The following is a 57,671-nucleotide window of genomic DNA, read 5'->3' on the forward strand; positions in this document are numbered from 1 at the left end:
CGGGGTTCGAAGATCAGTGGATCTCGGTTGTTGATTTACCGCGCGTGAACCTCTCGCAACATCCGTGGAGTCTGGCGGGTGGTGGTGCGGTCGAATTGATGGCGGCCGTCGACGCGCATGCTGGTCGGTTATTGTCTGAGATTGTCGAAGAGGTTGGCTTTGGTGCGGTCACTCGCGAGGATTCAGCATATATGGTGGGGTTGGGAACCCTTCGTCGTGCGGGGATTCCGGCGGATCAGCGACGCCCTATGGTCCTGGGAGAGGATGTCCGGGACTGGAACCTCAACGATCTTATCGAGAGCATTTGGCCATACCACCTGCAAACGCTCAGTGCGTTAAAAGACCCTAACATTCAGCGATTTCTGTGGCCGGTAAGAACTATTCTCAGTGGGCGAGTGGCTTATGGGAGCACTCAGATTGAACGGGGCTTGGAATGGTTCGAGTATTCAATGTTCTTCAGGAACAGATTTAGGTCACCGTTGACCATCACCTTCGCCGAAATAGAGAGCCACAATCATTTCGTTCTCGACCGCGGTGGCAAGGTGTTCAATCGTACTGCACCTGTAATCAAACTGCCGGAGAGTTCAACTGAGGAAGATCACTTCGGATTGCTCGGAGTGCTAAACAGCTCGACCGCGCTGTTTTGGCTCAAACAAAAGACGAAAGCGAAGGGCGGTGCCGCCAGTCATGCGTGGGCCCGTACTTACCAGTTCAACGTAACTACCCTGCTCGACTTTCCCCTGCCGGAAGGTTTGCCAGGGTTCTCCGCGTCGGACCTCGATGATCTTGCGCTCGGCGCTGCTCGGGTTGAACCTGCGGCAACGCTCGCGGCTAATGGCCCCTCCCGAGAAGCCCTGAACGCCGCGCGGGAGCAGAGCGCGGCCATCCGCGCCAGCATGATTCGCGATCAGGAGAACCTCGACTGGGAGGTCTACCAGCTCTACGGCCTGATCGACCAAAACCTGAACCCCCCCGAAGGCAATCCGGGCCCCGGCCTCGCGCTCGGCGAGCGCGCCTTCGAGATCGCTCTGGCCCGTCGGATGGCGGCAGGGGAGGTCGAGACCGCATGGTTTGAACGACACGGCTCGACTCCGATCACCGAGATCCCCTCCCACTGGCCGCAGGACTACCGCAACCTCGTGCAGCGTCGTCTCGACGCCATTGAGAACAACCCGTACATCCGGCTGCTGGAGCGGCCTGAGTACAAGCGTCGATGGGCCGGCGAATCGTGGGACACCAAACTGCAGCGTGCGCTGCGGGATTGGTTGCTCGACAAGATCGAGCAGCCGCAGCTGTGGGTCAATGCGCAGGGCCTGCCGCAACCACAGTCGGTGGGTGAGCTGGCCGGGGCACTCGGGCGTGACGCAGAGTTCGTGCAGGGACTCGACCTGTGGGCCGGATACAAAGATGCGCCGGTCACCGAAACTCTGGTGAAGTTGCTCGACGATCAGGCGGTGCCCTATCTGGCGGCATACCGCTACAAAGACTCCGGACTGCGCAAACGGGCTGAGTGGGAACGCGTCTGGGACATGCAGCGCGACGAGGATGCTGGTGTGATCTCCGCGACCGACATCCCGGTCCCACCGAAGTACACCACCGCGGACTTCCGTAAGACCGCGTACTGGTCGCATCGAGGCAAGCTCGACGTGCCCAAGGAGCGATTCATTCTCTACCCCGACGCCGGACGCGAAACCGACCCGACTCCGCTGCTCGGTTGGGCTGGATGGGATCACGCGCAGCAGGGTGTGGCACTCGCCGCGATCTACGCCATGCGTGAGTCCGAGGGCATCGAGCGCGAGAAGCTCGTGCCGATCGTCGCCGGCATCGCCGAGTTGCTGCCGTGGGTCAAGCAATGGCACAGCGGAGTCGACCCGAACCTGGGCATCGACTTGCACGAGTACCTCACTAGCCAGTTGCAGGAGAAGTCACAGACGGTCGGGGTGCCGGTCAGCGAACTCGGGCAGTGGCGCGCACCCGCACCGGTTCGTGGCCGAAAGACGAAGGCAGGTCAATGATGTTCCCAGGAACCGCTTCCGGGCCCGCGCACACCCTGCGTGAGGTCTTCGACATCACCGAATCCGCGGGACGCAACGATTACGTCCTCAAGCTGTCGGACTCGGTGGGCGACGCGCAACTCACGCAGACCATCGACTCCTATGTGGTCACGCCGGCGTTGGCCGAGGCGTTCGACGTCGCCCTCGGGGTGGTCGACGAGGGGCTGCGCACCGGAGAGAACAAGGCGGCATTTCTCGACGGGTCTTTCGGTTCCGGTAAATCGCACTTCATGGCCGTGTTGTACGCCATCCTCGGACACGCCCCGCAGGCACTCGCCGTGCCCGAACTCCAGCCGATCATCGTCAAGCACTCGGCTATCGAGCAGAAGAAGCTGCTGCGCTTGACCTTTCACTTCCTCGGAGCCGAGACCGTCGAGTCCGCACTGTTCAGCCAGTACCTGCAGCAGATCGCCACCCTACACCCCGACACCGCACCGCCGGTGCTGCACTCGGCCGGCGGACTGTTCACCGACGCCGACAATCGACGGGCCGCCGACGGCGACGAGAAGTTCTTTGCCACGCTCAACGGCTCCTCCGCCTCTACCGGAGCAACCGTCGACTGGGGTAAGGCCAATGTGTCGGTGGGAGTGTGGAACGCCGAGACATACGCGCAGGCGAGTGCGGCCGACGCCGACCCGGCCGCGCGCGCGCGGCTACAGCAGGCCCTGATCGGCACGTACTTCACCAGTTACTCGCGCAACACCGATTGGCTACCACTCGAGGACGGCCTTGCGGTGATCGCCTCGCACGCGCAGGGGCTCGGCTACCAGGGCGTGGTGCTGCTGCTCGACGAGCTGATGCTCTGGCTGTCGTTCATCATCTCCGAGCGGGAGCGCTTCAACGGCGAGGTCCAGAAGCTGACAAAGCTCGTCGAGACCAGCCGGGGGCGCCTTGCGCTCCCGGTGATCTCGTTTGTGGCCCGGCAGTTTGATCTCACCCGATGGGTGGCCACCGGTACCGACTCGGGCGCCACCCAGCAGGCAGCCGAACAAGCCATCCGACACCAGGCCGGACGTTTCGCGAATGTGGTTCTCGGCGACGAGAACCTGCCGTACATCGCCCACAAGCGACTGTTGAAGGTGCGGGACGCACAGGCTCAGCAATGGCTCGACGCCGCCTTCGCAGCCATCGACCGCAACCCCAAGGTGTGGGACGTGCTGCTCGACGGGGTCAACACCGATGATGTGCACCGCGGCTCGGATTCCGCCGCGTTCACCCTCACCTACCCGTTCTCGCCGGCGCTCATCGCGACGCTGCGCAGCCTCTCCGGGGTGATGCAACGCGAACGTACTGCGCTCAAGGTGATGAAGCAGATGCTGGAGGACAACGCCGACCGGCTCACCGTGGAGAACGTGATCCCGGTGGGTGAGGCGTTCGACTACATCATCGACAGCGCCGGAAGCACTCCGATCAACGACGCCGTCGCCCAGAGCTTCAAGACGGCGCGCACCCTGTGGTTCGAGAAGCTTCGCCCGTTACTATTCACGCAGGCCGGCGTCGACCCCGATACCGCCGACGCCGACGTTCCCGCCGGCTTGCGCGCCGACATCCGGATCGCCAAGACACTGCTGATGTCGGCGCTCGCGCCGAATGTGCCCGCGCTCAAGCAGATCGACGCCTCACGGCTCGCGTCACTCAATCACGGCAGCATCATCAGCCTGGTACCCGGCGATCAGGTGGGCCAGATCGTCACCAAGGTTCGGCGGTGGGCAGCCGACGTCCCCGAGGTCACCGTCTCCGGCGACGCCAACCCGATCTTCTCGGTGACCCTGGAATCGGTGGACTACGAGCGGATCATCGAACGCGGCCGCGAGAACGACACCGATGGTGAACGTCGAAAACTGATGCGCGAGTTGCTCAGTGAGTACTTCGGCGTGGCCGGCGCCCAACAGACCGTCGACGGTGCCTACCTACGGACCGTCACCTGGCGGGCCACCAGCCGTGACGTGGAAGTGGTGTTCGGCAACATCCGCGACCACGGTTACCTCTCCGATGAGGCATTCCGGCCGTCCCGCGAGGGAGTGCTGCGGATGATCGTCGACCTCCCCTTCGACGAGGCCGGACACACCACCGCCGAAGATCACGATCGCATCGACGCACTCATGCGCACGGCCACCGACCGGTTCACCATCTGCTGGACGCCGGCGTTCTTCCCCGAGAAGATCACCCGTCAACTCGGTCGGCTGGTGATCCTCAACTACGTTCTCGCCGGCGACAGGTGGGCGAGCTTCGCCAACGAGCTGGCCGAGGCCGACCGTCCGGCCGCGCGATCGATTCTGCAGCAACAGCAGTCGCAGCTGCGGAGCCAGCTCGGCTCGGCCATCCAGGTCTATTACGGTGTGGCGTCGACAGCGGGCGCCGACGCGGCGTTGTTCGCCGATCAGCCGCCGTTGCGGTCGCTGCACGAGGGCTTCGTGGCGCAGCCGCCGATCGGCACCACCCTCGGTGAGGCTGTCGACCGACTGATCGCCGATGCATTCACCGCCCTGTATCCCGATCATCCGGATTTCACCCCGGCCGACAAGCTGATCACCCGCAAAGAGTTGTCGATGACGCTGGACCGGTTGCGGGAGGCCCAATCCGATCCCGAAGGTCGACTGGCGTTGGATCGCAGTGATATCCAGACCGTGCGGCGCATCGTCAGCCCGCTGGGGCTGGCCAAGACAAGCGAAACCCACCTGATCTTCTCAGCCGATCAGTTCGCCGGCTGGCGCACACGCATCACTCAGGAGCTGGGTCGCGCCGGTGTGTCGACGGACGAGTCGGGTGCGGCATCGGACTCCGAGGTACCGGTGGAGGCGGTACGGACCGCGATCGTCACCTCCGGTCCCCGGCGCGGCCTCACCGACGACGTCATCGACCTGATCACCGGCGCGTGGGCAGCGCAGACACGGCGGTCGTGGTTTCTGCACGGATCAGCCGTCGCCGAGCCTGCTCTCGGTGACTTCCGGCGGCGTGGGCTGGCGCTGCGGATCGAGCAACTGCCCGATCGGCAGGTGTGGGTCTCGGCCATTGCTCGCTGGACCACACTCACCGGCCGACGGGTCAACGACTTCCTCACTCCGTCGAATGTCGCGGCATTCGCCGGGGATGTGCGAGCGTACGCCTCCGAGCGAGCAGTGCGTCGTACCCGTCTCGCGCGTGCACTCGAGAAGGCCTACTCCGCGCGGCATCTGGACGGTGGTGCCCGGTTGTCCACGGCAACAGCACTCGACGGGCTCTTCGCGCCGGAGTTGGCCACGCTCAACAACCTCGAGATCGTGGCCCGTGTTGCCGATGCCGATCTCGGCGGTGCCACCGATGTACAGGCCAGTAGGGCGCTCGGAACAGAAGGTGCCGTTGCCGATGCCGTCGAGGCCTTCACCTTCCGTAGGCTCGAACCGCTGTTGACATGCGCCGGCACCGAGTCCGAGACGGAGGACGGGCGAGACGCAGCGAGTATCGTCGCAGAACTCGACGACGCACTCGTCAGCCACGAGCTCACGATTCCGCTGGTTGCCGCTCTGGCGAGAGTCGGCCAGCGTCGCGACGCGTGGGTCGATCGGCGATTGAGCCAGCGACCCGCGGTCGTCGACGATCCGCAGCCCACTCCACCACCACCGCCGCCGGGTCCGCGAGCCTTCCAGATGGAGGTGTCCGATCCGTCAGGCTTCTCGACCGTGGAACGCAAGCTCGCTGAGCTCTTGGCCGCTCATCCCGGTACCACTTTCACGGTGACCGTCACCGAGTCGACCGGAGCCACTGCGGCGCGATGACCACTGCAACGGGTTTGCCGGAGGCTGATCTCGCGTCGATCAAGGGCGTGATCGGTGAACTTTCGGGCAAGAACTACCGCCCCGGCGTGGTTGCGGTGGCGGCAGTCCCGCACTGGGCGGGTCCCGCGGAACTCGCCCATGCCGGGACGCGAGTACTGATCACCACCGCTTCCAGTGTGCTCGCCATCCGTGACGTGCTGCGACGGCGTACCGAGACCGATTGGCTGGTGATTCTCACCGACCGGCCGTCCACGGAGATTCCCGCGGGAATCGCCGAGCACCTGGTGACCGGCCGACTCCGCAACCTCGATCCGTTCCCCTTGTTGCGCAACGTTTTTGCTGCATCCAAGCAAGAGTTCGGTCTCTTGGGCGACCAGACAGAGATCGCTCGGGCGATGCTCCGGGAGATCGGCGAAAAGCCCACCCCGGCGCCCGGCGGGGTGCTGACCGACGACCACGTCTTCACCGAGCTCGGCCAGCGGAAGTTCGACCTCGCCCGTGCCAACATGACCCCCCATCACGTGGCCCGGTGGTCGATGGATCCGGTGGCGACGCAGCGCTACACGGCGTGGGCGGAGCATGCGCATCCGGCGCTCGTCGAGCGGTACCTCCTTTGGCTCACCCGGCAGCTCGGCGAGCTGGGGCCGATGTTGATGTCGGCATGGCGGCGCCAAGGACCGGCATCGATCGTGCCGCTCGGTCTGATCGCCGGCGTGGTCGCCGGCACACCGCAGCCCGATGAGGATGCGGCCGAATCGATCCCGCGTATTCGCACTCGGCTGGAGATGAAGGTGGACGACGTCGTCCTGTCCGAATCGCAGCTCGCCGCGTGGGGCGCGGTGGCGACCCTGGCGGTGGCCGGCGCCCACGATCCCGGACCGGCGCTCACCGCGGCCGAAGCGTTGGTCACCGAACTCCACGCCGAGCCGCTGGTGGCTCGCTCCGATGTTCTGCCGTCGGCGCTCGTGGTGCGTATCGCAGCGTTCGCAAGCCGGTTGGCCATTGCGACACAGCACGCCGTAGGGGGTGACACCGCTGCGGATGTGAACCCGGTGGATCTCACCCCGGTCGACAATGCGTGGGCCGCCGTGCGCGCACACCGCGATCACGATGCAGCCACCGCCCCCCGAGACGTTCCGGTGGGGGCTGCGGCGTTGCGCTTGATCCGCCGATTGGTCGAACCGTGGCAACACCCCGCGACACTGTCGGAATGGCTGACTCGGTACCGCACCGATTGGTCGTGGGTCGACAGTGCGGTCAATCGTGCCCACATCGGTGCCGACAACCCGCGACTCGCACACGCCGTTCACCAACTCCTCGGAGCAGTCCGCACGCGACGCGCGCAGATGGATCGCGAGTTCGCGACACGTCTGGCAGCCGCCGGCGTGCACCGCGAATCCGGTTCGGGTGCACCGCTCTACGCCGAGGACATCCTCGACGCCGTGGTTCTGCCACTCACGGCACGCGATCATGGCGCCACCGGCGCCGGACTCGGCGGCAGCGAACCGTCCCGCTCGCCGGTGCTCCTCATCGTCGCCGACGGTATGGACGTCGCGTCCGCCAACGACGTCGTGACCGATGCCACCCGGCACCGGCGTCCGCAATGGCAGGACTGCATCCGCGCCGACGACGACGGCCCGCTCACTGCGCTGTCGGTGCTCCCGAGCGTCACCAGGTTCTCGCGGTGCTCGTTGTTGACCGGCGCCCTTGCAGCCGGAAGTCAAGATCGCGAACGGTCGGGCTTCGCGGACTGGTTGCAGCAGCGAGGATTACGCGGCCAGGGGCAAGTGCTGTTCCACAAGGCCGACCTCGACGCGGTATCGAAGGGACACTCGTTGGCGCTCGACGTTCGCCAAGCCGTACAGGACACCGCCAGCCGCACAGTGGTTGCGTGTGTTCTCAACGACATCGACGACGCGCTGGATCGGTCCGATCCGATCGGGTCCTCGTGGACGGTTTCGTCGTTCAAACACCTCGACGCGCTGTTGACCGAGGCGGCCGCCGTCGGCCGGACGGTGGTGCTCGTCAGCGACCACGGCCATGTGGTGGAGCGTCGTGAGCAGCCCAGTGTGCAACGCGGAGATCAGATCTCGGCACGTTACCGCGGGGCGTCGGGAACACCTGCAGCAGATGGCGAGATGCTCGTCGACGGAGAACGCGTACTCACCGACGATCATCGCGCCGTCCTCGCCGTCGATGAGCAACTTCGCTACACCGGGCTCAAGGCCGGATATCACGGCGGGGCAGCCCTCTCGGAGGTGAGTATCCCGGTCTCGATTCTGGTCAACGGTGCCATTCGCTCGTCACTGCCGCTGGTTCCCTCGGGTTTCGCTCCCCCGTCATGGTGGGATCTCGATGATGCCGCGCCGACTCCGCTGCCCGCGCCGGTCACGCCGTCACCAGCTCCTGCGCCGGCGAAGCGACCGGCCAAGAACGCGAAGCCTGCTCCGACCTCGGGACAGGAATCACTCTTCGACGTCGGTGAAACCCCTGCGGGCTCAACGGCGGATGATGCGGTCGCCGACGCGGCATTCGATCCGATCGGTCGACTTCTCACCAGCGGACTGTTCCTCAGTCAGTTCAAGCAGTTCGGTCGTACGCTCACGCACCAGTCGGTGGGGTCGCTGCTCCGGGAATCTCAGGCGGCCAACGGCGTGCTGCCGATGAGCAGGGTGGCCGAGATCCTCGGACTGCGTCCGGCACAGGCCCGTGGGGCGGTCGCGCACCTGAGCCAGGTGTTCAACATCGACGGTGTGTCGGTGATCGCGCAACACGGTGACGACGTGACGATTTCTTCGGCATTACTGTTCGAGCAGTTCGGGGTGAGCCCATGAGTGGGTCGTCTCCGAACGGGCCGGCTCCGACCGGTCTGTCACCCGTGCGGCGCCGTGAGATCTTGACCGCGTTGCGCCAGGGCAGTGTGCCATCGGGCAACCTCGACGTACTGGCCGTCGGTATCGATTCCTTTGCTCCGACGATCGATGACGAGATCGCGGCAGTGGCGGCCGGCGGGTCGGTCTTCAAGGCAGTGCGCGGCGAATACGGCTCGGGTAAGACCTTTTTCGCCCGATGGGTGGAGCAGCGGGCGATACGACAGGGCCTCGCTGTCGCCGAGGTACAGGTCAGCGAGTTGGAGACACCGCTGCACAAGCTGGAGACGGTGTATCGGCGGACCACGGAATCGCTTCGGACATCGGCCTTCGCGCCATCGGCATTCCGGTCCGTCATCGATGCGTGGCTGTTCGAGATCGAGAATGACGCCGCTGCCTTGGTAGCCGGCGATGTACCGACCGCGGACGAAGTCGGCGCGCTGCTCGAACAGCGACTCGCGGCGGTGGCCACTGCAGCACCGGTATACCCCATGGTGTTACGTGCATACCGCAGCGCGGTGGAGTCGGGTGACGCGGTCACCGCCGATGCGTTGATCGCCTGGCTCGGCGGCCAGCCCCACGTGGCCGCCACAGCAAAACGCGCCGCCGGAGTCCGCCAAGACGTCGACCACTTCTTGGCGATGGGCTTCTTGCAGGGTCTGCTCGCGGTACTCAAGGGCGCCAGGCATCCTGGGCTGGTCCTGGTGATCGATGAGGTAGAGACCATCCAGCGCATGCGCTCCGACAGCCGGGCAAAGGCGCTGAATGCGTTGCGACAGTGGATCGACGAGCTCGACTCCGGGCGCTACCCCGGCCTGTACTTGCTGATCACCGGCACTCCGGCGTTCTTCGACGGCCGGATGGGTGTGCAGTCCCTGCCGCCGCTCGCACAGCGTCTGGCGACCGATTTCACCACCGACCCGCGCTTCGACAATCCGCGCGCACCACAGATCCGGTTGCGCAACTTCGATATTGACCGGCTCGTCGAGGTCGGTACCCGGGTCCGTGAGGTGTACGCCGACGGCGCCGGAGACCCGACGCGCATCCGGGCCGTGGTCGATGATGCCTACATCGGGGATCTCGCACGAGCGCTGGCAGGAAAGTTGGGCGGGCAGGTGGGGGTGGCGCCGCGACTTTTCGTCAAGAAGCTCGTCGTCGACGTCCTCGACCGGGTGGACCTACACGCCGACTTCGATCCTCGGCGCGACTACGCGCTGACGGTCTCGGGCAGCGAACTCACCGATACCGAACGCGCCGCGGCATCGCCCGACGACATCGAGTTGTAGCCGATGAGCGGATTTGAGTCCCTCGACCCGGCGATCCAGCATCACATCGTCAATACCCTTGGCTGGCCTGGTCTTCGGCCGCTGCAGGAGGAATCCATTCCCGCCATCGTCGGAGGTGGGGACGCGCTGTTGCTCGCTCCGACGGCCGGCGGCAAGACCGAGGCAGCGGTGTTCCCGGTACTTACGCGGATGCAGGAGCACCGGTGGGCCGGGACGTCGGTGCTGTATGTGTGCCCGTTGAAGGCGCTGCTGAACAATCTGGGCCCACGTCTCGCCGATTACGCCGCGTGGGTGGGACGTAGTGCGTCGGTGTGGCACGGTGACGTGTCGCAGGCAGCCCGTCGCGGGATCACCCGGGACCGACCCGATATCCTGCTCACCACACCTGAATCCCTCGAATCGATGCTGGTTTCAGAAAGCGTTGATGCACAACAGTTCTTGGGTGACGTCCGAACCGTGATCGTCGACGAGGTGCACGCCTTCGCCGGAGACGACCGAGGGTGGCACCTCCTCGCGGTGCTTGCCCGGCTGGAGTCTTTGATCAGCGATGCGAGTGGGCCGAATGCCCCCCGCCGGCGGCTGCAGCGGATCGGGATGTCGGCTACCGTCGGTAACCCTGACGAACTGCTGCGATGGCTCCGCGGAGGGGCGGCAGACGGTGGGCGAGTGGTGGCACCGGAGGCGTCGGCCGCGGTGGGTGCTGAGATCACCGTCGATGCCGTCGGCAGCGCCGAGAACGCTGCCACGGTCATCGCGGGACTACATCGTGGCGAGAAACGGCTCGTGTTTGTCGATTCACGTCGGTTGGCCGAGGAACTCGGGACGGCACTGCGAAGCCGCGGCATCACCACGTTCATCTCGCATTCGTCATTATCGGCGCAGCAGCGCCGCGAATCCGAAGCGGCCTTTGCCGAGGCCCGCGATTGCGTCATCGTCGCGACGTCAACGCTGGAACTCGGGATCGACGTCGGTGATCTCGACCGGGTCATCCAGATCAACTCACCGCGGACGGTCTCATCGTTCCTACAGCGACTCGGCCGGACCGGTCGACGACCCGGCACCACCCGCAACTGTCTGTTCTTGGCCCTCGACGATGCTTCACTCGCGCAGACGCTGGGAATGCTGCACTGCTGGGCGACCGGCTGGGTGGAGCCCGTGGTGGCCACTCCCGAGCCTCGCCACATCGCTGCTCAGCAGATCCTCGCGGCGGCCTTGCAGACCCGACGGCTTCCGCTCGTCGGGTGGCAGCATCAGTGGGCCGATCTACCGCTGTTCGGTGAGGACGGCGACGAGATCTTCGACCACCTGCTCAGCACGGGGTTCCTCGACCACGATGCCGGCAGCGCCTTCATCGGACTGGAAGCCGAAAGACACTTCGGGCGGCGTCATTTCCTGGAGCTCCTCGCGGTGTTCACCGCGGCTCCCGAGTTCCGGGTCTTCGAGGGCCGCAACGAGATCGGGATGGTGGAGGTCGGGGTTCTGACCCAGCGGACGGAGGGCCCTCGTGTACTGCTGTTGGGTGGTCGATCGTGGAAGGTGACCCATATCGACTGGAAGCGACGGCAGGTGTACGTGGAGGGCACCGATATCCACGGCACTGCACGCTGGCAATCGATACCGGACGGATTGTCGTTCGAGATCACTCGCGGCGTGCGCAGCGTGCTGCTGGGAGAGACACCCTCGGGAGTGACGTTGTCACGCCGTGCCGTCGAGGCGCTCGATGGTTACCGTGCGCAGCGCTCGGCGCACGTTCACCCGGCCAACCTGGTCATTGAGCGAGATGTGCGCGGCGACTGGCGGTGGTGGACGTGGGCCGGAACCAAAGCCAACCGCACTCTCGCCGCCTGGACTCGAGAGCTGGTGCCCGGGCGTCAGAGGATCAGCGGAGAGTCGATCCGGTTGCACTCGGACCTGCGAGTCGACGACATCGCGCGCGTATTGGCTTCGGTGCGGGGCAGCTCGCACCGTCCTCTGCCGGATGTCGATCGCGCCGCGATCAGCGGGCTGAAGTTCTCGGCGGCGCTCCCGGAAGGCCTGGCGCGCCGGACTCTCGCTGCACGGGTGGTCGACGTCAAAGGCGCGGAATCGGTTCTGACGAGACGTGTGTCATTCGCGAAATGCTGACTCAGAGGGAGCCGATCGCATGGCATTGAGTGTGTCGATGTTCCATCGACGGTTCAACTTGTCGGATACGCCCGATACGATCGCGGCGTGACAGAAGCGCGCTCCGACGACACCAAGTCGTCGCTGATAGATGCAGTGGCAGCAGCCACAGCTGCCGGCGCTGTGGCCCTCGACGAGCTGGAACTCGAGTCGAAGGCACTCATTCGCGACCTCGGCGAGTCGTTGACGGCGCCTGAGTTGACAGCTCACTTCGACGCCTATGTGCGCGACTCCCACCTGCTCCTTGATCGACAGCGAGAGCAGCTGTCGACCTTCAACATCGCGTTCTTCGGCAGGACCGGCGCCGGCAAGAGCACGCTCCTGTCTGCGTTCGGGCAGCTCGACGGCAGCGGAGTATCTCCCGGTGTCAGTGACTTCACCACCGACGTCATCCCCGTCGACTGGAATGGTTGCCGACTGTGGGACACACCGGGAATCAACGGATGGGGCCGGACCCGCCGACGCGCAGATCTGGAGGAAGCAGCACGGAAAGCAGTCGAGTCCGCCGACGTGGTCCTGCTCTGCTTCGACACCCAAAGCCAGCAGGCCTCCGAGTTCACGAAAGTTGCCCAGTGGGTGCAAGCCTTCGGGAAGCCTGCCATCGCCGTCCTCAACGTACGGAATCGACGCTGGCGGCACTCGGCCAAGGTCAGCCGGATCTCGGAGCGCGAACGTCATTCACGGTCGGTCCGTGAGCATGTCAACAACATCAGAACCGAGCTTGCGCGTATTGGTCTCGGCGGTGCCCCGGTGGTGGCCATCAACACTCAGCGGGCGCTCTTCGCGCGAGCCGCAACGCCGTTTCAGGGCCAGTCCGCCAAGGATTTCGACGCGAACCGAAGTGAATTCGGAATCGCCTACCTGCATGACGCATCGAACTTCGAGGTGCTCGAGGATCTTCTTGCCGCTTCGATCACCAGCGGCGGCACGGAACTGCGACTTACTTCCCTCTACGCAGGCATGCGCGCACTCCGGGAGAGACTTGCGAACCAGATCATCAACGAACGCAACGAGAGTGCGACGGCGATCGGACTCGGTGAGCGCGGTCTCGCCACGTTACTCAGGGTGCTCGGATATCCCGACGGCCCCGACCGCAACGCGCTACTCGGTGACAGCGAGCCCGCGTTCTCTCAACTCGAACAGATTCGCGGCGAATTCACCGAAGCTTCCGAGGGGAGCCTGGCGCGTCACAGCCGTGGCATCATCACCGCTGCGTTGGGAGCAGTTCGCGCCGATTCGCATCGGCGGGCTGAGAAAGTGACCGAGAAGATCCTGAACGGCGCAAAACTCTCATCCCAGCAGGTTCGGGACGCGATCTTCGACGCAGCTCGCATCGACGCCGCAGAGGAACTGGCGTGGAAATCGTATGAAACCTTTCTGCAAAGACAGCTGGATTTGGTACCCGGCGATCACACAAAGGCCGGTGCCGAACAGCAACCGACTGTCAGCACCCAAGCTGTCGGCCGCTTTTCATACCGGGCGACCCGGGTTGTCCAGGCCGCGGCAAAGGGAGCGGGGGCGGCTGGTGCGGTGCTCGGATTCACCCCGGCGGGTTGGGGAATCCTGGCAGTCGGTGCTGCGGGAGACTTCGCTGGAGGCAAACTCCTGCTCCATGCGCAAGGCCAACAGGCACTGACTCGCGCTGCCGCTTTCCGCGACGCTCGCGACACCGTCAATGGATATTTCGATGAGCTCGACACCCGTCTTCGCGAAGCGGTCCTCAGACATAGCTGGGCAACCGCTGGCCCAGTCCTGCGCCAGCATGTGGAACAGACACTCCGCCACCAGCGGGTTCACTCGCAGAGTCTCACCGCAGAAAGCCTCGTGAAGGGGATTGCGCCCGCTCGAAGCAGTGGTCCAACCGCCGACGATGTGCTCGCGCGAGCCACGTCGGCGGTCGAGAATGCGAGGACATTCAGCCGTGACGCGGAGGTATGGCTCGGCGAAGACTGGCTACTGACGGGGCAGCCGCGCAACCATATCGATCCGTCGACCTCTCTCGCAGTCAGCCAGTTCGACTACGGCACTGGCAAATCTGTCGGATTCCTCGAAGAAGCTTGGGCGCCTGTAGATCAGACCGCAGTAGATCTTTGGCTCAAACGTTGCGCACAGTTCGTACACGGCAGTGGAGACGATTCGGCTATCGCAAGTCCGAGAGTTGTCATTCTCGGTGACTACAGTGCGGGAAAGTCGACGCTGATCCGTCGTCTTCTCTTCGAAGCCGGTGAGCACATCGACCAAGAAATCGAGATCCGCGCGTCTGCGACAACGTCTGGCGCACGTGAATATCAGGTGGGCCGATATCGGCTCATCGACACGCCGGGCCTGCAGTCCGGGTCGAGCGCACATGATCTGACTGCGCGAGAGTCGCTCAGCGGAGCCTCTCTGGTTGTCGTCGTCCTGCAAGTGAACCTGCTCATCGGCGATGCGGAACTGATCCGCACTCTGATCGACGGCGGACACAATTCGCCGAGCAGGCGAAGTCGAACGCTCTTCGTGATCAATCGCGCAGACGAGCTCGGAGTCGATCCAGTCGCTGCGCCCTCGGACTTCGTGAACCTCCGGGAACAGAAAGCAGCCGAACTCATTTCCACCCTTGCCTCACAAGGCGTGGAAATCGACAGGGGTCAGATTCACATCGTCGCGGCTGATCCGTATGGAATCGTGGGTGGGGATCGCACCGCGACGCGCGAGAGCTTCAGTGCGCATCGTGAGTGGGATGGCGTGCAGGCCTTGATCGATATGTTCACTCACGCGACCGACGCGGAGGTGTTGACCGGGACTCTTCTCGGACAAGCAGATGCGACCATGTCGTCACTACTTGCGTATCGCGACCTACTGACCGCAGACAGCGACGCGTTGAGCGACGAGAACACTCGTCGAACTGACGACCTGTCGGCAGTGGCCAACGGGTTGGGCGACCTCCGGGTGCTCCTGGACGAGGTTCGCGAGAATCTACGCAGGGCCATAAACGAAGGTGCGGACGTCGCGCGGCAAGATATTGAGAATCTCGGCACCATTGATCGTGCCGCACTGGCGAAGGCTGTCAACAGTTGGCATGAAGACCCAAGCTTTGACCAGCGCATCGACGACGTGACATCAAGAGCGGCAGATGATCTGGCAGTCTGGGCCGACACCCAGACTTCTGTTATCGGCAGAAGATCAGCACTTGCACAATGGTCCGCCGGGGTTCAGACGGCTGTCGCCGCACCCTCCGCGCAGTCCGCCGCGTTTGCGAACGCACCAAAGGTAGTTGGTGATGCCGGCAAGTACGCCGCGAACGCGGCAAAGCTCCTCGGTCAGCGCAAATACCTCTATCCTGCCGCGAAAAAGCTGGGTGTTAATTTCAAGCCGTGGGGTGCGGTCAAGGCGAGCAAACGCTTCGCCAAAGCTGGTCCCATCCTCATGGCGGTAGGCGCGGTTGCCGACGGTGTGGCCATGTACCAAGATCATTCGGCGCACAAAGCCTGGGCGAAGGAAAAGTCTGAGGCGCGGCGGCTCATCGATCGGCAAGCACAAGAAATCGAGGACTCGATGATCACCGGGAGTAGCGGGCTCATCGACTCGGTCGCCCCAGTTGCCGAGCTGCTCTGCGAACTGCGCGAGCGTCTCGATGTCCTCACCGAGGCCACGGGCGTGCAAATCGACACCATGCGCTACCGACTGGATTCTGTTTCAGAAAGCATCGCAGCCGCACCTTACGTCCGCCACGAGTGAAAGCCGACAATGACCACCATCAACAGTGCTGAGCAATGGGTTCTTTCGTCATCAGACGCCGAGAGCGTGGCCAAGTGTCGCGAGGGTCTTGCCGAGTTCACGAGACAGTCCAAGCCCATCGTCACTGTCCTCGGGTCATACGACACGGGCAAGAGTAGTCTCATTCGACGGATTCTCGTCGATAGTGGCGTCAGCGTTCCCGAGTGGTTGACCATTAGTGCGCGCCACGAAACGTTTGCGGTCAATCAGATTGACTGCGGGGGCTACATTGTGCGGGACACACCCGGTCTGGCCATCGGTGCAGATGATGCCCGCGCCACCTCCAACACGTCTGATGCGTTCGATGCGGTCACCACTACGGATATCGCAGTCATCACGGTCTCTCCTCAATTGGCGACGGGCGAACGCGACGCCCTCCTCGATCTCATCAGTGTGGGATGGGCACCGGGGACGCTGTGGTTCGTGATCGGCAGATTCGACGAAGCTGGAGTGCCTTTCGACTCGGATCCCGACGGGTACCGCGGTGCCGCGGAACGCAAGACCCGCGAGCTTCGGGATTCCCTGAAACTGGATCCTGGTGTTCCGGTGTTCGTCGTGTCCCAGGACTTTGAGCAGATCGGTGGACCTGATCGAGATCTCGATTCAGACACCTGGGAGGAGTCCAGGGAGTGGGACGGTATGGCTTCCCTGGAGGACGCTCTGACGTCAATAACACAGGACCGACGTGATTTCTTGAGAGACGCTGCGGTCAAACGGTTCTGGGCAATCGCTGCCAAGCAGGTGGCCCAGGGTCTCGCAGGTGAGCGCCAAGATCTCAAGACACTGGAAGGCGTAGCGGACCGGGCCGCAAAGCAATTGGAACTCTGGGACGATCAACTCAACACGCTCAGCAGAGCAGCGGCGAGTGCGCTCGACAGCGAGATCGATCAGGAGTCTGCGCGCCTGACGAAGCTCCAATCAGATCTGGCATCCGTCACCACGGCTCTCACTCAGGTCCTGGACCGGTGGCACGCGAAACAGACCCAGAGCCTCGATCTGTTGCTGCAGGATGTCGACTTCGCCCAGACAACCGAGAAGGCCAGCCCCGATTGGCAAGATCTGTCCGACATTCTGCAACAAGCAACGGTCGGCGCCACCGCTGCGGCGCAGGGTCCTGACCCGATCTTCTCCAAGGTCACCGGACGACTGGGACCGGTGATTGTCGGTGCTCTGACCGATTACGCGAAGCTGAGCCGCCAGAAGACCTTGAAGGCGCGCGGTTCCGCTTTGCCCGCGGACACAGAGTGGTCCGCTCCCAAGTACGCTGCCGCCGCAGCGGCTGGACTACCGCTGTTGCAGGAAGTAGCCGGCTTCGTCGATGACGAGCGTGCGAAGGCGGCCGCGAAAGCGCAGTATGCGGCTCAGCTCTCGCAATATGCACAGCTCACCAAACAGAAGGCTGATGAGCAGTGGGCCATCACAATCGACCACGCACGCAACAGAGTGCAGGAGGCTTTCGGAGAACAGGCCGGCACCTTACCGGTCATCACCGACCGCATCGCCCAGATCGACAGTGCGCTGCAGCAGATCGGAGAGTGGGGCCGGTAGGCCGGGGCGATCAGCGACCAGACGTCGACGTCCGCCCTCGCCCAAAGCCCCGGCGCTAGAGCGGATTCGGCGCTATGCACCACCGGCGTCGAGCCGGCTCGTCACACGTTCGCGTACGGCGCGAAAGTACGGTGCGCGGTGCGGGTGGGCGCGATGATGCGGCGAGTCCGGGCCGTGCCGGTCCAGCATGTCGCGCATCCGGTCCTCGACGTCCATCACGGCGTGGCCGGTCGGGCTGGAGGTCTGGTCGGCCAGCGTCAGCGCGTCGGTCACCTCGTCCTCGACGAAGGTGAAGTCGCTCAGTGCTTCGTCGATGCCGCGTTCGGCCGCGATGTAGCGCGCGCCGGAATGGTGGGCGACGAGAGCGCACACCTCTTCGGGCCAGCCCCGCGCGCGGAGATACCGTGCGCCGTCGACGGGATGAAAGCCGGTGTCGCGCAGTGCGGGAACGTAGCCGATGTCGTGGAGCCAGGCGGCGGCGATCAACGCATCGCGCCGTCGCGGATCAACGGTTTGGGCATACCGGGTGGCCTGCGCGGCCACGCGGGTCACGTGGCGGAGCCGGTTCGGATCAGAGGCCAGGAGTCGTGCTGCGAGTTCTCGCGCCGCGTCCGTGAGCGCGTTCTCGTCGTCCACAACCTCTCCTCCGCGTCCCCCGACGGCCCGGCACGTGTGATTGTGCCACGACGCCCCACACCGGACGATAACGTCTGTCAGATGTCACGACCGTCGCCACACACCGTCGTCGTCGGAGCCGGCGTCGCCGGGTTGACCACCGCCAGGTTGTTGCACAGGTACGGCCACAGCGTCGTCGTGCTGGAGGCCCGCGACCGGATCGGTGGCCGCACCCACACCGACCGCTCCGACGGATATGTCACCGATCGGGGTGCCTCGTGGATTCACGGCATCGACGACGCCCCGTTGTTCGACGCCGCCCGCGCGTTCGGTATGCGGACCGTCGAGTTCACCGTGGGCAGTTATCAGCCACTGAGTCGGCCGACCGCCTACTACGGCCCCGACGGTTCCCGGCTGAGCGACGCACAGATCGCCGCGTTCGTCGAGGACATACAGACCGTCGACGCGCTGCTGTCGGACGCCATCGGCTCGGCCGGTCCGGGGCGCTCCTACTGCGACGCCGTGGAGGACACCTTGGCCGGGCTCGACTGGACGCCCGGCCGCGCCGAGCGGGTGCGGGAGTTCTTGGCGCACCGCACCGAGGAGCAGTACGGCGTGGAGAGTGGCGAGCTCGATGCCCACGGTCTCGACGACGACGAGACCCTCGGCGACGAGGTGGTCTTTCCCGACGGCTACGACCGACTGGCGTCGGCGCTGGCGCAGGGGCTCGACGTGCGGTTGGGCCACATCGTGACGCGGGTCCGGTGGTCGGCGGAGGGTGTCGTCGTGGCATCCGATGCCGGGGAGTTCGCCGCCGATCACGTCGTGTTGACCGTGCCGGTGGGGGTGCTGAAGTCGGGTGATCTGACCGTCGATCCACCGCTGCCCGAACCACTCGCCGGTGCGCTCGACCGGCTGGAGATGAACGATTTCGAGAAGATCTTCCTACGCTTCGAGCACCGATTCTGGGATGACGGTGTGTACGCGGTCCGGCGGCAGGGGCCGGCCGGTCGCTGGTGGCATTCGTTCTACGACCTGTCCGCATTGCACGGCACGCCCACGCTGCTGACCTTTGCCGCCGCCGACTGCGCCCGCGCGATCTGCGGCTGGTCGGACCGTCGGATCGCCGATTCGGTGCTCGACGCACTGCGCGAGATCTACGGCGATGCCGTGAGCACACCGATCCGTGTCGACGTCACCCGGTGGCGCGACGACCCGTTCGCGCGGGGATCGTATGCGTATATGACCGTCGGCTCGACGACCGCCGACCACGACGTGCTCGCCACCCCGGTCGGCGACGGCGTGCTCCACATCGCCGGTGAGGCCACGTGGACCGACGACCCGGCGACGGTGACCGCAGCGCTGATGTCGGGGCATCGGGCGGTGGGCAACATCCTCGGCCATCCGGTGCCGCTCGAGGAGTTGTGGCAGAAGGGCACGTGACCTCCTGGCCGAATCACCCAGCAAGGTCGCGTGAATCTACTCATGGCGCCACCGGGACCGGTTGCGATCGTTGTCGGCATGGCAACCTCAGAGATTCCCCAGAACCCCACCACCGCAGCGTTCTTCCTCCAGGCAGCGATCGCCTTCGGCGTCAGCCTCGCGACCGCCGTCGTCGGCGTCTTCTATCTGCCGATCGACGCCTGGCAGCGCGGTTTTCTCGCAATCACCTTGCTGTTCCTCACATCCAGTACGTTCACCCTCGCCAAGGTGGTGCGCGACCGGCAGGAGCAGACGTCGGTGCGGGCACGACTCGACGAGGCGAGGGTGGACAAGTTGATCGCCGAACACGATCCCTTCAGCAAGGTTTCATGATTCGGGTCTCGGAGTTCGGGGCGCGGGCTCGGTCAGAAGTAGTGGGCGCGTCCGCCCACCGCACGGCCGGTGGCACCGAGGATCGCGAGGATCAGACCGATCACCACCAGGATGATGCCGATGGTCCATAGGATCGGGATACCGAAGATGAGTCCGAGGATCAGACAGATGGCGCCGAGGATGATCATGAGAAGCCTCTCGAGATGACGCGGATGAGGACTGCTCGGCGCTGCTGCAAGCACCTTCCACCCTAGACCTCCCGCACCCCGACGTATACGGAGTCAGCAGATGATCGACAAGAATCCGGCCGACGCGGTACGGCAGGCGACCGGGCGCGGCGAGTTCGAGGCCCTGGCCCGCGCCGGTCACGTGGTGAGCGGGTTGTTGCATCTGTTGATCGCCTACATCGTCGTTCGACTTGCCTTCGGCGATCCGGGAAACGCCGATCAGTCCGGTGCGTTGGGTTTGTTCGCGTCGTCGACGGGTGGGCGAATGGCGTTGTGGGCTGCGGTCGTCGCCTTCGTCGCGATGGCGTTGTGGCGCATCGCCGAAACGATCATCGGACCGCATCCGGCCAACCCGAAGCCCGGTGAGGACGACGGCTGGCTCGATCGCGCCAAGGCCGCATCCCTGGCCGTGGTCTATCTCGGATTTGCTTGGTCAGCAGCGCAATTCGCGTCAGGCCATGGACAGTCCAGTGGCAGCCAGAACGCCGGGATGAGCGCCAGGCTGATGGAATCGGTTGCCGGCAAAGGACTTCTGATCATCGTCGGACTCGTCATCATCGGCGTCGGTATCTATCACATCTACAAGGGCGTCACGAAGTCGTTCCTTGACGACCTCACCATCGACGACAACCCGGCGCTCACGGTGACCGGCGTCGTCGGTTATGCGGCCAAGGGACTTGTGCTCGCCGGCGCCGGCGTGCTGGTGATCATCGCGGCGGCGACGGCCGACCCGGCCAAGGCCACCGGTATCGACGGTGCGGTCAAGACGGTCGCGGGATGGCCGGCCGGCCAGGTTCTGCTCGTCCTGGCCGGTCTCGGGTTGGCGGCCTACGGCATCTACTGCTTCGTGATGGCGCGTTTCGCGCGGATGTGACAGTGCGTTTCACGCGGAGGTGACAGTGCGTTTCGCGCGGATGTGACAGTGCGGCTTGATCACGTCGAATAGAGGCGTGTGGTCGTGGTGATCAGGTCACCGAGCGCTGCCGGCTCGTGATCGAGCCACCACGCCAGCCGGACCGCGATCCGTGGGCCGTCCTTGACGGGGCGGTAAGTGATGTCACCGCGCGCGTGGTGATGAGCCGTGGATTCGGCCGTGGTGCCGACGCCGCGGCCGGCGGCGATGGCGTCGAGCCAGCCCTCGACGTCGTGGATCTCGACGACCTCGGGTGAGCGTGCCGTCCCGGCCCACAGTTCGCGGTGGGTGGTGCCCGACCGGGTGTCGACGAGTACCGGGCGGGTGGCTACCTCGGCCATCGTCAGACTGCGTCGGCGCGCCCACTGCGGGTCGTCGGTGGCGAAGGCCACCAGCCGCCGTTCGAGGCCGACGATCGCCGATCCGAACCGCTTCTCGTCGACGGGAACCCGGACGATGGCCACGTCGCAGAGCCCGTCGGCGAGTCCGCCGGTTGCCGAATTGTGTCGCACGAGTTCGAGTTCGGTGTTCTCGTGCTGTCGGGCCCACTCGCGTTGCAGCGTCGTGGTGTGCTTTCCCAATGCGGCCCAGGCATATCCGAGCCGGAGAATGGCGTGGCGGCTGTCGAGGAACTGGGTGAATCGTTGTGCCTCGGCGAGTACTCGACGGGCGTGCGGCAGCACCTGTCGGCCGGTGCTGGTGAGTTCGCATCCGCGGGGAATCCTGCGCAACAGCGTCTCACCCACCGAACGTTCGAGGGAGGCGATGGTTCGCGATACCGCGGCCTGTGAGACGTACAGGCGCTCAGCCGCCTCGGTGAACGATCCGGCATCGGCAGCGGTGACGAAGAAACGAAGTTCACGCAGGTCCCACTCCATGACCAAAGCGTATACCTACGTCAATATATGCACTGGTCATCGGTATCGGCCACTCATACCGTCAAGGTATGCACATGTCTCGTCAGACGCGCGGCATCGGACTCGTCCTGGGCAGCGCAGCATCCAATCAGACCGGAGCCGCCCTGGGCGCCATGGCCTTTCCGACGCTGACCCCGGTCGGGGTGGTCGCCGTGCGGCAGATCGTCACCGCCGTTGCCCTCATGGCAACGATCCGTCCGCGGGTCCGCGGGCTGACCCGCCGACAATGGCTGCCGATCATCGGTCTGGCCGTAGTGTTCGGGGTGATGAATCTCGGCCTGTATTCGGCGGTCGACCGTATCGGGCTCGGTCTGGCGGTGACGCTGGAATTCCTCGGGCCGCTCACCATCGCGGTGTGCGGAGCACGCGGCACGGTGTCGGTCGGGTGTGCACTGACCGCGGCACTCGGCGTGGTGACACTGACCCGCCCCGGCCCGACGACCGACTACGTCGGGATCGGGTTCGCGCTGATCGCCGCGCTCTCATGGGCGTGTTACATCCTGCTCAATCGCTCGGTGGGCCGTCTGGTGCCCGGAGTGCAGGGCAGCGCCCTGGCCGGTCTCGTCGCCGCGGGTGTGTGGATGCCCATCGCCATCGGTTGGCTGCTCACCCACCGGCCCACCGTCACCGCGCTGGTTCTCGCGGGACTGTGCGGCGTGCTGTCGTCGATCGTGCCGTACGTGACGGACCTGACTGCGCTGCGCTGGATTCCCGCGCACCTGTTCGGGACTCTGACGAGCATCAACCCGGTGTGGGCCGCACTGATCGGCGTGATCGTGCTCGGTCAACGACTCGGGGGCCTCGAGTGGATCGGGATCGGGCTCATCGTCGTGAGCAACGCGGCCGCGCTTGTCGCCCACCGTGGTGCCGATGCTGGCGATGATCACCAGGACGATCGCCGTCAGCCGCAGGGCACCGGCCGCCTGTCCGAGCAGCACCCAGCCGGCGATGGTGGCGACGATCGGTTCGAGGCTGAGCAGCACTCCGAACACGTGCCGCGGCAGACGGCGTAGTGCCCCGAGCTCCAGGGTGTACGGAATGACCGACGACAGCAGTGCCGTGCCGAGAGCGGCGAGCGCGACAGTGGTGTCGAGGTGTCCGGCCGTCAGGCCACCCATGCCGAACGGCAGGACGCACACCGTCGCGACGACCAGTGCCATCGCCAATCCGCCGGAGCCCGGAACTCGTTGCCCCACACGCGCACTGGTGAGAATGTACAGAGCCCAGAACGCGCCGGCGATCACAGCGAACAAGACGCCGAGGGGATCGAGGCCCGCCGCCTCGGTCATGCTCTCGACTCCCAAGAGCACCATCGCGGCCAGCGCCAGGCCGACCCACACCAGGTCGGTGCGTCGTCGTGACAGCACAGCGGCGAGGATCAGTGGGCCCAGGAATTCGATGGAGACCGCCACGCCGAGGGGCAGCCGCGCGATGGCCTCGTAGAAGGTGCCGTTCATCCCGGCCAGCGCGACACCGAAGGCCACGACCGATCGCCACTGCCCGACGCTCCAACGCCATGCCCGCGGCCGCGCCATCATCAACAGGAGGATTGCGGCAAGCCCCAGACGCAGCGTGGTGACCCCGGCGGCGCCGAGCGCGGGGAACGCGATCCCGATGGCCAGCGCCGCGCCGAACTGCAGCGAGACGCACGAACCCAAGATCATCAGCACCGGCATGACTACCAGGATCACGCGTCGGCGCTGATCAATCCAGCGAATGTTTCTACTCATCTACCATTAGCAGAACTGAACAATTCTGGAGGTGGTGATGCTCAACGTCAGCCGCCTGCGCATCCTGCGGGAGTTGCATCTACGGGGCACCCTGGCCCAGGTCGCCGAGGCGTTGTCGTACACACCGTCGGCCATCTCCCAACAGCTGTCGCTACTCGAGCGCGAGGCGGGCGTGGCCCTGCTCGAGCGAGTCGGGCGAGGTGTCCGGCTCACCGATCAGGCGCTGACACTCGTCGCGCACGCCGAGGTGATCCTCGCCGAACTCGAACGCGCCGAGGTCGACCTCGCGCAGGCCCAGCCGTCGGTGCACGGAGTGCTGCGCGTGTCGTCGTTCCAGTCGGTGGTGGCCGAGATCGTCCCGCGGGTGCTGACGCTGCTCGAACGCAGCCATCCCGCGTTGCAGGTGGAGCTGACGCTGCGCGAGGTCGAGGGCGCGTATCGGGGATTGCTGTCACACACCTTCGATCTCATCCTCGGCGAACAGTTCCCCGGGCGGCCCTCACCGGTCCGGCCGGGCACCGATCGCGCCGACCTCATCCACGATCGGCTCCTGCTCGCCGTCCCGGCACAGGGACCGCTGGCGGTGGAGCCGTCCGGACTTGCCGAACTCGCCGAACTCCCGTGGGCACTCGAACCCGCGGGGACCGACAGCGGCGAATGGGCACGCGCCGTGTGTCGTTCGGCCGGCTTCGAGCCGCGAGTGCGGTTCGACGGCCCAGACACCCTGCTGCATTCGAGGTTCGTGGCCAACGGTCACGCACTCGCTTTCGTTCCCGCGTTGATCGCCGGCGACGACCCGCGACTGCGGCTCTACGCCCTACCCGGCGACCCGGAACGGAGTCTGTTCACCGCGGTCCGCACGGGCCGGTCCGGCCATCCCGCCGTACGTGCGTTTCGAGACGCGTTGGCGCAGGCGGCTGCTGAACGTGGGCCGCAGGTGCCGAGCGTCGAACTGTTCCGCGCGTAGATCACCCACTGACCTCACCAGGTGTGATGCCCGGCCGCATCGGCTCCGCGGTCGACTTCGGCCAGCAGCCGGTGCATGGTGGCCGAGCGCACGAGATATCGATCCAGGAGCGGGTTGGCTGCTCCGTGAACCCATTTGAGCGCTCGCCATCCGGCCGGCGCGAACGATTCGCCGTGCCGGTGCACGACGTTGCCGACGATGACCCGAGCCGCGTCGTCAGCTGAGATCCGTCGACTCAACGGCCACGGCAGCAGTCCGCCGATCTGACGTCCCAACTCGTCGGAATCGAGCATGTCGTGTGTCATATCGGTGTCAACTATCCCGAAGTAGACGACACCTGCGGAGGCTCCGTGGGGAGCGAGCTCGAGGCGGAGAGCACGGCCGAGCTGGCTGACCGCGGCCTTGCTGACCATGTACGGCGATCCACCCGCTCCGGGCGCGAACGAGGCCCCCGACGACACGATGACCACGTGGCCGCCGCCGGCGACGATCTGATCGAGCGCCGGCCGGACGGTGTTGTACACGCCGGTGATGTTGACACCGATCACCCGATCGAACTCGTCATCGTCGAGCGCACGGACGGTGGCCGGAGTCGGACTGACCCCCGCATTCGCGACGATCACGTCGATCGATCCGAAATGCTTTGTCACCGAACGCATCACCCGCCGCATGCATTCTCGGTCCCGGACGTCTGCCGCATAGGCCACCGCATTCGGGCCCAGATCTTTCGCGGCCGCATGCACCCCGACGGCGTCGCGGTCGACGAGCGCAACCCGTGCCCCGAGACGCACCATCCGCGCGGCAACTGCTCGGCCGATACCCTGTGCGGCGCCGGTGACGACGACGACCTTGCCTGCCGGGTCGAGGCGATTCATGAAGCACGCTCCGCCATGGGACTGCGTGGTCCGACGTCGAAGGCTGCAGCGTCGAAGTGCTCTGTGCGACGGGCATATTCGAAACTCCATCCCGGATACAGGCCGGCATTGCGACCGTCGGCGGTGTGGTAATAGCTCGTGTCGCACCCACCGGTCAGCCACACCGTGTGCTCACTGCGCCGGTTCATCTCGTCGACGAACTCGTCCTGTGCACCCGCGCGGACCTCCACCCGCACGACGCCGCGGTCCCGTAACTGACCGAGCGCGTCGACGATGTAGCGGCATTGGGCCTCGATCATGTAGATCGCCGACTGGTTGCCGACCGCGCCGAATGCACCGAGAGTGGTGAAGAAGTTCGGGTATCCGGCGGTCGCGGCGCCCAAGTAACTGCGCGGACACTCCCGATAGTCGTCGGCGTAGGTGCGTCCATCGAGGCCGTGAATTCGCTCGTACACCGCCGGCGGGACCTGGAATCCCGTCCCGTACACGATGGCGTCGACGGGGTGCTCGTGTCCGTCGCGTGTGATCACCGAGCTGTCGGTTATCTCGGCGATGCCGGCGGTGACGACGTCGACGTTGTCTCGGGTGAGCGCCGGGAGGTAGTTGTCAGAGAAGATCGCCCGTTTGCATCCGATGACATAATCGGGGGTCAGCATCCTCCGAAGTGTGCGATCGCGCACCTGCCGGCGCAACTGGAACCGCCCGAGCAGCTCGAAGGGGTATCGAAACCGCGCGTCGACGAAGCCGACGAGCCCGAAGCTCTCGATCGCCAGGTAGTAGACCGTGCGGAGCAGGCGGCGCAGGGCCGGGACGCGGCGCAGGAGTGATCTCTCGACGGCGCTGGTGGTGCGGTCCATCCGTGGCACGATCCACGGGGCGGATCGTTGGAACACCACCAGGTGCTCGACGTGCGGTTGCAGCTCCGGGATGAATTGGACGGCCGAGGCTCCGGTACCGATGACCGCCACCCGCTGCCCGGATGGGTCGAAGTCGGTGGGCCAATGCAGTGAATGAAAAGCCTTGCCGGCGAATCGTTCCCGTCCGGGTATCGCGGGGTAGCGCGCCTCTCCATAGACGCCGGCGCAGGTGATCAGGAACCGGGCGGTCATCGGTCCCCGGGAGGTGGTGAGACGCCACAGGGAGCCCGTGTCGTCCCAGTCGGCCCGGAGAAGCTCCGTGTCGTAGCCGATGTGGTCGAGCACCCCATGGCGGTCGGCAACCGTCTGCAGATACTCGAGAATCTCCGGTTGCGTGCCGTAGGTCCTCGACCAGTCGGGGTTGGGCGCAAAGGAATAGCTGTACAGGTGCGACGGCACATCGCACGCACACCCCGGATACACGTTGTCCCGCCATGTTCCGCCGAGTTCCTCGGCGCGTTCGAGTATCACGAAATCCTGCAGCCCAGCTTTGCGTAACGAGGCCCCCAGCGCGATCCCGGCGAAACCTGCTCCGACGACGACGATCTGATGGTCGGGTCCGTCGATCGCTTCGGGCCGGCGGTCGGTCATCGTCGGGCGAGTTTCTGTCGGAGACCTCGGGTGACCGCAGGCACCTTGGACAGGCCCATGAGGGCGCGAAACTGCCAGCTGTCGTCACGCGGAAGGATGCCCGCCCGCTGGACGCCGTCGAGAAAGTCATAGAGGGTCTCGCCCTCTTCCATGAGGCCGTCGGCGTTGAAGTGGTATCGGTCGACCGCGGGGGCCTGGATGAATCGGCCGTTCCCGTAGATGGTCGGAGCGGAATCGTCGTACGGGTGCAGCCTGAGCGGACCGCTCCAGTGGCCGCTGCCCATGTAGCGGATGACCGTCCGCACGGTGCCCTCGGGAGTGACGTCGATGTACACCTGGTCGGGAAGGGGGTCGTACCGCCAGTCCGGGATGGCATCGAAGAATGCGAAGTTGTACTTGACGAACTCGTCGATGCCGACGATGGTCCGGCCGAAGGTGGTGACGTCGGTGTACCGGATGTCCTGGGTGTACAGCTCGTCGTTGATGGTCATGTCCCGCACCAGGAAACTCCACCAGTACTTCTTCGCCCAGGTCATGACCCACGACAGATCCTTGTCGTGGACGTTGCTCAGGTAGTCGAGCTTCGTGGCGAAGGCGTCGAACCATTCCCGGGTGCTCGCCATCAGCTCGGCTTCGGGAATGGCCCTGATCGGCACTGCCCGGTTCGAATCGAGGTACTCGGGTACCGGACGCGAGAGACGCGGTTGGGCGAGGGATCTCTGGAACTCTTGTTCGTCGTACATGTCGACCTCCTGGACACCGTCGGATCGATCGAGCACCTGAGCCCGACCAAACATGAATCACATGATTCATCTGATATCGGGTGATGTCAATTGCGGGCCGACTCGGTCCGGCTCATCGAGGTGTGGTGCAGTATTGCGGTCATGAACACGTCCAAGGTGTGGGGTGGCCAGAGTCCACAAGACCGGTCGTCGAGCCGCCGGGAGTCACTCCTCTCGGCGGCCGAAGCCCTGTTGGGCGATGGGGGCGCCGTGGCCGTGACGATGCGCGCGGTGGTCCGCGCAGCGCAGCTGAGCCCTCGCTACTTCTACGAGAGCTTCGCCTCCCGTGAAGAACTACTGTTCGCCGTTCACGACCGGGTCGAAGACCAACTCCTGCAACGCCTTCAAAACGTGAGCAGTTCCGGTGACCTGCGCGATGCGGTGCGTTCATCGTTCGAGATCATCCGCGACTTCTTCGAGGAGGATCCGCGCCGCGCCCGCATCCTGTTACGCGAGCCCCTGGCCGACGACATGCTCCGCTCGCACAGCGCCACCCGTATCCCCATCTTCACCCGAGCCGTCATTCAGCTTCTCGCACAGGGTCATCCGGAGGTCGCCGAGGCTACCGGCGGCGACGAAGCGGACTGGATGATCAGATCCACGGCGCTCTCGGGCGCCCTGATCTCGTTGTACCTGGAGTACACCGATGGCCACATCGACGTCGAACCGGACCGCCTGGTCGATGCGGCCGTGGACCTCGTGTATGCGCTCGGGGGTTTACGCGATACGCGGCCCTAGTCGTCTCGCGAGTCCTCGGCGGCGGCAAGGATGTGGGACGTACGCGCCGTCTGCATCGCAGCGTTGCCCACCGCGACGGCCGCCGCAAGGACGATGATCACCCATGTCATCACTGGCGGCCAGTCGGCGATATGTACGAATTCCCACGTTTCTTTGATCGCGATGCAGGTGGCTCCCGCGGCGACGAGCAACCACCCCAGGGCGGTGTTGGAGAATGCCAGCATGCGCTGGACTTCCTCGGTGCTCATCACGCCGATCACTTCGCGTTTGATTCTGGTGCGTTCTCGGTGGTGCCGCCAGTAGGCGACCGGCGGTATCAGCCACCACCACGGGGAGATCGGTTGAGAAGGGGCGATCGTGTCGGGCAATGCCCGGCGCTGGGTCAATCCCTGGTCACGCAGTTCGGTAGCAGCTTGGTAGAGCGGCCCGGCCACCAAGAGCCATGCGCCCAGTGCGCCGAGGGCTGCGATGATCGGGTTTTCCACGTCAGGGCTCCTTGTCTGGACGGCGCTCGCGGGGCTACTCCGGTTCGGGTCGTCGCCGGTTCGTGGCGGCGACGCAGGCGTCGGCGTAGTCGACGAGCAGGGCCGCGAAGTCGCGGCGTTTTTGGGCGGGCCACTCGTGGGTGATCTCGAGGAATGCCTGTCGGTGTTGGCTGCGGAATCGGTCGCGCAGTCCGCGCCCGGCGTCGGTCAGTTCGATGATTGTCCGCCGCCCGTCGAGTTGCGATGCCTGCCGAATCAACAGGCCATCCTTGATCATCCCGGAGACCATGCGGCTGGCCTGAGACGAGTCGACACTCATCTGGTCGGCGACATACCCGACGGTTACCTCACCATCTGCTTCATCGACGATGTTGATGATCTGATTGCGCACCAGATCCTGACGGGTGACCGGCGGATCGACGTCGAAGAGCGCTGTCCGCCTCCGCAATCGGGCGAACGCGGCACCGACCTCGTCGAGTACCGCGTCGGGATCAGGTCTCGCGGCGGCACTCACAACAAATGACTGTAGTGCATGCGGTTGCCGATCAGCATTTCGCTGCTATCGTCAATTATGTGCAAATAGCAGCTATCTGTCGATCGCTTGCATCTGCCGCAGGGTCAGTCACCTCGCCGTGAGTGGATACGCTCACCGGCCTGTCCGCGGAAGGCGGAACGCATGACCACCACAGCAATCATCAACGCCCGAATCTTCGACGGAACCGACGTGCTCGAGGCCACCACACTGGTCGTCGACGGCACCGAGATCACCGCGGTGGGAGGTGAGATCCCCGAGGGCGCGCAGGTCTACGACGCGACCGGTGCCACCGTGCTGCCCGGCCTGTTCGACGCCCACGTCCACACCAGCGAATCCGCGCTGGCATTGGCGCTGACCTTCGGTGTGACAACCGAATTGGAGATGCAAGGCACGAATATCGGCGAGAAGCAGGCCGGTATCGGCCGCGACGACCGGCTGGCCGATGTACGCTCGGCCGGGTTCGGGCTGACTCCGCCCGGCGGTCACCCCAGCGAGCTGTTCCCCGAGGGCTTCCAGCCCGGTCCGCCGCCCGGGCAGGGCGGCCCACCCCCCGGTCCCGCGCCGGTGCGCCCCTTCGTGAGCACCCCGCAGGAGGCGATCGCCTACATCCCGCAGCTGATCGACACCGGTTCGGACTACATCAAGTTCATGGTCGACGACGGCAGCGTCGAAGGCCATCCCGGTATCCCCATGCTCGATCAGGCCACCCTCGACGCGGGCGTCGCCGAGGCCGCCCGATGCGGAATGCTCACCGTCGCACACGCATTGACGATTGATAGCACCCGGATGGCCCTCGACGCCGGGATCGGCGGACTCGCGCATCTGTTCATGGACCAACCGCACACCGACGAGATCATCGACCGCATCGTCGAATCCGGGGTGTTCGTCACCCCCTGCGTCGTCCTCAACGCCTCGATGATGGGCATCACCGGCGCCGAACTCGCCGACGACCCACGGGTCGCCTCGCGCCTCGACGAGGACTGGATGACCACTCTGCGCTCCAGCTTCAACCACTATCCCCAGGGCAGCCTCGACGACGTCCTCGCCTCGGTGAAGGCACTGCACGACCGTGGCGTCGACATCCTGTGCGGCACAGATGTTTCCGTGCCCCTACCGTTCATGGGCGGATTGGCTCACGGCGCCAGCGTGCACCACGAACTGCAGTACCTCGTCCGCGCGGGCCTGACCCCGGTCGAGGCCCTGCGGACCGCCACCAGTATCCCGGCCCGACGATTCGGCCTCGAGGATCGAGGGCGGATCGCGCCCGGGTTGCGCGCCGATCTGCTCGTGGTCGACGGCGACCCGACCTCCGACATCACCGCGACCCTCAACACCCGTGCGGTCTGGCGGCGCGGCACCCGACTGGGGTCGTGAGGGTGGCGGCCGCCGGGAGAATCGACGTCCACGCCCACTACTTCGGCGGCGCCGTCGCCGACCTGATCGCCGGTCGAGGTCCCGGCGGCCCCGACCGGGACCGGTGGACGGCCGACACCGCGCTGGATGTGATGGCCGAGTTCGACATCACCGCCCAGATCCTGTCGTTGCCGTTCACCCCGATGGCGACACCCGACGACCCCGGCTTCGCCACCCGCTTCGCCCGGCAGGTCAACGAGGACTACGCGGAACTGATCGCCACCCACCCGGGCCGGTTCGGGGCGTTCGCCGTGCTACCCGGAACCGGTGCCGACGACATGCTCGACGAAATCGGCTACGCACTCGACACCCTGCACCTCGACGGTATCGCCCTGAACTCGAACATCGGCGGCCACTACCTCGGCTCCGAGTTCATGGAACCCGTTCTCGCCGAACTGAACCGGCGGCGCACACCGGTGTTCATCCATCCCACCGACTGCGCACACGCCGCCGAACTCGCACTCGGACGACCACGCTCGGTCATCGAGTTCCCCTTCGACACCGCACGCAACATCGTCAACGCGCTCTACACCGGCGTCTTCCACCGCCATCCGAACCTCGTGCTCATCCTGCCGCACTGCGGCGGACCACTGCCCAGCCTCTCCTGGCGCATCAGCGAACACACCACCGTCGCCATCGGACCCGACGACACCCCGATCACGCCACAACACGTCGCCGACATGCTCGCCCGGCTCTACTACGACACCGCGATGGCCGGCGCTCCCGTCTCATTACTACCCACCCTGCAGATCACCGACATCAGTCACGTCCTCTTCGGCACCGACTGGCCGGCCGCCCCCGAACCCACCGTCGCCCGCACCATCGACCAACTCGTCCACGCCGGCCTCACCGCCGACGAACTACACGCCATCGAGTACGGCAACACGGCAAAACTGTTGAGCCGCTTCGGCTGATACATAGCTGCCACCTCATGAGACCGAGCTCACTCGACAATAGCGAACATGTTCGTTAAGCTGGAAGCGACAAACGAACATGTTCGTTAACGACGACGAGAGGAGTAGGACATGCGGATTGGTGTGATCTTGGGATCGGTGCGGCAGGGCCGCAAAGGTGAGGGCGTGGCACGCTGGGTTCTGGAGTCGGCATCCACCCGTGAGGCCACCTACGAGTTGATCGATCTGGCCGAGCACGAGTTGCCACATCTGGCCGAGCCGATGCCGCCGATGATGGGCAAGTACATTGACGAACGCACCAAGGCGTGGGCGCACCTGATCGACGGGTACGACGCGTTCATCATCGTGACCGCCGAGTACAACCACGGCATCCCCGGCGTGCTGAAGAATGCTCTTGACCACCTGTATGCCGAATGGGGTGGTAAGCCAATCGGTTTCGTCGGCTACGGCGTTGTCGGCGGCGCCCGCGCGATCGACCAGTTGCGGGTGCTGGCCGGGGTTCTGGGCATGGCCGATGTTCAGCCCGACGTCCAGTTGCAGTTGTGGTCGCCGGCGTTCGACGACACCGGTGTCGCCGCCGAGGGCCCGCATGTCGCGGCGCTGGCTAGCGTGTTCGACGCGGTCGAGGACTGGACCCGGTTACTGCGCCCGAATACGGTTGCCGCCGAACAGAACTGATCGAGCCGATCATGAGTGACACGAAACAGCCACACAGTCGCCGGCGCGGTCCGGCGAAGACAATGCTCTCGCGGCAACGGATCGTCGACACGACCATCGAGATCATGCGTCGCGAAGGCCTGCGCAAGGCGACGATGCGGCGGGTGGCCCAGGAACTCGACACCGGGGCGGCGTCGCTGTACGTCTACGTCCGCAACACCGGCGAGTTGCACGCCGCCGTCATCGACGAGCTGCTCGGCACCATCGACGACCCGGGCACCGGAACGTGGCAACAGCAGCTCGTCGAACTCGTCACCGACTATCGAGACGTATTGATGCGGGATCACGGGCTGGCACGCTCGGCACTGGTGATCCGCCCCAACGGGCCTCACCTGTTGGCATTGTTCGACCGGATGATGACATTGCTCATCGAGGGCGGTGTCGAACCGGTCAGTGCCGCGTGGGGCGCGGACATGCTGCTGCTTCACGCGACAGCAACCGCCGCCGAACACGCCGCTCCCGAAGACGGCGACGCCGATGCCGGTGATCTACCCGACGACGTCCACCACGCCCTGACTGTCGCCGTGCAGACCGCCGACTCCACATCCACGCCCGCGCTGGCCGAGCACGCCGACGCCGTCATGGCCGGCACCCCGGCCCAGCGGTGGGCATGGACACTGAACACCCTCATCGCCGGTATCGCAGCCGGCGAACGACCCCCCATCCCCTGACCGGCGTCACGCCGGAATACGTTGTGAAAGAAGGACAATCATGACCTCCACCCATTACCCCATCGCCATCATCGGCGGCGGTCTCGGCGGTCTGACCACCGCCCGGGTGCTGCACGCCAACGGCATCGACGCAGCCATCTTCGAACTCGAACCCGACCGCCACGCACGGACCCAGGGCGGCATGCTCGACATCCACGACGACAGCGGCCAGGAGGCCCTGCGCGCAGCGGGTCTGCACGAACAGTTTCTCGCCCTGATCCATCCCGGCGGGGAATCGATGCGCATCCTCGACACGACCGGCACCGTCCTCTACGAAGAGACCGACACCGGAGAACTCGACCGCCCCGAAATCGATCGCGGCACCCTGCGCGATCTGCTGCTGGACTCACTACCCGAGGGCACCGTGCACTGGGGCAGCAAAGTCACCACGATCGCGCCCGACGACTCGCAGACCGGCCGGTACCGCGTCGAGCTCGCCGACGGTGACAGCTTCACCACCGATCTGCTCATCGGCGCCGACGGCGCCTGGTCGAAGGTGCGTCACGTGTTGTCCGACACCATGCCCGACTACACCGGCATCTCCTTCATCGAAGCCGACCTGTACAACGCCGACACCGACCACCCGGCCGAGGCCGCGGTGATGGGCACCGGCATGCTGTTCGCACTCGGCGGGCCCACAGGCATCCTCGGGCACCGCGAAACCGACGGCAGCCTGCACTTCTACCTCGGACACCGAGCCGACGAAAACTGGGTCGACACCATCGATTTCAGCGACACCACCGCAGCCAAAGCCGCGATCCTCGAACTCCTCGACGGCTGGGACGACGATCTACGCGGCCTGATCGCCAACGCCGACACCGCACTCACACCCCGCCGGATCAACGCACTGCCGGTCGGATACTCATGGCCACACACCCCGGGAGTGACCCTGCTCGGCGATGCCGCCCACGTCATGTCACCGTTCGCCGGCGAAGGTGCCAACCTCGCCATGTACGACGGATCCCGGCTGGCTCTGGCGCTCGCCGCGCACCCCGACGACACCGACGCCGCATTGAAAGCCTATGAGACCGAGCTGTTCACACGTTCAGCAGCCTCGGCCGGCGACTCCGCCGAAAGCCTCGAGATGATCTTCGCCGACGACGCACCACGCGGCCTGGTCGAGATGTTCACCGCGATGGACCGGCCCGGCGCCATCGACGACGCCGCCCAGCAAGCACCCAAGGCCGCTCACTAGCTGAACTCACAACCCCTGCGGATACCAGAACGCGCGGTAGGTGGTCATCATCCCCGACAGGGTCGCGTCGTAGATCAGGTGCCCGGTCCGGTCGAAGGACGCCACGTGTCCGGTGGTGCCCCATCCGCCGAACACCGAACCGTCGGACAGTGTTTCGACGTTGCCCATCGCCCAGGCGGTGAGGTGGTCGGGATGGGTCCACCGCGACACCAGGCTGACGGTGCCCTTCTTCCAGTCAGGCCGGATGGTGAGGATCGACGACGGGCCGCCGGTGCCGGGAAGGCTGGAGTTGTTGTCGAAGAGCCGAATCGTGCCGTCGGGCAACAGCTCCGCGTCGTGCTGATTGCGGAACGTCGCGTTGTCGGCGACCCGCATGGTGGACCGATTGCCGCCGATCACCGCACGCACGGCGCCGGTGGTTCCGTCGACGAGGTACAGCGCCGAGGTGTTGCGTGAGGACACCAGGTAGTTGCCCTTGCCGTCGGGGAAGATGCTGTTGATGTGGAAGTAGTCGAGTCCCTGGCCCGGCAGCGGCAGCGGCGTGGTGGTTGCGGTCACCGGAACGTGAGACAGTGCGTCCCAAGAGAATTCGGTTCTGCCGCTGTCGATGTCGATGATGTAGAAGTGCGAGTCGACGACGGGGACCCGTGCTCCGTTGACCACGGCGGTGGTGCGCGCGTAGCTGGTCACCGCGGCGCGGCGTCCGTCGGGCAGGATGCGGAACTCGTGCAGGTCACCGGAGGTGCCGACCGGCGTCCGGAGTTGGTGCAGCACTTGGAAGTTGCGGTCGGCGATGAAGTAGGTCCCGTCGCCATGACCGGCACCGTTGGCACCCTGCCACCACGTGTACACACGCTGCCCGCGGTAGGTCTGTATCTGGAAGTTGCCGGCCTCCTGACCTTGTGGGATGACCCGTTGGTGCAGCAGCGCCCCGTTGCGGGCGCGGACCTGCAGCGTCACCGGGTCGTGGGCACCGATGGCCCCGATCGCTCGCGGTACGGCGGGGTTGTTCAGCAGGTCGGCGGGTGCCAGCAGAATCACGCCACCGAGACCGGGATTGCGATCCAATGTCACCGTGTAGCCGTTGGAGGCCGGTGGCGCAGCAGATGCCGTCGGCGCCGGCATCACGCCGAACCCGACGAGCGCCGACAAAAGGATCGAGAGCCACAGGCGCACGGCCACATTCTTCGTCACCCGAAGCACTCTGCCGCCGACCATCCCCCTGGGGCAAGTCTCTGCCCGATTTGAGTTCTTCCTGCGCGGATGGCGCGGGGCGAGTAGTCCGCTTCGCCCGATCCGCGTGCCGCACTACTCGTTACGTCGACGGTTGTCCGGCGCACAGTTCCTCCTACCGGCCCACTCCGGACCGGCCGCCAGAGAACCCAGCCCGAAAGGCCCCCGCCATGAACAAGAAACACCTCATCGGTGTCGCCGCGGTCGCGACCGGCATCGCCGCCGCAATCACGCCCGCCGCCACCGCCGCAGCCGCCGATCCCCCCGAAGCGCATATCCTGCTGATCGGTACCGACTCGGCTCAGGCCACGTGGAACACCCACGGCCGCACCGGATGCTCGGCCACTGTCACCGAAGGCACACAGGTGGAATCGGTCCCGAACATCCCTCCGACCGGTAGTGGCGGGATCATCAAGGTCACTCAGAATGCGACGTTGAAGATCACCTGCCCCGGCGGGGTCACGAGCGCCACCGCGCGGCTCTACGGACCGCGCAATCCATTCAACGACATGCGGACGAATTTCAACGATTCGACCGGTGATGCCTTCGGGTCGTGAGTGACCCTGGCGAGTCGTGACGGCGCCGCTCCCCCCGCGGCGGTGCCGTCACGGCGTCACTCAGGCCGAGAGCCCCATGCCGACCCGCTCACGCAACGCCTCGATCGCCGCCCGAGCACCCAGATAGTACGGTTTGGGCACCCGAATGACGTTGGGGCGCAACGCGGAGAGATGCTCGGAATCCTGCACCGAGCACGGCCAGAAATCGTCGGTGCCCGACGCGGGATGGTCGGTTGTCGAGAATTCGAGACAGCCGGTCAAAGCGCCACACCGATATTCGATGCCGGTGATGTCGGCCAGCGCGAGCACCTCGACATGCACTCCGGCCGCCGACCCGGACTCCCAGCCGGTCTTGCGGATTTCGACGCGGTCGTCGAAGGCTGCCAGCAATCCGTGCCGCCCCGCGTTGAGGACCATCCACGGGTAGTCACCGTCGCCGGCGTGCTCGTCGACGGCCTCCCACTGCGCCTCGGTCATCGGTTCGCCGTACACCGTCACCCGCCGTCGTTGCGCGCGTCGCCGTCGGGTTCGCTCGGCGGCTTCGGTGCGCTGCCGTCGCCACCGGGTCAGCGCGGGCGCCACATCGGCGCCCACCCCGGCGGAGTGCAGCGACTCGACGAAGTAGGTGAGGAACTCCGTCTCGTCCCGATGGAATTGCCCGAACACCCGCGGCCCGTCGACGGTGCGCAGTGTCAGCGTGGGCACCAGCCGCGCACCGATGAATTCGGCGCCGACGATGTCGTCGGCGGCCACCTGCATGGTGATGACTCCGCGGCCGGACGCCGCGGCCGAGTTGAATCCGAGAATCCGGGCGTTCGTGATCGCCACGCCCTCGACGGTCGGTTTGAGTCGGTGCACGGCGACGAACGCGGTGATCGTCTCCCCTTCGAGGAGGTGCGGCTCGAGACAACGCTGCCACTGTGCGGCGCCCAACGCCGACACCACCGGACTCAACTTGCTCATATCGGGAGCGTACGCCCAGGTCACCGAGGTCGCAGCGCGAGCGAATCAGACACCGGTCTGATTGGTGAGCGTTGCGCGGGACGCTCACCACTGCAGCGCAGCGTCGTCCTCCCAGAACGTGCCGGTCGGTCCGTCGGGCCCGAGTGAGGCGAGCCGGGCGACGGTCCGGGCGCTGATCTCGGGTGCGCGCCCGGGATGGCTGCCGGGCTCGCCGCCACCGAGTTCGGTTGCGGTGATCCCGGGTTCGACCGCGTTGATCTTGATGTCGGGATAGGCCTTGGCGTATTGGACGGTGAGCATCGACACCGCCGCTTTGCTGGAGCCGTACACGATGGACACGAAGTGCGACGCGGGTCGCGACGGTTCGTGGGTCGCCCAGAACGAGCCGAGAGCGCTGGACACGTTCACCACCACAGGATTCTCGGACTGCTGGAGCAGCGGCAGCGCGGCTTCGGTGACGCGGACGATGCCCACGGCGTTGGTGTCGAAGACCTCGAGAACGCTCGGACCGTCCATCGCCTCGGTGGCACCACCGGCTCGTTTGGCGATGCCGGCGTTGTTGACGAGCACATCGAGTCCGCCCTCGGCCGCGATCGTCTCGAATGCGGAGGCCACCGACGCGTCATCGGTGACGTCGAGCTGGACGAACTGCGCCCCGACCTCCTGCGCTGCGGCTCGCCCGCGACCCTCATCTCGTGCACCGAGGTACACCCGGTGGCCTCGGCCGACGAGGAGGCGTGCGGTTTCCTTGCCGAGGCCCTTGTTGGCCCCGGTGATCACTGTGGTTGTCATGCATCGATCCTCGCGCGTCGGCGGGTTGATAGGCAGCCGTCTGATTGTCGTAGGACTCGCAGTACCAGGACACCGCGCGGACTGCGGGAGCAAACTGAAGTGGTGCGCGTGGTGAAGAACGAGGAGTTCGGCAAGACCGTCCGGCGTCATCGGGAGCGCCTCTCACCAGAAGCGGTCGGCCTCCCGGGTGGTGGGCGGCGGCGCGCTCCGGGTCTGCGTCGCGAAGAGCTCGCCATGACCGCCGGTATCTCGGTGGACTATCTGACCCGGCTCGAGCAGGGCCGGGCGACGTCCCCTTCTCCGCAGGTCGTCGAATCGTTGACGCGAGCGCTGCGTCTTCCCGACGCGGACCGCGAACGGCTGTTCCTGCTCGCCGGCTATACCGCGCCCGGCATCGGGCTCATCCGCACCCGGATCGCACCGAGTGTCACGCGGATGCTCGACCGCCTCGCCGGCACACCGGTCGTGGTGTATGACGCCGCGTGGAATCTGCTGATCGCCAACCCCGCCTATGACGCACTCATGGGCGACACGTCGGTCCTCACGCGTTGGGAGCGGAATGCTCTGTGGCGCAACATCCACGGCCCGGCATCACGTGCCCGTCAGAGCGCGCAGGAGCACGACGCACAGATCAAGCGGCTCGTCGCCGATCTCCGCATGACGGCAGTACGCTATCCGACCGATCCGACGCTGCGCGATCTGATCGATGAATTGACCTCGTCGAGTGCGAGATTCACCGAACTCTGGGAGTCCGCCGACGATGCGCCGGCCCCCGACGCCGCACGTCACAAGGTGATCGATCACCCGACGGTCGGGCCGATCACCCTCGACTGCGACACCCTCGTCGTCGCCGGCGACGACCTGCGCATCATGATCTACACTGCGGAGCCGGACACTGCCGATGCCGAGAAGCTGGACCTGGCAATCGTTCTCGGCACGCAGGCACTGTCATTACGTGGACCGTGAGCGATCCCCGCGCCCCATCGCGTAGAACTCCTCGTTGGGCCGCAGATTGGTGGCGTTGGCGATCCGGTTGGACATCCCGAAGAACGCCGAGATCGACGCGATGTCCCAAGCGTCCTCGTCGGTGAAGCCGTGGGATTTCAGTGCGTCGTAATCGGATTCGGACACCGCGTAGGCCTCGGTCGAGACCTTGAGGGCGAAATCGAGCATGGCGCGTTGACGATCGGTGATGTCGGCCTTGCGATAGTTGGCGGCGACCTGATCGGCGATCAGCGGATTCTTGGCCCGGATGCGCAGGATCGCACCGTGGGCGACGACGCAGTACTGGCATTGGTTGGGGCTCGACGTGGCGACGACGATCATCTCGCGGTCGGCCTTGGTCAGATTCCCGGGCTTGTCCATCAACGCGTCGTGGTAGGCGACGAATGCCCGGAATTCGTCGGGGCGCCGGGCCAGCAGGAGGAACACGTTGGGGATGAAACCCGACTTCTCCTGTACCGCGAGGATGCGCTCACGCACATCATCGGGAAGGTCTTCGAGCGTCGGCGTCTCGAACCTGCTGATCGGGTGGGCGTCGGTCATGGTTGCTCCGTCTCAGCTGGGAGATAGGTCAGCCCAGGAGATCTCGTGCCACCTGGGACACGGTGACCTTACCCTGCGCCTGACCACCCTGGCCCGCAAGGTTGTTCATGATGGCGACGACGAATCGCTGGTTGTCGCCGGCGAATCTGATGGAGTTCATCACCGACCCGCCCTGCTCGTCGGACCAGCCGTTCTTGTTGCCGGGCGCCAGATTCGCGGGCAACGACTTGATCCCCCATTGCTGATCCGGTGCGACGCCGCGCATCTCGCCGATGAGGTAGGCGCGGTCGGTCGGCGCGGTGCGGGTGAGAACGTAGTCGACCAGTCGTGCGAGATCGCGCGGTGTGTCCTTCTGGAATCCCCAATAGGGATAGAACTCGGTGAATCCTCGCTGCGGCGCCAGCGACGTCATCCCGAACGCGCGGAAGTCACGGTTGAAGGTCTGGTGATCAGGCCCGGCGAAGGCGAACCAGAGTCGATCGGTCGCCTCGTCGTCGGAGCTGTTGAGCATGGCGTGCATGTCGGCGCGATTGGCGGGCGAGAGCGTGATCGCACCCGACCTCGCCCGATTCAGCAGGTCGGTGGCGATCGCCAGCTTGATCGTCGACGCCGTCCACACCGGGGTGTCGGCGTTGCGATCTGCGTACGTCGCGCCGGTGACGCGGTCGATCACCACGATCCCGGTGTGGCCCGGCCGGGTGGCCGCGTAGGCGTCGGCTGCGGTCAGCCGACCCGGTAGCTCGACGGCACGCGCGGTATCACCCAGAGGTGCGGCGTGTGCTGGTGCTCCGGTGACGGCCACGACCGATGCCGCCACCGCCGAGAGCGCTGCGGCGAGGGCTGTACGAATCATGTGTCGACGCATGGGCGCCACCGTACGGCACACCTTTCCTCGCGCCCCTCATCGTGCCGGATATGAGGAGAAAAGGTGGTTATAAATCGGAAAAGTCCGGCGCCCGATCCCTTTTCACGCGCAATTCAGTACGGTAAAAGTTCTTCTGTCTGCTAAGGAGTTCAGATGACCCAGACGAGTGCGAAGCCTGAAGCGGGTGACAATCGGAACCTGCGCAGAGATGTCGGTTTGATCGGTCTGCTGTTCGCCAGCGTCGGGTCGATCATCGGTAGCGGATGGCTTTTCGGCGCGATGAACGCCGCGCAGAAGGCCGGTCCCGCGGCGATCATCTCGTGGTCGATCGGTGCGGTCATGATCTTGCTGATCGCACTGACCTTCGCCGAGCTCGGCACCATGTTCCCGGTCTCCGGTGGTGTTGTTCGCTTCCCGCACATCGCCTTTGGCTCGTTCGCGAGTTACACCAGCGGTTGGATCCTGTGGATCGCGTGCGGCACGGTCGCGCCGATCGAGGTGGAGGGCGCGCTGCAGTACGCCACCAAGTACGCCGCGTTCACCTCCAAGTCGACGGTCAACGGCGACACGGTGCACACCCTGACCGGCCTCGGCTACCTCACGGCCGTGGTCCTCCTCGCACTCTTCGTGGTGGTCAACTACATCGGCGTCCGCTGGTTCGCCCGGGTCAACAACGTTCTGGTGTGGTGGAAGCTCGCGATCATCACCGTCGTCGTGATCGCCTTCCTCGTCACCCAATTCCATCCCAGCAACTTCACCTCCAAGGGCTTCATGCCCAACGGTTGGGAGGGTGTGTTCACCGCGATCGCCACCTCCGGAATCGTGTTCTCGTTCCTGGGTTTCCGTCAAGGAATCGAACTCGCCGGCGAAACGTCGAATCCCCGAAAGTACGTGCCCATCGCCGTCATCGGGTCGGTGATCCTCACCGGGATCATCTATGTGGCACTGCAGGTGGCGTTCATCGGCTCTCTCAATCCGCGTGACTTCATCCACGGATGGGCGACGATGGGGTTCACCAACGACTTCGGTCCGCTCGCCGCGATCGCCACCGCCATCGGACTGGGCTGGCTCGCCACACTGCTCTACATCGACGCGATCGTCTCCCCCGGAGACACCGGATTGATCTACACCACGGTCACCTCACGCGTGTCCTATGCCATGGCGCGCAACGGTAATGCACCGAAGATGCTGGCCAAGACGACCAACCGCGGTGTCCCGCTGGTCAGCCTGATCGTCGCCTTCGTCCTCGGTCTGATCATCCTGTTGCCCTTCCCGAGCTGGCAGCAGCTCGTCGGGTTCATCACCTCGGCGACCGTGCTGTCCTTTGCGGCGGGGCCTGTAGTCGTTGCGGCACTGCGTCGTTCGGACCCCAAGCGCGAACGGCCGTTCCGCGTGCCCGGCGGTGATGTGATCCCGCTGTTGGCGTTCGTCGCCTCCAACCTCATCGCTATCTGGTCGACATGGACGATCAACCTCAAACTGTTCATCGCCGTCCTGATCGGCCTCGTCCTGCTGGCCATCCTGGAGATGGTGTACGACCAGCCGGTCCTCGAGATGCGTTCGGGCTCATGGATGATCCTGTGGCTGGCCGGTCTCGCCCTGATCTCCTATCTGGCCGGCGATCTCGACAGCAGCGCCGTCCTCGGCTTCTGGTGGGCCAACATCATCACCGTGGTATTCAGCGTCGTCGTGTTCTATCTCGCCGTGCACTTCCGATTGAACAACACGACAATGGCCGAACACATGGACGCCGTCTTGACCGAGGCCCACGCCGAAGAGCAGGAACTCGGGCCCGCGGCGAGCTGACGATCAGCCCAGGATCAGCCATCCGAATCGCAGGACGACAGCGGTGACGCCGAAGACCGCCACGGCGAGGAGCCACCGCCGGGCGAGACGTTCCCGGGTGTCCCTGCCCTGGATGTCCCTGCCCTGGATGTCCCTGCCCTGGATGTCCCTGCCCTGGATGTCACGGTCGCGTCCCGGACGTTCGCGCAGATAGACGTAGGCGGAGGCGAGCGCACTGAACGCGGCGGCCACACCGACGACGGTGATGACCGTGATCATCACCAGGTCGGTCGTGCCGGCCGGTTCTCGCATGGCTCTGTCGATCCTACCCAGCACCAACTGGTGTCCTCGGTCCCTAGGCGTCGCCGTCGTCGGCGCGGACGATGGAAGGTGAACGAGGAGGTCAGCAATGATCCGAGAATTCTCGAACCTTCGACTCGACGATGCCGAGGACGCCGGCGGCAAGGGCGCCAATCTCGGCGAACTGTGCAGCGCCGGACTGCCGGTGCCACCGGGATTCGTCCTGCTGCGCGACTGCTATCGAGAGTCGATGTCGGTCGCCGGATATGCCGAGGAGCTGGCGTCGAAGCATCGCGACGCCCTCGCCGCGGTCGCCGACAACGACAAACTCACCGCGCTGTGCAACGAGTTGCAGGAGAAGGTCGGGCTCGCGGGTATCGACCCCCAGGTGCGCGAGGACATCCTCGACGCCTATCACCGGCTCGGCGACAACGTGCCGGTCGCGGTGCGCTCGTCGGCCACCGGTGAGGACGGCAAGGATGCCTCGTTCGCCGGCATGAACCGCACGCTGACCGACGTCGTCGGCGACATGGCGCTGCTCGACGCGGTGAGCGCGTGCTGGCAGTCGCTGTTCGGCCCCCGGGTCGTCGCCTATCGCGCCACAAGGGGATTCACCGACGAGCCCGCCATGGCGGTGGTCGTGCAGCAGATGGTCGCCTCGCAACGGTCCGGGGTGGCGTTCACCGCCGACCCGAGTACTGGTGCGCGCGACCGCGTCGCCATCGAGGCAGCACTGGGTCTCGGCGAGGTGGTGGTGTCGGGGATGGTGCAACCCGACACCTACATCATCGACAAGTCCACCGGCTCCATCCTCGAGACCCACATCGGGCATCAGGACTTCCGCATCGTGCGCGGTACCGACGGCGTCGACCACACCGAAGACCTCGATGAGGATCTCGCGCAGGCCCGGGTCCTCGACGACGAGACCGTGCGACGGATCGCCGAGCTCGCGCTGGCCGTCGAGGACCATTACGGCTGCCCGCAGGATCTGGAATGGGCGATCGATCCCGGCGGCGCGGTGTGGCTGGTACAGGCACGCCCGATCACCACCCTCGGCGCCACCTCGTCGCCACCCGGAACGGTTCTGGCCCAGGGACTCTCGGCCGCTCCCGGCATCGCCAGCGGGGCGGTCCGCGTTCTGAACTCGCCGGCCGACGGCGGGCAGCTCGCCGATGGTGAGGTGCTGGTCGCGCCGATGACCAACCCCGATTGGCTGCCGACCCTGCGGCGTGCGGCGGCGATCGTCACCGACGCTGGTGGGATGACCTGTCATGCGGCGATCGTCGCCCGCGAGCTCGGCGTGCCCTGCGTCGTCGGAGCACGTTCGGCCACAAAGGATCTGCCCGCGGGTGAGGTGGTCACGGTTGACGGTACGCATGGCCAGGTCCGTGCCGGTGTACCCGAGACCACCGCCACGGTGGCCGTCACGTCGCCGGGCACGCCGACGGTGGCGCGCGCCGAGGTGACCGGGACCCGGATCTATGTGAATCTCGCGATGCCCGACAGCGCGGAGTCGGTGGCGGCTCTCGACGTCGACGGTGTGGGACTGCTGCGCGCGGAGTTCATCCTCACCGAGGCGCTCTGCGGTCGACATCCGCACGATCTCATCGCCAAGGGTGAGAGTGAGACCCTGGTGGATGCACTGGTGAGTTCGGTGGGCCGCATCGCGACGGCGTTCGCGCCGCGTCCAGTCATCTACCGCGCCACCGATTTTCGCAGTAACGAGTTCCGTACCCTGCGCGGCGGCGAGGAGTACGAGCCGGTCGAGCACAATCCGATGATCGGCTATCGCGGCTGCTTCCGCTATATCAAGGAACCCGAGTTGTTCGGTCTCGAGCTCGAAGCGCTGGCCCGTATCCGCGACACCGCACCGAATCTCGGGCTGATGATCCCGTTCGTGCGGACGAAATGGGAGCTCGAGGAATGCCTTTCGCTGATCGACGCCAGTCGTCTCGGACACCAGCGAGGGCTGAAGCGGTGGGTGATGGCCGAGGTACCCTCGGTGGTTCACTGGCTACCGGAGTACGTCGGGATGGGGATCGACGGGGTGTCCATCGGCAGCAACGACCTGACCCAGTTGATGCTCGGCGTCGACCGTGACTCGGAGATCTGCGCAGAGGTGTTCGACGAGTCCGATCCCGCGGTACTCGACGCGATCGGCCAGATCATCTCCACCGGGCGGCGTCTGGGCATCACCACGTCGCTGTGCGGGCAGGCTCCGTCGACGAAACCCGAATTCGCCCAACGCCTCGTCGAACTCGGGATCACGTCGGTGTCGGTGAACCCCGACGCCGTTGACGCGACCAGACGAGCGGTCGCCGCGGCGGAACGGCGGTTGTTGTTGGCAGCGGCACGCTGACGAGGACGGCCGACGAACCGCCCTCGGGGGGTCACCGCGAGCGCCTCCTCGAGGAGTGCGGCCCCCTCAACCGGGCAGTGATGTGGTGATGGCGGTTGTCTCGGCCGCGGAGAGGGTGGTTGCCCGGCTGCAGAATGGTCAGAGGAGCGACGCCGGGGTCCAGGTGGGCCAGTCGGGTTCGCCGACGGGTATCCCACACAGCGATACACCTGGTAGCGGCGAGAAAATGGTCCTTGAGCCTTTGCGAAGACCACATCGCCCGGGAATCGACGCGATGAGCCGCTAGGGTGGGCCACATCCGAGAGGAGGCCCATGTCCACGCTCTACATCAAGCAGAAGATGCTCTCGCCGAGCGGCAAGTTCACCGTGCTCGATCAGGCCCAGCAACCGCGATACCTTGTCAGCGGCAGCTTCATGAAGATCCCCAAGAGCTTCACCATCACCGACACCTTCGACCGGCCGGTTGCCGAGATCACCAAGGCGGTGTTCAGCTTTCAGCCGAGGTTCACAGTCGAGATGAACGGTCAATTGGTGGCGACGATCCGCAAGGAGTTCAGCTTTTTCAAGCCCCGCTACACCATCGACGGTGCCGGCCTCGACGTCTCCGGCGATTGGTGGGACATGAATTTCAGCGTCCTGCGCGGCGGGCAGCCGGTCGCCACGATTCACCGAAAGCTGTTGAGCTGGGCGGACACCTACGAGGTCGAGGTGCTCGACGAGACGCTTGAGGCGACGATCATCTCGCTGGTGGTCGCGATCGATCGGGTGCGCGCCGACAGCGACGGCGCAAACGCCTCAGCCACGTTCTGAGGTCACCAACGGCCAGAAGATGTCGTCGACGATCGAGTCGATGCGATCGTCGCCGACCCGCTCGAGGCGCATCAGCAGATCGTGCCGCATCAGGTCGAATGGCAGGTCGAGCACCGACTGCGGCACGTGGTCGAGGTCGATCTCGCCACGCTCGGCGGCCCGGGCGAAGATGTCGGCGGCGCGGGTGTTTCCGGCACCGTGCAGCATCTGCTCGCGAATCGCGGCGGGGGTGTATCCGGAACTGTCATGGAGTCCGGCGAAGGCCGCGCTGACAACGGCGAGCATGCCCGAGCGCGCGTCGTTCATGGTGTGGAGCAATTGCCGGATGTCTTCGCGCAGGCTGCCGGTGTCGGGGGTTTCGGCGGGAGTGTTGGCGGCGTAGTCGGTGAGAGCGGCCAACACCATATCGTCCTTGTTGGGCCATCGGCGGTAGAGCACGCCGACGCCGGTCTTCGCGCGCGCGGCGACCGATTCCATGGTCAGTCTGGCGAATCCGACGTCGACCAGCTCGTCCCACGCGGCCTGCAGCAAGGCCTGTTCCAACTCGGGCCCACGACGACGCCGCCGTGGGGTCTCGGTGCGCTCGGCCGTCATGCGGCCATCGTAGTCACCTTCGATCAATAAGGAAGGTTTACATTCCTTATCTTGGCGCGTAGCGTCCATAAGGAATGGATTCTTCTCTTAAAGACGGGAGGTCGTGATGACCACGACCGACACACCACTTGACGACAAGATCGACCCGCAGGTGCTCAAAACGGCGATGGTCCTCGTCGTCGGCGCCCTTGCCGTGGTCTTCGACACCACCATCGTCAGCGTCGCACTACACCAACTGGCCGTCGACCTACACGCATCGGTCACCACCATCCAATGGGTGATGACGGGTTACCTTCTCGCACTTGGTATTGCAGTGCCGCTGAGCACATGGGCGCTGGCCCGGTTCGGCGGGAAACGCGTGTGGATGGTCTCCCTCGCGGTGTTCCTGATCGGCTCCATCGGCTCAAGTCTCGCGTGGAGTGCCGGCGCCCTCATCGGATGGCGGGTGCTGCAGGGACTCGGCGGCGGACTGATGTTGCCGGTGATGACGACCATGATCATGCAAGCAGCCGCCGGACGCGCCATCGGGCGCACGGTCACCTGGGTGGCACTACCCGCATTGCTCGGCCCCATCCTCGGACCGCTGGTCGGTGGCCTCATCATTAGTCAGCTGAGCTGGCGGTACATGTTCTGGGTCAACGTCCCATTCTGTCTCATCGGCTTGTTCCTCGCGTGGCGGTACCTCGAGAAAGAGCCGACGCCGCAGCAGTTTCCGCGTCTGGACGTCTGGGGTCTGGTCGCCTTCGCCCCGGGCATCGCGTGCGTGATCCTCGCGTTGTCGAACGCGGGCGGCGAGGCCGGATTCGCACACGCCGACGTCCTCGTGCCCCTGACCGTGGGCGTCGTCGCCCTGATCGTCTTCGCCCTCCACGCATTGCGAACGTCCTTACCGCTCATCGATATTCGCCTGCTGGCCACGCGATCGGTCGGCTCTTCGTCGACGGTGATGTTCTTGTCGGGATTCGCCCTGTACGGAGCAATGCTGGTGCTTCCGCTGTTCTATCAGGAGGCTCGCGGCGCCTCCGCGCTGATGGCGGGAATCATGCTGGTACCACAAGGAATCGGCACCTTGCTGAGCCGGCAGATCGCCGGTCCGCTCACCGATACGATCGGCGCCCGGATGATCGCCACCGTCGGTTTCCTGATCACGGCGGCGGCAACCATCCCGTTCTGCTTCGCCGACGCGCACAGCAACGCCTGGGTGCTCGCGGCGTTCCTGGTGGTGCGCGGCATCGGACTCGGCGCCATCACGATGCCCGTGATGACCGCGTCCTACGTGGGTCTCGGCCGCGATGCCATCGCGCACTCCAGCGTGCTCACCCGGACCACCCAGCAACTCGGCGGATCATTCGGGACCTCGGTGCTCGCCGTGCTCCTGACCTCCCAGGGATTTCACGCCGCATTCTGGTGGGCAACGGGTTTCGCCTTGGCGGCCACCGTGCTGTGCGTCTGGCTCCCCGGGCGCAAGGAGGTTCTCGAAGCAGCTGCGGCGGCCCGTCGGTCAGCGTGATGATCAGACGTCCTGCGGTTGACCGGGCTGGTTGAGGTGCGCTATCAGTCGCGGTTTACCACCAGCCCCGCCACCAATGCCCTGGCCGTCTTCGACACCGCGGTCCGGCGCGCTGGCCCGCAGATCCGGCGCCGATACCGTTCACCGCCGCCGCCTGCGAGCGAGCCGGCATCGGTGTGGTGCGGGTGCCCTGAACTCCCCTGCTACTCCGGGCTCCCCCGCTACTCCGGGACCACCACGGCACGCCCGCGCAGATCGTTCGCCGCGAGCTTGCGGTAGGCATCGAGGGCGTTGTCGAGGGTGAAGCGCTCCACCGCAACATCGAGCACACCGTCGCGCGCCAGGTCGAGCACCTCCATGAGTTCGTCGCGGGCACCCCAGTAAGGGGCCCGCACCGACACCTCGTAGGGCTGGGCGAAGATGCCCACCTTGGCCGTGGCCACCCCGTCTCCGAGTCCGACGATGGTCACATCACCCATCGCGCCGACCACACCCATCGCGGTGTCGATGGTCGGCTGGTATCCGACGAAGTCGAAAACAGCGGTGGCACCGTCGCTTCCGGTGATCTTGCGGACATTGGCGATGGCATCGGCGTCACTGAGGACTGCCTCATGCGCGCCGACCTCCTTGGCGAAGGCGAGCTTCTCCTCGGTCACGTCGAGCGCGATGATCCGGGAGGGGGTGAGGTGACGCAGCATCTGGATCGCGACGTGGCCGAGCCCGCCGGAACCGATCACCACCGCCGTCGTGCCGCCGACGAGCTTGCTCAGCGACGGCTTGATCGCGTGATACGGCGTCAGGCCGGCGTCGGTGAGCGGGACGGTGGTCACCGGATCCAGGTCACCGATCGGAACGAGATGCCGCGCGTCGTCGACGATGAGGTACTCGGCCATCGCGCCATCGGTGCCCAGTCCGGGCGGGGTGATCCCCAATTCGATTGCACGCGAACAGTAGTTCTCCAGCCCTCGAGCACAGAAGTGGCACACCCCACATCCCCACGGGCCGTAGACCGCGACGGCGGTGCCCTCGGTCACCGACGAGACCCCCTGTCCCACTTCGGCAACGACGCCGACCCCTTCATGACCGAGGGTCATCGGCAGGGGATACGGGAAGTTCTCCGCCGGCATGTTGAGAACGAAGTCGTCGGAGTGGCAGGCGCCCGCTGCGGTGACCTTGAGCAGTACCTGCCCGGGGCCGGGCGCCGGCTTGCTCACCTCACGGAGTTCGGGCTCGGCACCGGGCTTGATCATCTGGACGGCCTTCATCTGGCATCACCTTTCGTACGGTCTCGGTCCCCCCTTCCGTACTACGCCCTCATGGCCGATTGCGCATATGTACTCACCCGGGGGTGATCCGGCTGGTCAGGAACTCGATGACACGACCGCGGCGATTGAGCACGAACCTGTGTGCGGTCCCGTCCTTGGTGTGGACGGTGAGGCCGTTGTTCACCAGTCCGAGCGTCCGGTACGTCGTGAGTCCGGCGATGTCCCGGTACTCGATGCGGGTGCTCCCCGTCTGGATGTTGAACCTGTGCGAGTCGAATGTCATGCCGGTCTCGTCGAAGCGGAGCTTGCCGCCGACCGCTTCTGCGCCGCGCCAGTAGTTCGCAGCGATCTTCTCCCCCGTGTAGTCATGCATGCGGGCGAGGGTAGACCGCCCGCCCCCGAGGTGGACGACGCCGACACGCCGTTTCCGAAACGTCCGCACCGTCGGTTTTGCGCGCAGTGCGCGCAATGATGGTCCTCGCGTGTCGGGGTCGTCAGGATCTCCTGGTGCCAGAACGTCCATACAGTGAGCCCGATCGCCCATGATCGAGGTCTCCCATCTCCACAAGGTCTTCACCACGCCCTCGGGACCGGTGACCGTCCTCGACGACGTGACCTTCTCCGTGTCCGGGGGCGAGGTCTTCGCCGTCGTCGGCCCGTCCGGTGCGGGCAAGTCCACGCTGACCCAATGCCTGAATCTGTTGCAGCGGCCCACCTCCGGTGAGGTGATCGTCAACGGCGAGAACCTCGCCCATCTCGACGCCGGCGCCTTGCGGGCCGCGCGGCGACGTATCGGAACCGTCTTCCAGTCGGCGAATCTGTTGTCACGCAGAACCGCAGCCGAGAACGTCGCACTCCCCCTCGAGTATCTCGGCGCGACCAAGGCGGCCATCCGGACGCGGGTGGGCGAGTTGCTCGATCGCGTCGGCATGGGTGACCGCGCCGATCTCTATCCCCATCAGCTCTCCGGCGGGCAGCGGCAACGCGTGGGAATCGCTCGCGCCCTCGCGCTCAAACCCGCCGTGTTGCTCTCCGACGAGGCGACCTCTGGTCTCGACCCGCAGGCGACAACGTCATTCTTGAACCTCCTCGGCGACGTCCGCGACGAGCTGGGGCTCGCCGTGGTGTTCATCACCCACGAGATGGATGTCATCACCCGGATCGCCGACCGCGCCGGTCGTCTCGACCACGGGCGCATCGTCGAGCAGGGGGCGGTGGCAGATCTCGTCCTCGACCCCGACTCGGTACTGGGAAAAGCGTTGCGCCCACGCGGAACCGCCGCACCCGCCGCACCCGGCCGCAGCAGCGTCGAGGTGACCTACAACTCGGCGGCCGTACCACCGGACTGGATCGCACGGGTGTCGAGCACGATCGGTACCACCGTCGGGGTGCTCGGCGCCAACATCCAAAGTGTTGACGGCGTCACTGCGGGCGCGTTGACCGTTTCCGTCGAGGACCACTCGCTCGACGCCTTCACCGCAGCGGCCGCCACCTACGGGATCACCGTCGGCGCAGGCCTACGTTCCCAGGAGGCCGCGGTATGAGCGACATCACCCATCTGGCGGCGATCACCGTACCGGTCAACGAGATTCCGTCGCTGCTGATCCCGGCCTTCATCGACACGGTCCTCATGGTGAGCATCGTGATGGTGATCGTGTTGGTCGTCGGGGTGCCGCTCGGTGCGCTGATCCACAACCTCGCCCCGGGCGGGTTGTTCGAGAACCGATCCCTGCACACGCCGCTGTCCTGGGTGATCAGCATCGGACGTTCCCTGCCGTTCCTCGTCCTGATGACGGCGATCATCCCGTTCACCCGGCTGCTCACCGGCACCAACATCGGGATCCCGGCCGCAGTCGTCCCGATGTCGATCGCCGGGATCGCCTTCTTCACCCGCATCGTCGAGAATTCATTGCGCTCGGTACCCACCTCTGTGGTGGAGGTGGCCAAGGCATCGGGCGGGTCGAACGCCCAGATCATCTGGACCGCACAGATTCCCGAGGCCCTTCCCAACATCGTCGGCGGGCTCACGATCAACACGATCGCGATGATCGAGTACTCCACGATCGCCGGCACCATCGGCGCGGGCGGCCTGGGATATGTCGCGGTCACCTACGGCTATCAGCGTTTCGATCACGGCGTGATGATCGCGACGATCCTCACCCTCATCGTCGTCGTCGCGTTGATCCAGGTGATCGGCGACGGCCTCGTCCGGCACCTCACCCCGGAGAAGTCCCTGCGCAGCAGAACCATTCGCGCCGATCGATCCAGTCGCAGCAAAGTCTGACCCATCCCGCTCCCCTGCTCAGTCCACACCCACACCCACACGAAGGGCGATACCCCATGTCGCAGACCACCGGACCCCAGATCGACTCCACCGATTCCTCGCCACCACCAACGGGCGGTGACATCGAACTGCGCACCCGGCGTCGTTGGCCGATCTACGCCGCGATCGGGGTGGTTGTCGTCGTCATCGCAGCGATCATCGGTTGGCGCTTCGCCGGATCGGATACCAAGTCCGCCAACGACACTCCCGGAGCGACGCTGACGGTCGTAACCGCCGAGGGCAACGCCGCCGAGGAAGCGCTCGTCGACTTCGTGTCGAAGAATGTCGCACCCCGCTATGGGATCACCGTGGCGTTCAAGGGACTCTCGGACTCCACGACGCTGAACCGGGCGGTCAGCGACGGCGAGGTGGCGGGCACCATCTACCAGCATCGCCTCTGGCTCTCGCAGGTGCTCGACGCGAACCCCGACTTCCAGGAGGAGGCCGCAACTCCGGTGTTCCGCTGGGGATTCGGTATCTGGTCGGACAAGTACACCTCGCCCGCACAGATCCCGCAGAACGGCACGGTGTCGCTGTACTCCGACCCCGCGAACGAAGCGCAGGGCCTGTGGCTGCTCGAGCGGGCCGGTCTGATCACCCTGAAGCCGGGGGTGGACAAGTGGAAGGCCACCCAGGACGACATCGCGACGAATCCGAAGAACCTGCAGTTCAAGTTGCTGGACTTCGCCGCACAGTCGCGTGCGTTGCCCGACCTCGACGCCACCGTCGGCTACACCGAGTACTACCTCGCCGCCGACATCGACATCGCCAAGCAGATCTTCTCGCCGCCTGCGCCCGACGAATTCGCCGGGCAGCTGACCATCGGGTCGAAGTGGAAGGACGCCGACAACATCAAGAAGCTGGTCGCCGCTTTCAAGGATCCCGCCGTCCAGAATTACCTGCGCACCGATCCGCAGGTGAAGAACATCCTCTTGCCGCTCTGATGAGAGATGTCGGAAAACCGGTCAGGAATCGAGAAGCCTGGGTGCGGTCACCAGTCCTACCGTGAGGACATGACCACAACCATCGATTCCCTGTCCCTCGGCGCCACCGATCCCGGAGACGCCAAAGCGTTCTACGACAAGGCCTTCGGACTCGGTGATCGGCTTCGTCTGCACCACAGCGACGAGCCGACCACCGGGTTCCGTGGGTTCGTGCTCTCCCTCGTCGTCGCCGATCCGGCGGTCGTCGACTCGTTCATCGACCCGGCACTCGATGCCGGAGCCGAGCTCCTCAAACCAGCACGGCGCTCCTTCTGGGGATACGGCGGTGTCCTGCGCGCGCCGGATGGCGCGATCTGGAAGATCGCCTCGTCGTCGAAGAAGAACACCGGCGCACCGCTGCGAACGGTCGAGGACGTCGTGATGTTGATCGGCGCCGGCGACATTGCGACGTCCAAGGCCTTCTACACCGACCACGGCTTTGAGGTCGCCAAGTCGTTCGGCCGCAAGTATGTCGAGTTCGCCGGCGGACCGATCACGCTCGCCCTCTACGGGCGCAAGGCCGCCGCCAAGGACGCCGGCGTCCGCCCGGAAGGCGAGGGTGCACATCGCATCCGGTTGTTCACCGGCACAGCCACGTTCACCGATCCAGACGGGTTCGTCTACGAGGAGTTGTGATCCGGGCTGGGCTCAGCCGCCGTCGGCGATGATCGTGGCGATGTTGCGTTCGGCGACGGCGGTGATGGTCAGCGACGGGTTGGACGCACCGGCCGAACCGGGCAGCATGGCGCCGTCATTGACGTAGAGGTTCCGGTATCCGTGGACGCGGCCGTAGGCGTCGCACGCCGTCCCCAGGGTGGCTCCGCCCATGCAGTGCGCCCAGGTCAGGTCGGGCTCGTAGACCACCGCATCGACCGGGAAGTCGGCGTGCCGCGCCATCACGTGACCGATCCGTTCGCAGTTCTCCGCGACGCCACCGTTGCCACCGGCCGGCCAGTCGAGGATGACCTGTTGCGAATCTCGGTGGTAGCGAAAGGTTCCGCGCGTCGGATCGACCGACGTGATGCCCATCTTGATCGCCGAGGTATTCATCGCTGCGGCAGCGGAATCCAGTGGTCCGAGAGAGAAGGTGCTGTTGACCATCACCCGGGCGAACTGCTCGGTGGTGTCGAAGAATCCGGCGGCACCGACGGCCGACTGCTGATCCTTACGACTGCCCCCGACTGCGATGTCGATGTTGCCGTTGCCGTTGTTGCCCCAGCCGGTTCCGATGTGTTCGTTCAGGTTCGGCAAGGTTCCGGTGTCGCGGGCACGCACCAGCAGTCTGTTGGTTCCAAGGCATCCGGCTGCGAGGACGAGGCGGTCGGTCGTCAGGGTCCGCCTGGTGAGGACGTCGCCGTACGGGCTGACGTAATCGACGTCGAGGACGAACCGCCCTGTCGGTTCGACGTGGATGTCGTTGACCTGATGGCGCGGATGAATTGTCGCTTTGCCGGTGGCCTCGGCGCGGGGGAGATAGCTGTAGGTCAGCGAGTTGAGGGAACCATTGGAGTTGGCGAGCGCGCTGCTGGTGGCCATCGGTGCGGCGCGACCGGCGATCTCGTCCCGCACAACGTTCCACCGCCAGTTGCCGGGAACGAAATATGGTGCATATCCGGCTTTCTGGCCGATGCGCCAGAAGTCTCGGCAATTGCTGAAGCTGTGATCGCGATACACGTCCGGCGGTACGACCGTCGCCCCGAGGCCCGCCAGAGCCTTCGGGTACCAGGTCGTGGCCATGTCGTCGTAATCCACGACGCCCTTGAACACCTGGTTGAACGGGTCCCGCTTGGACTCGGCGGTGATGCCGATGTAGACCACCGATCCGCCGCCCACCGCCGCACCGCACATGATCGCCGAGTTGTTGTGCCAGCTGATCTCGAAGATCCCGCCGAAGTCGTCGACGGCGGCCATCGCGCCGAGGGTCTCGGCGTAGGCGGGCACCGTGAGCGCCGACGACGCGGATCGCTCGGCAAGGGATCGTTGGGCGTGCCACAGCATCCGGCCGTCCCACCCGAAGATCTTGCGCCACGGGTCGTGTGGCCACCGCGATCCGCGTTCGAGCACGGTTGTCTGAATTCCGGCCTCCGCCAAGCGAAGTGCGCTGACCGAGCCGCCGAACCCGGAGCCGATGACGATCGCCTCGGAGTGTTGACGGGGCGGGGTGACCGGACGAAAGATCTCCGGCACCAGCGATTCGTATCTGCCGTGTGCCGCAGGTAGCGCAGCGCTGCGCCCCGCACCGACGGTCGCCGAGACGCCGGCAGCTGCGACTCCGGCAGCGGTCAACCGCATAAACGATCGACGATCCATCATCTTTCGCGCCCCCAGGGAACCCCATCCCGACCCCGTCGTAACGATGGCGATCTTATCGCACCCGCCCAATACCCATTGAACGACAAAAGATTCGAGAGTAGTGAACGGTTGAGGTTGACGTCGGGGATCGACCGAGTCGTCTACCCGCGGTCGAGTCCGTCGAACACCGCTGCCAGATGACCCCGCGCGGCGTCGACCTGCTCGGCGTCGTCGGCGAGGTGGTGCAGGAGTGCCCGCTGAAAGATTCCATCGAGCACGATATATGCGGTTGTCGGATCAAGCTGGGGCTCAACGCCTTTGAGATCACAGTAGCGAGACACCACACGCCAGATCATTTGTTCTCGACTGGCTTCGATCTCGAGCACCTGCGCACGGAAGGAGGAATCGAACAGACTCTGGTTGCGCATGTCGTACCACAGCCGGTGGATCGGGGCGTCGCGCAGCAGCGTGTCGAAGAAAGTGTCGCCGAATGACTTTCGGAGATCGTCGGCATCCGCAGAGTGCTGGACAACTCCGTCGTACCGGGTCACGCAGACGTCCTCGTACTGACGGACGGCCTCGGCGATCAGATCGAGCTTGTCGGAGAAGTAGTAGTGCAGGACCCCATGGGAGTACTCGGAATTCTGCGCGATCTCGCGCAGGCTCGTCCGCGCATATCCGAGTTCGGCGAGAGTGTGCAGGGTAGCGGTCGCCAGTTCTCGACGCTTCGCCTGGAACTTGTCGCGGGCACGCTCCTCGACACGGGCGCGCGGCTCCGACAGTTGGGCCATCGCGGTCGCTCCTCCCACTGGTCACGGGCGTGTCCCCGGAGTCTAGCCCGGCTGTCGATCCCCACCCCTTGACGGTCGTCCAAATTTTGCTTGACAGTCGTCCAGACTTCGCCTTAGTGTGATCCGCAGCACAGGTTCGGTCCGTGGATCACTCCGCCCCTTGTGCCTCATGCGTGTCCCTGACCTGCCAGTTCTCCTTGGCGGTCCATGGCGAGAGGAACGATTCATGCCCACCGACAAACGCGTCGTCGTCTACGGAGCCTCCGGCTACACCGGTCGATTGATCTGCGAGTACCTGCGCGAATACAACATCCCGTTCCTCGCCGCAGGCCGCGATCACAGCCGCCTCAAGGCGATCGTGGAGGCGGTGCCGGGGATCGAGACGGTCGATCACGACATCGTCGAGGTCGAACACTCGCTTCCCGCTCTCGTCGAGGCGTTCCGCGGTGCGGACGTCGTTCTCAACACGGTCGGGCCGTTCGCCAGGTGGGGCCATCCGGTGGTCGAGGCCTGCCTGGAGGTCGGCGCGCACTACACCGACACCAACGGCGAGCAGAACTGGATGATCGACGCGAAGGAGCGCTACGCAGTCGATTTCGCCGCGCAGAGTCTGGTCCTCACACCAGGTCTGGCGCAGATGTATTCGATCGGCGAGATCGCGGCGAACATCTGTCTGGAAACCCCGGGTGTCGACACACTCGACATCGAGGTGTTCTGGAAAGGCCATCCGACCGTCGCCTCGACAAACACGATCCTGACCAACGCGGCGTTCGCCAAGGCCTACTACCTCGAGCAGAACGAGTACGTCGAGTGGCCAGACGAAGACGGCGTGTATCAGATCGTCGTACCCGGCCAGCACGAGTTGGGACTGGCGCTGCCCTGGGGTGGCACGTCGCATCCGGTGTGGTTCAAGGACGATCCGCGGGTCGCCAATGTACGTGCGCTCGGCGGAGTGCTCAATCGTCCTCTGATGCTGGGGGTTCCGCAGATGGTTGGCGCGGCGCTCGAGCAGATGGATGGCAAGAGCGAGGCCGAGAAGTACCAGATCATCGATGCCATCTCGGCGTCGGTGCGCAGCGAGACACCGCCGCGGGAGAACCCCCGGATCAACACCTCTCTCGACTCGGTGTACGCGTCCGGGCCGCTGGGCCGCGTGCACTGCCTGATCAACGGCAACTGCAACTACAAGCAGACCGCCCTGCTCAACGCCTATGCGGCAGCCCACCTCCTCAAAGCCCCACCGCATGCGGTCGGGTTCGCCTCGAGTTGCCAGGCATTCGGACACCGCGAGCTGCTCGGTGTTCTACACGCCTTTGGCCTCGTTCTCGATCCGGTTGTCACGGTGAACAACTAAGAGGCCGGACACATGCGGCTATCGGACTACCTCGACAAAGGCGCGTCATTGGGCCGGGACGCACCGTGCATGACCGCCGGTCCCGTCACACTTACCTACGGCGAGGTCCACGACCGGACTGTCGACATCGCCGGAGCGTTGCAGCACAGCGGGATTCATGCTGGAGATCGCGTCGCTGTCCTCTCCGGAAACGATCCACGCGCGCTCACCTGTGTGTTCGGGATCTCCCGGGCCGGAGCGGTGTGGTGCCCGGTGAACCCACGCAACGAGGCCGAGGAGAACCGGCAGCTGTTCGCGCTGTTCGGTTGTCGATTCCTGTTCTTCCAGAGCGCATTCGCCGACCTGGTTGCAAGGATTCGGGATCGGCTCCCCGACCTCGAATGGCTGGTCTGCCTCGACGATGCGGTGGACGGGGCACTCACCTTCGACGACTGGCTGGCCGACCACCATGCCGAGGTGGAGACCGACCGCCGCCCGGACGGAGGCCTGTGCATGCTCGCAGGCACCGGCGGCACCACCGGTAAACCCAAGGGCGTGCGACTGACCGAGGACAACATGATGACCTCGACGGCGCTGGCGTTGATGAGCTATCCGTTCGGGGACCGGCCTCGCTACCTCGCGCTGGCCCCGCTCACCCATTCGGCGGGTGTGCTGACCTTTCCCATCCTCAGTCTCGGCGGCCACATCGTCATCATGGCGCGTCCCGACATCGGCGAGTTCCTGAGACTCATTGCGCATCACCGGATCACCCACGCATTCTTGCCGCCCACGGTGATCTACGGTGTCCTCGATCATCCCGATCTCGACGCCACCGATCTCTCCTCGTTGCGGTGCCTCTGGTACGGCGCCGCACCGATGTCAC

50 protein-coding genes and 1 pseudogene (2 of these 51 cut by a window edge) are annotated in these 57,671 nt (G+C 65.4%); 31 read left to right on the top strand and 20 right to left on the bottom strand.

Features of this window, described 5'->3' with window-relative positions:
* From pglX to GOPIP_RS06470, 7 genes are all read left to right on the top strand, one after another.
* A protein-coding gene (gene pglX, locus GOPIP_RS06440; protein ID WP_006368779.1) for a BREX-2 system adenine-specific DNA-methyltransferase PglX crosses the window boundary here: on the top strand, positions 1-2,015 show its 3' portion. 1,582 nt of this gene lie to the left of the window's left edge; the window shows 2,015 of its 3,597 coding nt (coding positions 1,583-3,597); its start codon lies beyond the left edge, outside the window; its stop codon occupies positions 2,013-2,015.
* Entirely contained in the window at positions 2,012-5,809 is a 3,798-nt protein-coding gene (locus GOPIP_RS06445; RefSeq protein WP_020173080.1) for a DUF6079 family protein, read from the top strand. The genes pglX and GOPIP_RS06445 overlap by 4 nt, the downstream gene beginning before the upstream one ends.
* Positions 5,806-8,643, top strand: coding sequence for a BREX-2 system phosphatase PglZ (gene pglZ / locus GOPIP_RS06450; protein ID WP_006368782.1), 2,838 nt, complete (start codon positions 5,806-5,808; stop codon positions 8,641-8,643). The genes GOPIP_RS06445 and pglZ overlap by 4 nt, the downstream gene beginning before the upstream one ends.
* Complete coding sequence (gene brxD / locus GOPIP_RS06455) at positions 8,640-9,965, top strand: BREX system ATP-binding protein BrxD (RefSeq protein WP_006368783.1); 1,326 nt, start codon at positions 8,640-8,642, stop codon at positions 9,963-9,965. The genes pglZ and brxD overlap by 4 nt, the downstream gene beginning before the upstream one ends.
* Positions 9,966-9,968: 3 nt before the next feature.
* Positions 9,969-12,089: a DEAD/DEAH box helicase gene (locus tag GOPIP_RS06460; RefSeq protein ID WP_006368784.1), complete on the top strand. Its 2,121-nt coding sequence runs from the start codon at positions 9,969-9,971 to the stop codon at positions 12,087-12,089.
* A gap of 87 nt (positions 12,090-12,176) precedes the next feature.
* Positions 12,177-15,845, top strand: coding sequence for a GTPase (locus tag GOPIP_RS06465; protein ID WP_006368785.1), 3,669 nt, complete (start codon positions 12,177-12,179; stop codon positions 15,843-15,845).
* Between the two features lie 9 nt (positions 15,846-15,854).
* Positions 15,855-17,432 (top strand): GTPase, encoded by a 1,578-nt coding sequence (locus tag GOPIP_RS06470; protein ID WP_006368786.1) that lies wholly within the window; start codon positions 15,855-15,857, stop codon positions 17,430-17,432.
* Positions 17,433-17,504: 72 nt separating this feature from the next.
* On the opposite strand, the gene GOPIP_RS06475 is transcribed toward GOPIP_RS06470, so the two are convergent.
* Complete coding sequence (locus tag GOPIP_RS06475) at positions 17,505-18,068, bottom strand: HD domain-containing protein (protein ID WP_006368787.1); 564 nt, start codon at positions 18,066-18,068, stop codon at positions 17,505-17,507.
* 81 nt (positions 18,069-18,149) lie between these two features.
* Between GOPIP_RS06475 and GOPIP_RS06480 the strand changes: the two genes are divergently transcribed.
* Both GOPIP_RS06480 and GOPIP_RS06485 read left to right on the top strand, forming a co-directional pair.
* Complete coding sequence (locus tag GOPIP_RS06480) at positions 18,150-19,490, top strand: flavin monoamine oxidase family protein (protein ID WP_006368788.1); 1,341 nt, start codon at positions 18,150-18,152, stop codon at positions 19,488-19,490.
* A gap of 78 nt (positions 19,491-19,568) precedes the next feature.
* Positions 19,569-19,862 carry a YiaA/YiaB family inner membrane protein gene (locus GOPIP_RS06485; protein ID WP_035727355.1) on the top strand — a complete coding sequence of 98 codons (294 nt, stop codon included), beginning with the start codon at positions 19,569-19,571 and terminating at the stop codon, positions 19,860-19,862.
* A 32-nt stretch (positions 19,863-19,894) separates the two neighbouring features.
* On the opposite strand, the gene GOPIP_RS28560 is transcribed toward GOPIP_RS06485, so the two are convergent.
* On the bottom strand, positions 19,895-20,050 hold the full coding sequence (locus GOPIP_RS28560) for a DUF6131 family protein (RefSeq protein WP_006368790.1): 156 nt from the start codon (positions 20,048-20,050) through the stop codon (positions 19,895-19,897).
* Between the two features lie 100 nt (positions 20,051-20,150).
* On the opposite strand from GOPIP_RS28560, the gene GOPIP_RS06490 reads away from it, so the two are divergent.
* Positions 20,151-20,963 carry a DUF1206 domain-containing protein gene (locus tag GOPIP_RS06490; RefSeq protein WP_006368791.1) on the top strand — a complete coding sequence of 271 codons (813 nt, stop codon included), beginning with the start codon at positions 20,151-20,153 and terminating at the stop codon, positions 20,961-20,963.
* A 59-nt stretch (positions 20,964-21,022) separates the two neighbouring features.
* On the opposite strand, the gene GOPIP_RS06495 is transcribed toward GOPIP_RS06490, so the two are convergent.
* Complete coding sequence (locus GOPIP_RS06495; protein WP_035727335.1) at positions 21,023-21,880, bottom strand: LysR family transcriptional regulator; 858 nt, start codon at positions 21,878-21,880, stop codon at positions 21,023-21,025.
* A gap of 74 nt (positions 21,881-21,954) precedes the next feature.
* Here GOPIP_RS06495 and GOPIP_RS29385 point away from each other — a divergent pair, with 74 nt between their 5' ends.
* The gene (locus tag GOPIP_RS29385) at positions 21,955-22,932 is read left to right on the top strand and encodes an EamA family transporter (protein WP_006368793.1); all 978 of its coding nucleotides are present in this window, start codon (positions 21,955-21,957) and stop codon (positions 22,930-22,932) included.
* Here the strand turns inward: GOPIP_RS29385 and GOPIP_RS29800 are convergent.
* Positions 22,843-23,457, bottom strand: a pseudogene (locus tag GOPIP_RS29800) (EamA family transporter); the annotation flags it as partial. The gene GOPIP_RS29385 and the pseudogene GOPIP_RS29800 sit on opposite strands and share 90 nt — an antisense overlap.
* On the opposite strand from GOPIP_RS29800, the gene GOPIP_RS29395 reads away from it, so the two are divergent.
* Positions 23,366-23,623: a hypothetical protein gene (locus tag GOPIP_RS29395; protein WP_244421116.1), complete on the top strand. Its 258-nt coding sequence runs from the start codon at positions 23,366-23,368 to the stop codon at positions 23,621-23,623. The pseudogene GOPIP_RS29800 and the gene GOPIP_RS29395 sit on opposite strands and share 92 nt — an antisense overlap.
* Before the next feature lie 63 nt (positions 23,624-23,686).
* Positions 23,687-24,616, top strand: coding sequence for a LysR family transcriptional regulator (locus GOPIP_RS06505; RefSeq protein ID WP_006368794.1), 930 nt, complete (start codon positions 23,687-23,689; stop codon positions 24,614-24,616).
* A 14-nt stretch (positions 24,617-24,630) separates the two neighbouring features.
* On the opposite strand, the gene GOPIP_RS06510 is transcribed toward GOPIP_RS06505, so the two are convergent.
* Genes GOPIP_RS06510 through GOPIP_RS06520 form a run of 3 tightly spaced genes read right to left on the bottom strand, consistent with a single transcriptional unit; the run spans position 24,631 to position 27,742 of the window.
* Positions 24,631-25,491 carry a short-chain dehydrogenase/reductase gene (locus tag GOPIP_RS06510; RefSeq protein WP_006368795.1) on the bottom strand — a complete coding sequence of 287 codons (861 nt, stop codon included), beginning with the start codon at positions 25,489-25,491 and terminating at the stop codon, positions 24,631-24,633.
* The gene (locus tag GOPIP_RS06515) at positions 25,488-26,999 is read right to left on the bottom strand and encodes a flavin-containing monooxygenase (protein WP_006368796.1); all 1,512 of its coding nucleotides are present in this window, start codon (positions 26,997-26,999) and stop codon (positions 25,488-25,490) included. Before GOPIP_RS06515 ends, GOPIP_RS06510 begins: the two co-directional genes overlap by 4 nt.
* Complete coding sequence (locus GOPIP_RS06520; protein WP_006368797.1) at positions 26,996-27,742, bottom strand: hypothetical protein; 747 nt, start codon at positions 27,740-27,742, stop codon at positions 26,996-26,998. The genes GOPIP_RS06515 and GOPIP_RS06520 overlap by 4 nt, the downstream gene beginning before the upstream one ends.
* A gap of 141 nt (positions 27,743-27,883) precedes the next feature.
* Between GOPIP_RS06520 and GOPIP_RS06525 the strand changes: the two genes are divergently transcribed.
* Positions 27,884-28,519 carry a TetR/AcrR family transcriptional regulator gene (locus GOPIP_RS06525; RefSeq protein WP_026920464.1) on the top strand — a complete coding sequence of 212 codons (636 nt, stop codon included), beginning with the start codon at positions 27,884-27,886 and terminating at the stop codon, positions 28,517-28,519.
* Here GOPIP_RS06525 and GOPIP_RS06530 read toward each other — a convergent pair.
* Complete coding sequence (locus GOPIP_RS06530; RefSeq protein ID WP_006368799.1) at positions 28,516-29,004, bottom strand: hypothetical protein; 489 nt, start codon at positions 29,002-29,004, stop codon at positions 28,516-28,518. The genes GOPIP_RS06525 and GOPIP_RS06530 overlap by 4 nt on opposite strands.
* Positions 29,005-29,038: 34 nt before the next feature.
* Complete coding sequence (locus GOPIP_RS06535) at positions 29,039-29,518, bottom strand: MarR family winged helix-turn-helix transcriptional regulator (RefSeq protein WP_006368800.1); 480 nt, start codon at positions 29,516-29,518, stop codon at positions 29,039-29,041.
* A gap of 162 nt (positions 29,519-29,680) precedes the next feature.
* Here GOPIP_RS06535 and GOPIP_RS06540 point away from each other — a divergent pair, with 162 nt between their 5' ends.
* The 5 genes from GOPIP_RS06540 to GOPIP_RS06560 all read left to right on the top strand — a co-directional run bounded on the left by GOPIP_RS06540 (position 29,681) and on the right by GOPIP_RS06560 (position 34,488).
* Entirely contained in the window at positions 29,681-30,913 is a 1,233-nt protein-coding gene (locus tag GOPIP_RS06540) for an amidohydrolase family protein (protein WP_006368801.1), read from the top strand.
* Positions 30,910-31,866, top strand: a complete 957-nt coding sequence (locus GOPIP_RS06545; RefSeq protein WP_231386893.1) for an amidohydrolase family protein — start codon at positions 30,910-30,912, stop codon at positions 31,864-31,866. Before GOPIP_RS06540 ends, GOPIP_RS06545 begins: the two co-directional genes overlap by 4 nt.
* 111 nt (positions 31,867-31,977) lie before the next feature.
* On the top strand, positions 31,978-32,544 hold the full coding sequence (locus tag GOPIP_RS06550; protein WP_006368803.1) for an NADPH-dependent FMN reductase: 567 nt from the start codon (positions 31,978-31,980) through the stop codon (positions 32,542-32,544).
* Positions 32,545-32,555: 11 nt separating this feature from the next.
* The gene (locus tag GOPIP_RS06555; RefSeq protein ID WP_006368804.1) at positions 32,556-33,254 is read left to right on the top strand and encodes a TetR/AcrR family transcriptional regulator; all 699 of its coding nucleotides are present in this window, start codon (positions 32,556-32,558) and stop codon (positions 33,252-33,254) included.
* Positions 33,255-33,294: 40 nt separating this feature from the next.
* Complete coding sequence (locus GOPIP_RS06560; RefSeq protein WP_006368805.1) at positions 33,295-34,488, top strand: FAD-dependent oxidoreductase; 1,194 nt, start codon at positions 33,295-33,297, stop codon at positions 34,486-34,488.
* A 6-nt stretch (positions 34,489-34,494) separates the two neighbouring features.
* Here GOPIP_RS06560 and GOPIP_RS06565 read toward each other — a convergent pair whose 3' ends face one another.
* The gene (locus tag GOPIP_RS06565) at positions 34,495-35,682 is read right to left on the bottom strand and encodes an arylsulfotransferase family protein (protein WP_240524038.1); all 1,188 of its coding nucleotides are present in this window, start codon (positions 35,680-35,682) and stop codon (positions 34,495-34,497) included.
* Positions 35,683-35,891: 209 nt separating this feature from the next.
* Here GOPIP_RS06565 and GOPIP_RS06570 point away from each other — a divergent pair, with 209 nt between their 5' ends.
* Positions 35,892-36,278: a hypothetical protein gene (locus tag GOPIP_RS06570; protein WP_006368807.1), complete on the top strand. Its 387-nt coding sequence runs from the start codon at positions 35,892-35,894 to the stop codon at positions 36,276-36,278.
* Between the two features lie 60 nt (positions 36,279-36,338).
* Here the strand turns inward: GOPIP_RS06570 and GOPIP_RS06575 are convergent, their stop codons facing one another.
* Both GOPIP_RS06575 and GOPIP_RS06580 read right to left on the bottom strand, forming a co-directional pair.
* A complete protein-coding gene (locus GOPIP_RS06575; protein WP_210739390.1) occupies positions 36,339-37,241 on the bottom strand; it encodes a hypothetical protein in 903 nt (300 codons plus the stop codon).
* Between the two features lie 84 nt (positions 37,242-37,325).
* A complete protein-coding gene (locus GOPIP_RS06580; protein ID WP_006368809.1) occupies positions 37,326-38,033 on the bottom strand; it encodes an SDR family NAD(P)-dependent oxidoreductase in 708 nt (235 codons plus the stop codon).
* 102 nt (positions 38,034-38,135) lie between these two features.
* Between GOPIP_RS06580 and GOPIP_RS06585 the strand changes: the two genes are divergently transcribed.
* Positions 38,136-38,999: a helix-turn-helix transcriptional regulator gene (locus GOPIP_RS06585; RefSeq protein WP_006368810.1), complete on the top strand. Its 864-nt coding sequence runs from the start codon at positions 38,136-38,138 to the stop codon at positions 38,997-38,999.
* On the opposite strand, the gene GOPIP_RS06590 is transcribed toward GOPIP_RS06585, so the two are convergent.
* Together GOPIP_RS06590 and GOPIP_RS06595 are read right to left on the bottom strand one after the other, a co-directional pair.
* Complete coding sequence (locus GOPIP_RS06590) at positions 38,985-39,578, bottom strand: peroxidase-related enzyme (RefSeq protein ID WP_006368811.1); 594 nt, start codon at positions 39,576-39,578, stop codon at positions 38,985-38,987. The two genes, GOPIP_RS06585 and GOPIP_RS06590, sit on opposite strands and share 15 nt — an antisense overlap.
* A 28-nt stretch (positions 39,579-39,606) precedes the next feature.
* A complete protein-coding gene (locus GOPIP_RS06595; protein WP_035727345.1) occupies positions 39,607-40,431 on the bottom strand; it encodes a serine hydrolase in 825 nt (274 codons plus the stop codon).
* Between the two features lie 165 nt (positions 40,432-40,596).
* Here GOPIP_RS06595 and GOPIP_RS06600 point away from each other — a divergent pair, with 165 nt between their 5' ends.
* On the top strand, positions 40,597-42,249 hold the full coding sequence (locus tag GOPIP_RS06600; protein WP_006368813.1) for an APC family permease: 1,653 nt from the start codon (positions 40,597-40,599) through the stop codon (positions 42,247-42,249).
* Between the two features lie 3 nt (positions 42,250-42,252).
* On the opposite strand, the gene GOPIP_RS06605 is transcribed toward GOPIP_RS06600, so the two are convergent.
* A complete protein-coding gene (locus tag GOPIP_RS06605; protein ID WP_006368814.1) occupies positions 42,253-42,540 on the bottom strand; it encodes a hypothetical protein in 288 nt (95 codons plus the stop codon).
* 97 nt (positions 42,541-42,637) lie between these two features.
* Between GOPIP_RS06605 and ppsA the strand changes: the two genes are divergently transcribed.
* Both ppsA and GOPIP_RS06615 read left to right on the top strand, forming a co-directional pair.
* On the top strand, positions 42,638-44,887 hold the full coding sequence (gene ppsA, locus GOPIP_RS06610) for a phosphoenolpyruvate synthase (protein ID WP_006368815.1): 2,250 nt from the start codon (positions 42,638-42,640) through the stop codon (positions 44,885-44,887).
* A gap of 312 nt (positions 44,888-45,199) precedes the next feature.
* A complete protein-coding gene (locus GOPIP_RS06615) occupies positions 45,200-45,697 on the top strand; it encodes an LURP-one-related/scramblase family protein (RefSeq protein WP_006368816.1) in 498 nt (165 codons plus the stop codon).
* Here GOPIP_RS06615 and GOPIP_RS06620 read toward each other — a convergent pair.
* On the bottom strand, positions 45,683-46,291 hold the full coding sequence (locus GOPIP_RS06620; RefSeq protein ID WP_035727347.1) for a TetR/AcrR family transcriptional regulator: 609 nt from the start codon (positions 46,289-46,291) through the stop codon (positions 45,683-45,685). The genes GOPIP_RS06615 and GOPIP_RS06620 overlap by 15 nt on opposite strands.
* Positions 46,292-46,397: 106 nt before the next feature.
* Between GOPIP_RS06620 and GOPIP_RS06625 the strand changes: the two genes are divergently transcribed.
* The gene (locus tag GOPIP_RS06625; RefSeq protein WP_006368818.1) at positions 46,398-47,801 is read left to right on the top strand and encodes an MDR family MFS transporter; all 1,404 of its coding nucleotides are present in this window, start codon (positions 46,398-46,400) and stop codon (positions 47,799-47,801) included.
* Positions 47,802-48,022: 221 nt separating this feature from the next.
* Here the strand turns inward: GOPIP_RS06625 and GOPIP_RS06630 are convergent, their stop codons facing one another.
* Together GOPIP_RS06630 and GOPIP_RS06635 are read right to left on the bottom strand one after the other, a co-directional pair.
* Positions 48,023-49,066, bottom strand: coding sequence for an NAD(P)-dependent alcohol dehydrogenase (locus tag GOPIP_RS06630; protein ID WP_006368819.1), 1,044 nt, complete (start codon positions 49,064-49,066; stop codon positions 48,023-48,025).
* 73 nt (positions 49,067-49,139) lie between these two features.
* Positions 49,140-49,439: a hypothetical protein gene (locus tag GOPIP_RS06635; protein ID WP_020173058.1), complete on the bottom strand. Its 300-nt coding sequence runs from the start codon at positions 49,437-49,439 to the stop codon at positions 49,140-49,142.
* A 169-nt stretch (positions 49,440-49,608) separates the two neighbouring features.
* Here GOPIP_RS06635 and GOPIP_RS06640 point away from each other — a divergent pair, with 169 nt between their 5' ends.
* The 4 genes from GOPIP_RS06640 (at position 49,609) to GOPIP_RS06655 (ending at position 53,008) form a co-directional block, all read left to right on the top strand.
* On the top strand, positions 49,609-50,610 hold the full coding sequence (locus GOPIP_RS06640; protein ID WP_006368821.1) for a methionine ABC transporter ATP-binding protein: 1,002 nt from the start codon (positions 49,609-49,611) through the stop codon (positions 50,608-50,610).
* A complete protein-coding gene (locus tag GOPIP_RS06645) occupies positions 50,607-51,350 on the top strand; it encodes a methionine ABC transporter permease (RefSeq protein ID WP_006368822.1) in 744 nt (247 codons plus the stop codon). Before GOPIP_RS06640 ends, GOPIP_RS06645 begins: the two co-directional genes overlap by 4 nt.
* 56 nt (positions 51,351-51,406) lie before the next feature.
* Complete coding sequence (locus GOPIP_RS06650) at positions 51,407-52,333, top strand: MetQ/NlpA family ABC transporter substrate-binding protein (protein WP_006368823.1); 927 nt, start codon at positions 51,407-51,409, stop codon at positions 52,331-52,333.
* A gap of 69 nt (positions 52,334-52,402) precedes the next feature.
* Positions 52,403-53,008: a VOC family protein gene (locus tag GOPIP_RS06655; protein WP_020173057.1), complete on the top strand. Its 606-nt coding sequence runs from the start codon at positions 52,403-52,405 to the stop codon at positions 53,006-53,008.
* Positions 53,009-53,020: 12 nt separating this feature from the next.
* Here the strand turns inward: GOPIP_RS06655 and GOPIP_RS06660 are convergent, their stop codons facing one another.
* Together GOPIP_RS06660 and GOPIP_RS06665 are read right to left on the bottom strand one after the other, a co-directional pair.
* The gene (locus GOPIP_RS06660; protein WP_006368825.1) at positions 53,021-54,664 is read right to left on the bottom strand and encodes a GMC oxidoreductase; all 1,644 of its coding nucleotides are present in this window, start codon (positions 54,662-54,664) and stop codon (positions 53,021-53,023) included.
* Positions 54,665-54,825: 161 nt separating this feature from the next.
* Positions 54,826-55,455 (bottom strand): TetR/AcrR family transcriptional regulator, encoded by a 630-nt coding sequence (locus tag GOPIP_RS06665; RefSeq protein ID WP_006368826.1) that lies wholly within the window; start codon positions 55,453-55,455, stop codon positions 54,826-54,828.
* A 226-nt stretch (positions 55,456-55,681) separates the two neighbouring features.
* On the opposite strand from GOPIP_RS06665, the gene GOPIP_RS06670 reads away from it, so the two are divergent.
* Both GOPIP_RS06670 and GOPIP_RS06675 read left to right on the top strand, forming a co-directional pair.
* Positions 55,682-56,809, top strand: coding sequence for a DUF5938 domain-containing protein (locus tag GOPIP_RS06670; RefSeq protein ID WP_006368827.1), 1,128 nt, complete (start codon positions 55,682-55,684; stop codon positions 56,807-56,809).
* Between the two features lie 12 nt (positions 56,810-56,821).
* On the top strand, positions 56,822-57,671 hold the 5' portion of the coding sequence (locus GOPIP_RS06675) for an AMP-binding protein (RefSeq protein WP_006368828.1). The gene runs 683 nt beyond the window's last position; only the first 850 of its 1,533 coding nucleotides appear in the window; its start codon is at positions 56,822-56,824; the stop codon falls past the right edge of the window.

It is taken from the genome of Gordonia polyisoprenivorans NBRC 16320 = JCM 10675 (assembly GCF_000241325.1).
GTDB lineage: Bacteria > Actinomycetota > Actinomycetes > Mycobacteriales > Mycobacteriaceae > Gordonia > Gordonia polyisoprenivorans.

Bases quoted from the DNA above. Each gene is read 5' to 3' on its own strand.
- GOPIP_RS06445 (WP_020173080.1), top strand. From the start codon at position 2,012: ATGATGTTCCCAGGAACCGCTTCCGGGCCCGCGCACACCCTGCGTGAG.
- pglZ (WP_006368782.1), top strand. From the start codon at position 5,806: ATGACCACTGCAACGGGTTTGCCGGAGGCTGATCTCGCGTCGATCAAG.
- brxD (WP_006368783.1), top strand. From the start codon at position 8,640: ATGAGTGGGTCGTCTCCGAACGGGCCGGCTCCGACCGGTCTGTCACCC.
- GOPIP_RS06460 (WP_006368784.1), top strand. From the start codon at position 9,969: ATGAGCGGATTTGAGTCCCTCGACCCGGCGATCCAGCATCACATCGTC.
- GOPIP_RS06470 (WP_006368786.1), top strand. From the start codon at position 15,855: ATGACCACCATCAACAGTGCTGAGCAATGGGTTCTTTCGTCATCAGAC.
- GOPIP_RS06480 (WP_006368788.1), top strand. From the start codon at position 18,150: ATGTCACGACCGTCGCCACACACCGTCGTCGTCGGAGCCGGCGTCGCC.
- GOPIP_RS06485 (WP_035727355.1), top strand. From the start codon at position 19,569: ATGGCAACCTCAGAGATTCCCCAGAACCCCACCACCGCAGCGTTCTTC.
- GOPIP_RS28560 (WP_006368790.1), bottom strand. From the start codon at position 20,050: ATGATCATCCTCGGCGCCATCTGTCTGATCCTCGGACTCATCTTCGGT.
- GOPIP_RS06490 (WP_006368791.1), top strand. From the start codon at position 20,151: ATGATCGACAAGAATCCGGCCGACGCGGTACGGCAGGCGACCGGGCGC.
- GOPIP_RS06495 (WP_035727335.1), bottom strand. From the start codon at position 21,880: ATGGAGTGGGACCTGCGTGAACTTCGTTTCTTCGTCACCGCTGCCGAT.
- GOPIP_RS29385 (WP_006368793.1), top strand. From the start codon at position 21,955: ATGTCTCGTCAGACGCGCGGCATCGGACTCGTCCTGGGCAGCGCAGCA.
- GOPIP_RS06505 (WP_006368794.1), top strand. From the start codon at position 23,687: ATGCTCAACGTCAGCCGCCTGCGCATCCTGCGGGAGTTGCATCTACGG.
- GOPIP_RS06510 (WP_006368795.1), bottom strand. From the start codon at position 25,491: ATGAATCGCCTCGACCCGGCAGGCAAGGTCGTCGTCGTCACCGGCGCC.
- GOPIP_RS06515 (WP_006368796.1), bottom strand. From the start codon at position 26,999: ATGACCGACCGCCGGCCCGAAGCGATCGACGGACCCGACCATCAGATC.
- GOPIP_RS06520 (WP_006368797.1), bottom strand. From the start codon at position 27,742: ATGTACGACGAACAAGAGTTCCAGAGATCCCTCGCCCAACCGCGTCTC.
- GOPIP_RS06525 (WP_026920464.1), top strand. From the start codon at position 27,884: ATGAACACGTCCAAGGTGTGGGGTGGCCAGAGTCCACAAGACCGGTCG.
- GOPIP_RS06540 (WP_006368801.1), top strand. From the start codon at position 29,681: ATGACCACCACAGCAATCATCAACGCCCGAATCTTCGACGGAACCGAC.
- GOPIP_RS06550 (WP_006368803.1), top strand. From the start codon at position 31,978: ATGCGGATTGGTGTGATCTTGGGATCGGTGCGGCAGGGCCGCAAAGGT.
- GOPIP_RS06555 (WP_006368804.1), top strand. From the start codon at position 32,556: ATGAGTGACACGAAACAGCCACACAGTCGCCGGCGCGGTCCGGCGAAG.
- GOPIP_RS06560 (WP_006368805.1), top strand. From the start codon at position 33,295: ATGACCTCCACCCATTACCCCATCGCCATCATCGGCGGCGGTCTCGGC.
- GOPIP_RS06570 (WP_006368807.1), top strand. From the start codon at position 35,892: ATGAACAAGAAACACCTCATCGGTGTCGCCGCGGTCGCGACCGGCATC.
- GOPIP_RS06575 (WP_210739390.1), bottom strand. From the start codon at position 37,241: ATGAGCAAGTTGAGTCCGGTGGTGTCGGCGTTGGGCGCCGCACAGTGG.
- GOPIP_RS06580 (WP_006368809.1), bottom strand. From the start codon at position 38,033: ATGACAACCACAGTGATCACCGGGGCCAACAAGGGCCTCGGCAAGGAA.
- GOPIP_RS06590 (WP_006368811.1), bottom strand. From the start codon at position 39,578: ATGACCGACGCCCACCCGATCAGCAGGTTCGAGACGCCGACGCTCGAA.
- GOPIP_RS06595 (WP_035727345.1), bottom strand. From the start codon at position 40,431: ATGATTCGTACAGCCCTCGCCGCAGCGCTCTCGGCGGTGGCGGCATCG.
- GOPIP_RS06600 (WP_006368813.1), top strand. From the start codon at position 40,597: ATGACCCAGACGAGTGCGAAGCCTGAAGCGGGTGACAATCGGAACCTG.
- GOPIP_RS06605 (WP_006368814.1), bottom strand. From the start codon at position 42,540: ATGCGAGAACCGGCCGGCACGACCGACCTGGTGATGATCACGGTCATC.
- ppsA (WP_006368815.1), top strand. From the start codon at position 42,638: ATGATCCGAGAATTCTCGAACCTTCGACTCGACGATGCCGAGGACGCC.
- GOPIP_RS06615 (WP_006368816.1), top strand. From the start codon at position 45,200: ATGTCCACGCTCTACATCAAGCAGAAGATGCTCTCGCCGAGCGGCAAG.
- GOPIP_RS06620 (WP_035727347.1), bottom strand. From the start codon at position 46,291: ATGACGGCCGAGCGCACCGAGACCCCACGGCGGCGTCGTCGTGGGCCC.
- GOPIP_RS06625 (WP_006368818.1), top strand. From the start codon at position 46,398: ATGACCACGACCGACACACCACTTGACGACAAGATCGACCCGCAGGTG.
- GOPIP_RS06630 (WP_006368819.1), bottom strand. From the start codon at position 49,066: ATGAAGGCCGTCCAGATGATCAAGCCCGGTGCCGAGCCCGAACTCCGT.
- GOPIP_RS06635 (WP_020173058.1), bottom strand. From the start codon at position 49,439: ATGCATGACTACACGGGGGAGAAGATCGCTGCGAACTACTGGCGCGGC.
- GOPIP_RS06640 (WP_006368821.1), top strand. From the start codon at position 49,609: ATGATCGAGGTCTCCCATCTCCACAAGGTCTTCACCACGCCCTCGGGA.
- GOPIP_RS06645 (WP_006368822.1), top strand. From the start codon at position 50,607: ATGAGCGACATCACCCATCTGGCGGCGATCACCGTACCGGTCAACGAG.
- GOPIP_RS06650 (WP_006368823.1), top strand. From the start codon at position 51,407: ATGTCGCAGACCACCGGACCCCAGATCGACTCCACCGATTCCTCGCCA.
- GOPIP_RS06655 (WP_020173057.1), top strand. From the start codon at position 52,403: ATGACCACAACCATCGATTCCCTGTCCCTCGGCGCCACCGATCCCGGA.
- GOPIP_RS06660 (WP_006368825.1), bottom strand. From the start codon at position 54,664: ATGCGGTTGACCGCTGCCGGAGTCGCAGCTGCCGGCGTCTCGGCGACC.
- GOPIP_RS06665 (WP_006368826.1), bottom strand. From the start codon at position 55,455: ATGGCCCAACTGTCGGAGCCGCGCGCCCGTGTCGAGGAGCGTGCCCGC.
- GOPIP_RS06670 (WP_006368827.1), top strand. From the start codon at position 55,682: ATGCCCACCGACAAACGCGTCGTCGTCTACGGAGCCTCCGGCTACACC.